Origin of the sequence: Pseudomonas sp. AM4(2022) (genome assembly GCF_036346515.1) — a bacterium.
Lineage (GTDB): Bacteria > Pseudomonadota > Gammaproteobacteria > Pseudomonadales > Pseudomonadaceae > Aquipseudomonas > Aquipseudomonas paracarnis.
Genome location: NZ_JAOTNW010000028.1, coordinates 1 through 57159, shown reverse-complemented (window position 1 = coordinate 57159; position 57159 = coordinate 1). Strand labels below are relative to the sequence as shown.

Annotated in this window: 52 protein-coding genes and 1 pseudogene; 24 read left to right on the top strand and 29 right to left on the bottom strand. The window is 59.9% G+C overall.

Annotation, left to right across the window (positions count from 1 at the left end):
• Positions 1–137 precede the first annotated feature (137 nt).
• The 3 genes from yjiA to ODQ19_RS25540 form a co-directional block, all read right to left on the bottom strand.
• Positions 138–1094 (bottom strand): GTPase, encoded by a 957-nt coding sequence (yjiA, locus tag ODQ19_RS25550; protein ID WP_330211555.1) that lies wholly within the window; start codon positions 1092–1094, stop codon positions 138–140.
• 156 nt (positions 1095–1250) lie between these two features.
• The gene (locus ODQ19_RS25545; protein WP_003194308.1) at positions 1251–1448 is read right to left on the bottom strand and encodes a YbdD/YjiX family protein; all 198 of its coding nucleotides are present in this window, start codon (positions 1446–1448) and stop codon (positions 1251–1253) included.
• Between the two features lie 15 nt (positions 1449–1463).
• Complete coding sequence (locus ODQ19_RS25540; RefSeq protein ID WP_003194310.1) at positions 1464–3530, bottom strand: carbon starvation CstA family protein; 2067 nt, start codon at positions 3528–3530, stop codon at positions 1464–1466.
• Positions 3531–3704: 174 nt separating this feature from the next.
• Between ODQ19_RS25540 and ODQ19_RS25535 the strand changes: the two genes are divergently transcribed.
• Positions 3705–4073, top strand: coding sequence for a PilZ domain-containing protein (locus tag ODQ19_RS25535; RefSeq protein ID WP_116664957.1), 369 nt, complete (start codon positions 3705–3707; stop codon positions 4071–4073).
• A 125-nt stretch (positions 4074–4198) separates the two neighbouring features.
• On the opposite strand, the gene radA is transcribed toward ODQ19_RS25535, so the two are convergent.
• The 3 genes from radA to katB are packed head-to-tail and all read right to left on the bottom strand — an operon-like array spanning position 4199 to position 7748.
• Complete coding sequence (radA, locus tag ODQ19_RS25530; RefSeq protein ID WP_330211554.1) at positions 4199–5575, bottom strand: DNA repair protein RadA; 1377 nt, start codon at positions 5573–5575, stop codon at positions 4199–4201.
• A gap of 35 nt (positions 5576–5610) precedes the next feature.
• Positions 5611–6150: an ankyrin repeat domain-containing protein gene (locus ODQ19_RS25525; protein ID WP_116664959.1), complete on the bottom strand. Its 540-nt coding sequence runs from the start codon at positions 6148–6150 to the stop codon at positions 5611–5613.
• A 56-nt stretch (positions 6151–6206) separates the two neighbouring features.
• Entirely contained in the window at positions 6207–7748 is a 1542-nt protein-coding gene (gene katB, locus ODQ19_RS25520) for a catalase KatB (protein WP_330211553.1), read from the bottom strand.
• A 287-nt stretch (positions 7749–8035) separates the two neighbouring features.
• On the opposite strand from katB, the gene mscL reads away from it, so the two are divergent.
• On the top strand, positions 8036–8452 hold the full coding sequence (mscL, locus tag ODQ19_RS25515; protein ID WP_019818024.1) for a large-conductance mechanosensitive channel protein MscL: 417 nt from the start codon (positions 8036–8038) through the stop codon (positions 8450–8452).
• A gap of 41 nt (positions 8453–8493) precedes the next feature.
• Here the strand turns inward: mscL and ODQ19_RS25510 are convergent, their stop codons facing one another.
• Positions 8494–9270 (bottom strand): ferredoxin--NADP reductase, encoded by a 777-nt coding sequence (locus ODQ19_RS25510; protein ID WP_330211552.1) that lies wholly within the window; start codon positions 9268–9270, stop codon positions 8494–8496.
• Between the two features lie 458 nt (positions 9271–9728).
• On the opposite strand from ODQ19_RS25510, the gene ODQ19_RS25505 reads away from it, so the two are divergent.
• Together ODQ19_RS25505 and ODQ19_RS25500 are read left to right on the top strand one after the other, a co-directional pair.
• Positions 9729–10439 carry a helix-turn-helix transcriptional regulator gene (locus tag ODQ19_RS25505; protein WP_330211551.1) on the top strand — a complete coding sequence of 237 codons (711 nt, stop codon included), beginning with the start codon at positions 9729–9731 and terminating at the stop codon, positions 10437–10439.
• A gap of 140 nt (positions 10440–10579) precedes the next feature.
• Positions 10580–11704, top strand: coding sequence for a class I SAM-dependent methyltransferase (locus ODQ19_RS25500; RefSeq protein WP_330211550.1), 1125 nt, complete (start codon positions 10580–10582; stop codon positions 11702–11704).
• A 127-nt stretch (positions 11705–11831) separates the two neighbouring features.
• On the opposite strand, the gene ODQ19_RS25495 is transcribed toward ODQ19_RS25500, so the two are convergent.
• Genes ODQ19_RS25495 through ODQ19_RS25485 form a run of 3 tightly spaced genes read right to left on the bottom strand, consistent with a single transcriptional unit; the run spans position 11832 to position 14457 of the window.
• Positions 11832–11996 (bottom strand): DUF2474 domain-containing protein, encoded by a 165-nt coding sequence (locus ODQ19_RS25495; RefSeq protein WP_003194328.1) that lies wholly within the window; start codon positions 11994–11996, stop codon positions 11832–11834.
• 12 nt (positions 11997–12008) lie between these two features.
• The gene (cydB, locus tag ODQ19_RS25490; RefSeq protein ID WP_014720024.1) at positions 12009–13016 is read right to left on the bottom strand and encodes a cytochrome d ubiquinol oxidase subunit II; all 1008 of its coding nucleotides are present in this window, start codon (positions 13014–13016) and stop codon (positions 12009–12011) included.
• A 1-nt stretch (position 13017) separates the two neighbouring features.
• Complete coding sequence (locus ODQ19_RS25485) at positions 13018–14457, bottom strand: cytochrome ubiquinol oxidase subunit I (RefSeq protein ID WP_034133746.1); 1440 nt, start codon at positions 14455–14457, stop codon at positions 13018–13020.
• A 316-nt stretch (positions 14458–14773) separates the two neighbouring features.
• On the opposite strand from ODQ19_RS25485, the gene ODQ19_RS25480 reads away from it, so the two are divergent.
• A complete protein-coding gene (locus ODQ19_RS25480) occupies positions 14774–16012 on the top strand; it encodes an MFS transporter (RefSeq protein ID WP_205548073.1) in 1239 nt (412 codons plus the stop codon).
• 136 nt (positions 16013–16148) lie between these two features.
• On the opposite strand, the gene ODQ19_RS25475 is transcribed toward ODQ19_RS25480, so the two are convergent.
• The 4 genes from ODQ19_RS25475 to ODQ19_RS25460 all read right to left on the bottom strand — a co-directional run bounded on the left by ODQ19_RS25475 (position 16149) and on the right by ODQ19_RS25460 (position 20382).
• Positions 16149–18332: a xanthine dehydrogenase family protein molybdopterin-binding subunit gene (locus ODQ19_RS25475; protein ID WP_330211549.1), complete on the bottom strand. Its 2184-nt coding sequence runs from the start codon at positions 18330–18332 to the stop codon at positions 16149–16151.
• The gene (locus ODQ19_RS25470; RefSeq protein ID WP_020301733.1) at positions 18329–19318 is read right to left on the bottom strand and encodes an FAD binding domain-containing protein; all 990 of its coding nucleotides are present in this window, start codon (positions 19316–19318) and stop codon (positions 18329–18331) included. Before ODQ19_RS25470 ends, ODQ19_RS25475 begins: the two co-directional genes overlap by 4 nt.
• Complete coding sequence (locus ODQ19_RS25465; protein ID WP_054896161.1) at positions 19315–19839, bottom strand: (2Fe-2S)-binding protein; 525 nt, start codon at positions 19837–19839, stop codon at positions 19315–19317. The genes ODQ19_RS25470 and ODQ19_RS25465 overlap by 4 nt, the downstream gene beginning before the upstream one ends.
• Before the next feature lie 96 nt (positions 19840–19935).
• Positions 19936–20382, bottom strand: a complete 447-nt coding sequence (locus ODQ19_RS25460; RefSeq protein ID WP_330211548.1) for a DUF4879 domain-containing protein — start codon at positions 20380–20382, stop codon at positions 19936–19938.
• Positions 20383–20570: 188 nt separating this feature from the next.
• Here ODQ19_RS25460 and ODQ19_RS25455 point away from each other — a divergent pair, with 188 nt between their 5' ends.
• A complete protein-coding gene (locus ODQ19_RS25455) occupies positions 20571–21866 on the top strand; it encodes an NCS2 family permease (RefSeq protein ID WP_330211547.1) in 1296 nt (431 codons plus the stop codon).
• Positions 21863–22942 (top strand): tRNA (uridine(54)-C5)-methyltransferase TrmA, encoded by a 1080-nt coding sequence (trmA, locus tag ODQ19_RS25450; RefSeq protein WP_330211546.1) that lies wholly within the window; start codon positions 21863–21865, stop codon positions 22940–22942. Before ODQ19_RS25455 ends, trmA begins: the two co-directional genes overlap by 4 nt.
• 114 nt (positions 22943–23056) lie before the next feature.
• Here trmA and ODQ19_RS25445 read toward each other — a convergent pair whose 3' ends face one another.
• The 3 genes from ODQ19_RS25445 to ODQ19_RS25435 all read right to left on the bottom strand — a co-directional run bounded on the left by ODQ19_RS25445 (position 23057) and on the right by ODQ19_RS25435 (position 24261).
• Entirely contained in the window at positions 23057–23524 is a 468-nt protein-coding gene (locus ODQ19_RS25445; protein WP_330211545.1) for a DUF2442 domain-containing protein, read from the bottom strand.
• Positions 23521–23949, bottom strand: coding sequence for a DUF4160 domain-containing protein (locus ODQ19_RS25440; RefSeq protein WP_330211544.1), 429 nt, complete (start codon positions 23947–23949; stop codon positions 23521–23523). The genes ODQ19_RS25445 and ODQ19_RS25440 overlap by 4 nt, the downstream gene beginning before the upstream one ends.
• A gap of 84 nt (positions 23950–24033) precedes the next feature.
• Positions 24034–24261 (bottom strand): hypothetical protein, encoded by a 228-nt coding sequence (locus tag ODQ19_RS25435; protein ID WP_330211543.1) that lies wholly within the window; start codon positions 24259–24261, stop codon positions 24034–24036.
• Between the two features lie 39 nt (positions 24262–24300).
• Between ODQ19_RS25435 and aroQ the strand changes: the two genes are divergently transcribed.
• Together aroQ and ODQ19_RS25425 are read left to right on the top strand one after the other, a co-directional pair.
• Positions 24301–24747, top strand: coding sequence for a type II 3-dehydroquinate dehydratase (aroQ, locus tag ODQ19_RS25430; RefSeq protein WP_330211542.1), 447 nt, complete (start codon positions 24301–24303; stop codon positions 24745–24747).
• Positions 24747–25595, top strand: a complete 849-nt coding sequence (locus ODQ19_RS25425) for a shikimate dehydrogenase (RefSeq protein WP_116664970.1) — start codon at positions 24747–24749, stop codon at positions 25593–25595. The genes aroQ and ODQ19_RS25425 overlap by 1 nt, the downstream gene beginning before the upstream one ends.
• Positions 25596–25799: 204 nt before the next feature.
• Here the strand turns inward: ODQ19_RS25425 and ODQ19_RS25420 are convergent, their stop codons facing one another.
• Positions 25800–26465: a TetR/AcrR family transcriptional regulator gene (locus tag ODQ19_RS25420; RefSeq protein WP_116664971.1), complete on the bottom strand. Its 666-nt coding sequence runs from the start codon at positions 26463–26465 to the stop codon at positions 25800–25802.
• A 77-nt stretch (positions 26466–26542) separates the two neighbouring features.
• Entirely contained in the window at positions 26543–28444 is a 1902-nt protein-coding gene (gene quiC, locus ODQ19_RS25415) for a 3-dehydroshikimate dehydratase QuiC (protein WP_330211541.1), read from the bottom strand.
• A 226-nt stretch (positions 28445–28670) separates the two neighbouring features.
• On the opposite strand from quiC, the gene ODQ19_RS25410 reads away from it, so the two are divergent.
• Complete coding sequence (locus ODQ19_RS25410; RefSeq protein ID WP_058410081.1) at positions 28671–30005, top strand: MFS transporter; 1335 nt, start codon at positions 28671–28673, stop codon at positions 30003–30005.
• Here the strand turns inward: ODQ19_RS25410 and ODQ19_RS25405 are convergent, their stop codons facing one another.
• Entirely contained in the window at positions 30006–30884 is an 879-nt protein-coding gene (locus tag ODQ19_RS25405) for a DMT family transporter (protein ID WP_003194370.1), read from the bottom strand.
• Between the two features lie 199 nt (positions 30885–31083).
• Between ODQ19_RS25405 and ODQ19_RS25400 the strand changes: the two genes are divergently transcribed.
• From ODQ19_RS25400 to ODQ19_RS25390, 3 genes are read left to right on the top strand one after another with little or no spacing between them, the layout of a single operon-like run.
• Complete coding sequence (locus ODQ19_RS25400) at positions 31084–31497, top strand: hypothetical protein (protein WP_330211540.1); 414 nt, start codon at positions 31084–31086, stop codon at positions 31495–31497.
• A gap of 45 nt (positions 31498–31542) precedes the next feature.
• Positions 31543–32427, top strand: a complete 885-nt coding sequence (ypfJ, locus tag ODQ19_RS25395) for a KPN_02809 family neutral zinc metallopeptidase (protein WP_330211539.1) — start codon at positions 31543–31545, stop codon at positions 32425–32427.
• A complete protein-coding gene (locus tag ODQ19_RS25390; protein ID WP_330211538.1) occupies positions 32428–33402 on the top strand; it encodes an alpha/beta hydrolase in 975 nt (324 codons plus the stop codon).
• Positions 33403–33534: 132 nt separating this feature from the next.
• Here ODQ19_RS25390 and ODQ19_RS25385 read toward each other — a convergent pair whose 3' ends face one another.
• From ODQ19_RS25385 to ODQ19_RS25375, 3 genes are all read right to left on the bottom strand, one after another.
• Positions 33535–34122 (bottom strand): HAD family hydrolase, encoded by a 588-nt coding sequence (locus ODQ19_RS25385; RefSeq protein ID WP_330211537.1) that lies wholly within the window; start codon positions 34120–34122, stop codon positions 33535–33537.
• A complete protein-coding gene (gene tesB, locus ODQ19_RS25380) occupies positions 34119–34988 on the bottom strand; it encodes an acyl-CoA thioesterase II (RefSeq protein ID WP_330211536.1) in 870 nt (289 codons plus the stop codon). The genes ODQ19_RS25385 and tesB overlap by 4 nt, the downstream gene beginning before the upstream one ends.
• 159 nt (positions 34989–35147) lie before the next feature.
• Positions 35148–35717, bottom strand: coding sequence for a GNAT family N-acetyltransferase (locus ODQ19_RS25375; protein WP_014720044.1), 570 nt, complete (start codon positions 35715–35717; stop codon positions 35148–35150).
• Positions 35718–35794: 77 nt separating this feature from the next.
• Here ODQ19_RS25375 and ODQ19_RS25370 point away from each other — a divergent pair, with 77 nt between their 5' ends.
• Together ODQ19_RS25370 and ODQ19_RS25365 are read left to right on the top strand one after the other, a co-directional pair.
• Positions 35795–36715 carry a histone deacetylase family protein gene (locus ODQ19_RS25370; protein ID WP_330211535.1) on the top strand — a complete coding sequence of 307 codons (921 nt, stop codon included), beginning with the start codon at positions 35795–35797 and terminating at the stop codon, positions 36713–36715.
• A 171-nt stretch (positions 36716–36886) separates the two neighbouring features.
• Entirely contained in the window at positions 36887–38113 is a 1227-nt protein-coding gene (locus tag ODQ19_RS25365) for a TIGR03862 family flavoprotein (protein ID WP_330211534.1), read from the top strand.
• A gap of 119 nt (positions 38114–38232) precedes the next feature.
• On the opposite strand, the gene ODQ19_RS25360 is transcribed toward ODQ19_RS25365, so the two are convergent.
• Positions 38233–39567 (bottom strand): DEAD/DEAH box helicase, encoded by a 1335-nt coding sequence (locus ODQ19_RS25360; RefSeq protein WP_116664979.1) that lies wholly within the window; start codon positions 39565–39567, stop codon positions 38233–38235.
• A gap of 48 nt (positions 39568–39615) precedes the next feature.
• Complete coding sequence (gene yedA / locus ODQ19_RS25355; RefSeq protein WP_330211533.1) at positions 39616–40512, bottom strand: drug/metabolite exporter YedA; 897 nt, start codon at positions 40510–40512, stop codon at positions 39616–39618.
• Between the two features lie 160 nt (positions 40513–40672).
• Between yedA and ODQ19_RS25350 the strand changes: the two genes are divergently transcribed.
• The gene (locus ODQ19_RS25350; RefSeq protein ID WP_116664981.1) at positions 40673–41134 is read left to right on the top strand and encodes an Lrp/AsnC family transcriptional regulator; all 462 of its coding nucleotides are present in this window, start codon (positions 40673–40675) and stop codon (positions 41132–41134) included.
• 555 nt (positions 41135–41689) lie between these two features.
• Here ODQ19_RS25350 and ODQ19_RS25345 read toward each other — a convergent pair.
• The 3 genes from ODQ19_RS25345 to ODQ19_RS25335 form a co-directional block, all read right to left on the bottom strand.
• On the bottom strand, positions 41690–42301 hold the full coding sequence (locus ODQ19_RS25345; protein ID WP_124401988.1) for a 3'-5' exonuclease: 612 nt from the start codon (positions 42299–42301) through the stop codon (positions 41690–41692).
• Between the two features lie 25 nt (positions 42302–42326).
• The gene (locus ODQ19_RS25340) at positions 42327–42803 is read right to left on the bottom strand and encodes a LabA-like NYN domain-containing protein (RefSeq protein WP_330211532.1); all 477 of its coding nucleotides are present in this window, start codon (positions 42801–42803) and stop codon (positions 42327–42329) included.
• A 119-nt stretch (positions 42804–42922) separates the two neighbouring features.
• Positions 42923–43636 (bottom strand): DUF2076 domain-containing protein, encoded by a 714-nt coding sequence (locus ODQ19_RS25335; protein WP_330211531.1) that lies wholly within the window; start codon positions 43634–43636, stop codon positions 42923–42925.
• Positions 43637–43818: 182 nt separating this feature from the next.
• On the opposite strand from ODQ19_RS25335, the gene ODQ19_RS25330 reads away from it, so the two are divergent.
• On the top strand, positions 43819–44478 hold the full coding sequence (locus ODQ19_RS25330; RefSeq protein ID WP_116665159.1) for a YciC family protein: 660 nt from the start codon (positions 43819–43821) through the stop codon (positions 44476–44478).
• A 41-nt stretch (positions 44479–44519) separates the two neighbouring features.
• Positions 44520–45608 (top strand): endonuclease/exonuclease/phosphatase family protein, encoded by a 1089-nt coding sequence (locus ODQ19_RS25325; RefSeq protein WP_330211530.1) that lies wholly within the window; start codon positions 44520–44522, stop codon positions 45606–45608.
• Positions 45609–45732: 124 nt separating this feature from the next.
• On the opposite strand, the pseudogene hrpB reads toward ODQ19_RS25325, so the two are convergent.
• A pseudogene (hrpB, locus tag ODQ19_RS25320) lies at positions 45733–47862 on the bottom strand (ATP-dependent helicase HrpB); the annotation flags it as partial.
• Positions 47863–47941: 79 nt separating this feature from the next.
• On the opposite strand from hrpB, the gene ODQ19_RS25315 reads away from it, so the two are divergent.
• The 6 genes from ODQ19_RS25315 to ODQ19_RS25290 form a co-directional block, all read left to right on the top strand.
• Positions 47942–50278 carry a hypothetical protein gene (locus ODQ19_RS25315; protein ID WP_130175021.1) on the top strand — a complete coding sequence of 779 codons (2337 nt, stop codon included), beginning with the start codon at positions 47942–47944 and terminating at the stop codon, positions 50276–50278.
• Positions 50262–52361, top strand: coding sequence for a site-specific integrase (locus ODQ19_RS25310; protein WP_130175022.1), 2100 nt, complete (start codon positions 50262–50264; stop codon positions 52359–52361). The genes ODQ19_RS25315 and ODQ19_RS25310 overlap by 17 nt, the downstream gene beginning before the upstream one ends.
• Positions 52358–52987 carry a hypothetical protein gene (locus ODQ19_RS25305; RefSeq protein WP_130175023.1) on the top strand — a complete coding sequence of 210 codons (630 nt, stop codon included), beginning with the start codon at positions 52358–52360 and terminating at the stop codon, positions 52985–52987. Before ODQ19_RS25310 ends, ODQ19_RS25305 begins: the two co-directional genes overlap by 4 nt.
• Before the next feature lie 2 nt (positions 52988–52989).
• Positions 52990–54426, top strand: a complete 1437-nt coding sequence (locus tag ODQ19_RS25300; RefSeq protein WP_130175024.1) for a tyrosine-type recombinase/integrase — start codon at positions 52990–52992, stop codon at positions 54424–54426.
• Between the two features lie 247 nt (positions 54427–54673).
• On the top strand, positions 54674–55732 hold the full coding sequence (locus tag ODQ19_RS25295; RefSeq protein WP_130175025.1) for a hypothetical protein: 1059 nt from the start codon (positions 54674–54676) through the stop codon (positions 55730–55732).
• 42 nt (positions 55733–55774) lie between these two features.
• Positions 55775–57159, top strand: a 1385-nt coding sequence (locus tag ODQ19_RS25290) for an ATP-dependent nuclease (RefSeq protein WP_330211529.1), incomplete at its 3' end; no start/stop codon positions are given.

Here is a 57159-nt window from a genome sequence, read left to right as displayed (position 1 = left end):
GATTTCAATTTGAAACAGGGTCAAGTGTGGGAGCTGGCTTGCCTGCGATGGCGGTTGTGCAGCCAGCCCATCAGTGATTGACCCACCGCTATCGCAGGCAAGCCAGCTCCCACATTGGGGTGCATTTCAAGCCGGGTTCATTGGTAGACCCGCGCAAAGCCTTGGCGAATCTTGTCTTCCGGCAACTCATCGGCAATAAACACAATCACACTCTCCCGCGCCTCGCCCTCGGCCCATTCGGTATCCCAGTCGAAGCCATACAGCTTCAACACGCCCTGGAACACCATGCGTCGATCCTCCCCGGCAATATTCAGTACGCCTTTGTAGCGCAGCAGCTGCTTGCCGTGGTCCTCCAGCAGTTCGTTCATGAATTCGCTGAGGCGGTCGATATCCAGCGGCTGGTCGGTGCGCAGCACCAGGCTGGAAATACGGTCGACCGAAGGCGCTGCACTCACCGGGCGCAGGCTCATGCCGGCATTGAGGTTGAAGCCGCGCACGTCCAGCAATTGGGCCAAATCAATCTTGCCGTGGTCCACCACACGAATCGGCGCACGGCGGTTGATGCGGGTGAGGCGCTGGCTGAGGGCGTCGAAGCTGGCGTCGTCTACCAGGTCGCGTTTGCTCACCAACAGGCGGTCGGCAAAGCCGATCTGGGCCTGGGCGATGGTCTGGGTCAGGTGGTGCTCGGCGTGGGCCGCATCCACCAGGGTGATGATGCCGTCGAGGATATAACGCTCGCGCAGTTCTTCGTCGATGAAGAACGTCTGGGCCACCGGCGCAGGGTCGGCCAGGCCGGTGCATTCGATCACTAGCCGGTCGAAGGCGATCTCGCCGCTGTCCAGGCGTTCCAGCAGCAGGTACAGGGCTTTGGTCAGGTCGGTGTGGATGGTGCAGCACACGCAGCCGTTGGAGAGGGTCATGACTTGCACCGGCTCGTCGCCCAGCAATTGGGTGTCGATACCGGCGTCACTGAATTCGTTTTCGATCACGGCGATTTTCAAGCCGTGCTCGGCCTTGAGCAGGTGGCGCAGCAAGGTGGTCTTGCCGGCGCCGAGGAAGCCGCTGAGGATGGTGACGGGGATGGGAGAGGACAAAGAGATTCTCCTGAAAAAAGGGAACGCAAAAACAACTGTAGGAGCGAGCTTGCTCGCGAAGAACGTCAACGATAACGCGTGCTGTCTGGATGCACGTGGTGTCCTTGGGTTTTTCGCGAGCAAGCTCGCTCCTACAGGTAAGGCAGTTTTACCAACTTAGCAGCACTTGGGCCCACCCTTGCCGCCATAACGGGCTTCCTGGCGTTCCCGGAAGAACGCCTTGTAGTCCATCACCGGCTTGTCCGGGTGTTTGGTTTGCATATGCTCGACGTAGGTGTCGTAGTCGGGCATGCCGACCATCAGGCGTGCGGCCTGACCGAGGTATTTACCGAGGCGACTGATGTCATTGAACATGCTTGCAATCCTCGTTTACGCGTCCGGTACAGCCTGGAACGGGGCTTCTTTATCCGTACGCTCTTTGTTGCCCCAGGCGGCTACACCCACCTTGAGCGCATAGAACAGGATGCTGAACACCACGAACAGGAACAGCGCCGTCAGCGTTGCGTTGGTGTAGGCGTTCCAGATCACGTGCTGCATCTGGTCGATGCTCTTGGCCGGAGCCAGGATCTGGCCGTTAGCCAGGGCATCGCTGTATTTCTTGGCCAGCGACAGGAAGCCGATCGCCGGGTTGGCGTCGAATAGCTTGATGAAGCCCGCGGTGGTGGTGCAGATCAGCAGCCAGACAGCCGGCAACATGGTCACCCAGATGTAGCGCTGACGCTTCATTTTGATCAGCACAACGGTCGCCAGCATCAGCGCGATACCCGCCAGCATCTGGTTGGAGATACCGAACAGCGGCCACAAGGTGTTGATACCACCCAGTGGGTCGATCACGCCTTGGTACAGCAGGTAACCCCACATCGCCACACAACCGGCCGTCGCGATCAGGTTGGCGGTCCAGGACTCGGTGCGTTTGAGCGCAGGCACGAAGGAACCGAGCAAGTCTTGCAGCATGAAACGACCGGCGCGGGTACCGGCATCCACTGCCGTAAGGATGAACAGCGCTTCGAACAGGATCGCAAAGTGGTACCAGAACGCCATGGTGTTTTCACCTGGCAGCACACTGTGCAGGATCTGTGCGATACCTACCGCCAGCGTCGGCGCACCGCCGGCACGGGCCAGGATGGTGGTTTCCCCGATATCGTGGGCCACGGCAGAGAGCGCCTCAGGGGTAATTGCAAAGCCCCAGCTGCTGACGGTTTGCGCCACGGTGACCACGTCGGTGCCGACAATGGCAGCCGGGCTGTTCATGGCGAAGTACACGCCAGGCTCGATCACCGAAGCGGCAACCATTGCCATGATGGCCACGAACGACTCCATCAACATGCCGCCGTAACCGATGTAACGGGCGTGACTTTCACTGGCCAGCAACTTGGGCGTGGTGCCCGAAGAGATCAGCGCGTGGAAGCCCGAGACCGCGCCACAAGCGATGGTGATGAACAGGAACGGGAACAGGCCGCCCTTCCACACCGGGCCAGTGCCGTCGATGAACTGGGTCAGCGCTGGCATTTTCAGGTCAGGCATGGTGACCAGGATGCCAATCGCCAGGGCGATGATGGTGCCAATTTTCAGGAACGTCGACAGATAGTCGCGGGGCGCCAGAATCAGCCACACCGGCAGCACAGCGGCCACGAAACCGTAGCCGATGAGCATCCAGGTGATCTGAATGCCGGTGAAGGTGAACGCCTTGGCCCACACCGGATCAGCGGCAATCTGCCCGCCCAGCCAGATCGAACCCAGCAGCAACAGCACGCCGATGATGGAGATTTCACCGATGCGGCCCGGGCGGATGTAGCGCATGTAGATGCCCATGAACATCGCGATCGGGATGGTCGCCATCACCGTGAAGATGCCCCATGGGCTCTCGGCCAGGGCCTTGACCACGATCAGCGCCAGCACCGCGAGGATGATGATCATGATCAGGAAGCAGCCGAACAGCGCGATGGTCCCGGGAATGCGGCCCATCTCTTCGCGAACCATATCTCCCAGGGAACGGCCGTTGCGACGGGTGGACAGGAACAGGACCATGAAGTCTTGCACCGCACCGGCCAGCACCACCCCGGCAATCAGCCAGAGGGTACCGGGCAGATAGCCCATTTGCGCCGCCAGCACCGGGCCGACCAACGGGCCTGCACCGGCAATCGCCGCAAAGTGGTGACCGAAAAGAATGTGTTTGTTGGTCGGTACATAGTCCAGACCATCGTTGTTGACCACCGCAGGGGTTGCCCGCCGAGGGTCGAGTTGCATCACGTTGTTGGCGATGAACAGACTGTAGTAACGGTATGCAACCAGGTAGATGGCTACTGCAGCGACCACAATCCACAAGGCGTTGATCGCCTCGCCGCGGCGCAAGGCCACTACGCCCAGGGCGCACGCTCCTACAATTGCCAGCACCAGCCAGGGTAAGTGGCGTAGCAGGCTATTATTATTTTTCATTTTTATATTCCAGCCAGGGTGGACAGAAAGGACAGCCAGCCCGAGTTTAGCGCTACTGGCCTTAAAGACCAGCCCCCTACGTTGGTCTAGAGCCTTCAACCGTTAAAAAAAGCCGAAATAAACGCCCCTTGATGGCCCCGGGCTACACTCCTCCCATTCACAGAGGGCTATACCATGACCGAGCATGCGTCTGAACGTCGCCGTTTTCGCCGGATCGCCTTTGATGCCACTGCCGAACTTCGGCAAAACGGCAGCGAATGGCCGGTGAAACTGGTGGATCTGTCACTCAAGGGATTGTTGGTGGAACGGCCTGAAGGCTGGAAAGGGAATAAAGCGCTGCCCTTTGACGTCGACATACGCCTGGACCAGAAGACGCATATAAAGATGCAAGCGCGGCTGACCCATGAAGATCAGGGTCAATTGGGCTTTGTGTGCAAACACATTGATCTGGATTCGATCAGCCATTTGCGTAGGTTCGTTGAGTTGAACCTGGGTGATGAGCAAGAGCTGGAGCGCGAGCTGGGCGCCCTGCTGGAGATCTAGCCGCCAACGTACATCCAATGTGGGAGCGGGCTTGCTCGCGAATGCGGTCCTTCAGCCAATTATTAAATGACTGATACACCGCATTCGCGAGCAAGCCCGCTCCCACAAGGGTGGTCCGGCACTGGTTATTCGAACAGGGCATCCAACGCCTGCTCCAGCCGTGTCACAGCAATGATCTGTAACCCCGGCGGCGCCTCCTTCGGCGCATTGCCCTTGGGCACAATCGCGCGTTTGAAGCCATGCTTGGCCGCTTCCTTCAAGCGCTCCTGCCCACTCGGCACCGGGCGCACTTCACCCGACAAACCCACCTCGCCAAACACCAGCAAGTCATGGGGCAGCGGCCGGTTACGCAGGCTGGACATCACCGCCGCCATCAACGCCAGGTCCGACGCGGTCTCCAACACCTTGACCCCGCCCACCACGTTGAGGAACACGTCCTGGTCGTGGGTTGGAATGCCGCCATGCCGGTGCAGCACCGCCAGCAACATCGCCAGGCGATTCTGGTCCAGGCCCAGCGTGACCCGCCGTGGGTTGGCCAAATGGCTGTCATCCACCAGCGCCTGGACTTCCACCAGCATCGGCCGGGTGCCTTCCCACGTCGCCATCACCACACTGCCTGGGACTTCTTCCTGAGCGCGGGTGAGAAAAATCGCCGAGGGGTTAGAGACTTCTTTCAGCCCCCGGTCGGTCATGGCGAACACACCCAGTTCGTTGACGGCGCCAAAGCGGTTCTTCACCGCCCGCAGCAGGCGCAGGCGACCGTCGGATTCCCCTTCGAAATACAACACGGTGTCGACCATGTGTTCCAACACCCGTGGCCCGGCCAGTGCGCCTTCCTTGGTGACATGGCCGACCAGGAAGATCGCCGTGCCGCTCTGCTTGGCGTAACGCACCAGCAGCGCCGCACTTTCGCGCACTTGGGACACGCCACCGGGTGCCGATTGCAGTTGTTCGGTGAAAATCGTCTGGATCGAGTCGATGACCATGACCTTGGGCTTTTCGATGCGCGCCGTGGCGATGATGCTTTCGATGCAGGTTTCGGTCATGACCCGCAGTTGGTCCTGAGGCAAGCCCAGGCGCCGGGCACGCATGGCCACTTGCTGCTGGGACTCTTCGCCGGTGACATACAGCGCAGGCATGCGGCTGGCGATGCTGCACAGGGTTTGCAGCAGGATCGTGGACTTGCCGATGCCAGGGTCACCGCCAATCAATACCACCGAGCCGTCCACCAGGCCACCGCCCAAAACCCGGTCCAGTTCGCCGGAGGCGGTGGAAAAGCGCGGGATCTCTTCGACGCTGACTTCGGCCAAGGTCTTGATCTGCGCCTGTTGCCCGGTCCAGCCGGCACGGCCGGCACGGCCGGTGGGGGCCGCGGCACCGCCACTCTCGATCATGGTTTCAGTCAGGGTGTTCCACGCGCCGCATTCGGAGCACTGGCCCGCCCATTTGGGAAAGGTCGCGCCGCACTCCGTGCAGCCGTACATGCGCTTGGCCTTTGCCATGTGAGAACCTCCAACCGAAAAACCGCGATGATAGCTCAGCGCGACGCTGGGGTCCGGATTTCGCCCTTGGCTAAACGTGAAGCGCTGTTCCCGACCGGGTCTTCGGCGTTCAGATCGGCGCCTTTGGCTTGCAGCGCCCCCAACAACTCGACGCGCTTGAACAGCCCGGCGTACATGGCGGCGGTTTGCCCCGCGCCGTTGCGCTGGTCGGGGTTGCAGTCGGTGGCCAACAGGCGCTGGGCGATTTTCAGCTCGCCTTTGAAAATGGCGCCCATCAACGCCGTGTTGCCGCGCTTATCCTGCACACAAGCGTCGGCGCCGGCATCGAGCAGACGTTCCACATACGGGCCCTGGCCGTGATAAGCAGCCAGGATCAACGCGGTGTAGCCCTTGTCGTCCTGGGTATTGAGGCCGTAGCCGGACTCTATGAAGGTGTTGAGCATGTCGAGGTCGCCACGACGGGCGGCGTCAAAATAGTAATCCTGCAACTGCGCCTTGAGCGCCACCGGGTCGGGGGACTCGGCATGGGCGATAAAGGCCAGCATGCTCATCAGCAAACCGATAGAAATACGCATGGTGTCTCTCCTGCCAAAGGTCGACGCCCGTGAAGGCGCCGACCGCAACCAACGAATCAGTCAGTCAGTTTTTCCGCCAGCGCCTTTACGCGAGCCAGGTCGCCCTTGGCGACCTTGGCCACGCCGGTGCCGTATTCCGGATCCGCCTTGTAGAGGAACGACAGGATGATGTGCTTGCTCTCGTCATCGGTGGTGGCCAATGAGCCGCCGAAGTTGTTGATCAAGTCCTCACGCTCTTTCTTGGTGTAGGAACGGTACAGGTCACCCGCCTGCTTGAAGTTCTGCTCACGCTGGATCTTGGCCTGCTGGGTGCTGCCCGACAGCGGCGACTGGCTGTAGCGCGCGGTTTGCGGCTCTTCGCGTGGCAACAGGCGGCTTGGCTGGTAGTTCACGCCAGTGGTGGTCTTGCCGAAGTTCATCGCGCCATCCTGGTTGCCGTTGTTGACGGTGACCCGTGGAGCGTTGATCGGCAGTTGCAGGGCGTTCGCGCCCAGGCGGTACATCTGCGTATCGGCGTAGGAGAACACGCGCCCCTGCAGCAAGCGGTCTTCCGACGGCTCGATACCCGGTACCAGGTTGGCCGGGGCCATCGCGACTTGCTCGGTTTCCTGGAACACATTGGCCGGGTTGCGGTTCAGCACCATTTGCCCGACTTTGCGCTCGGGCACATTCGGCCAGATCTTGGTGGCATCCAGTGGGTCGAAATCAAACTTGGCCAGGTCCTCAGGCTTGAGTACTTGCACGTACAAGTCCCACTTAGGGAAGTCGCCTTTGTTGATGTGCGTGACCAAATCATTGGTCATATGGCTATAGTCACGCCCTTGCACCTCGGTCACTTGCTTGGGATCAAGGTTCTTGATGCCCTGCAGGCTCTTCCAGTGGAACTTGACGTAGTGCACTTCGCCTTTGGCGTTAATCAACTTGTAGGCATGTACACCATTACCGTCCATTTCGCGGTAACTGGCTGGGGTACCGGAGTCCGAGTACAACTCGGTCAGTGTACGAGTGGACTCTGGAACATGGGAGAAGAAGTCGAAACGGCGCGAGTCATCGTCCAGGTTAGTGCGCGGGTCCGGTTTAAAGGCATGGACCATGTCCGGAAACTTGATGGCATCGCGAATAAAGAACGTGGGGAAATTATTGCCGACCAGGTCCCAGTTACCTTCGGCGGTATAGAACTTGGTGGCGAAGCCCCGTGGGTCCCGCAGGGTTTCCGGCGAGTGGTTGCCGTGCACTACGGCCGAGAAGCGTACAAACACCGGCGTGGTTTCACCGGCGGCGAACACTTTGGCCTTGGTCAGGTCGCTGAGGTTGTCGGTCACGGTGAAGGTGCCATGGGCGCCCGTGCCGCGTGCGTGCACCACGCGCTCCGGGATGCGTTCGCGGTCGAAGCGCTGCAGCTTCTGGATCAGTTGCACATCCTGCAGCAACACCGGGCCATTGGCGCCGGCGGTCTGGGAGTTCTGGTTATCACCGACGTTGGCCCCGTTATCGCGGGTCAGGTTGGCGGCTTGCACAGAGAGGGAAAGCAGGCTGGCGGTCACCAGTGCCAGCGCATGGCGCGCCGACACGGGCCTGCGGCTGATTGGAGTGTTCATCGAGGTTTCCTCTGGTTTTTTTAGCGCACATTCTGTTGTGCTTGTCAGAGGCTAGTGACCTGCGAGTCAGAAGATAAATAGAAAAACACCACAGGCCCGATTAAGAAAAAAATCTGGTAACTCGCTGAAATAGCCGCTAAATCGCGCGCGATTGATGGCACTTTGCAAACTATTTGCGATTTGATGTGTCGATAAAAACCGACAGTGTTAACAGTTGTGTCGAGCAAGCGCTGTTCGACTGAATTACACTGACCTCCACCCTCCTCAACTGTAACAAGGAATAACCTATGGGCGTGATCAGTGAGTTCAAGGCCTTCGCGGTCAAAGGTAATGTGGTCGACATGGCCGTCGGTATCATCATCGGTGCTGCCTTCGGCAAGATTGTTTCCTCATTTGTAGGCGACGTGATAATGCCTCCCATCGGCCTGCTAATCGGTGGCGTGGACTTTGCCGATTTGGCCGTCACGCTCAAGGCAGCACAGGGTGATGTCCCCGCTGTGGTCCTGGCCTACGGCAAGTTCATCCAGAGCATCATCGACTTTGTGATCGTCGCGTTTGCAATCTTCATGGGCGTGAAGGCGATCAACCGTCTGAAGCGCGAAGAAGCCGTGGCCCCAAGCCTGCCGCCGACGCCGAGCAAGGAAGAAGTGCTGCTGGGCGAGATCCGCGATCTGCTCAAGGCACAGAACAACAAGCCGCTTTAACCGGCGGATGCAAAAAAGGCGCCTCGTAAGGCGCCTTTTTTCTACCAATAATTTTCCACCGCTACCTGGCCAGGCCGTCGGCTCAGGCTCAGTTGCATGTCCCGTCGCTTGAGCAACTGGCGCGTGTCATCAACCATCTGCGGGTTGCCGCAAATCAGTACACGCGAATCCTGCGCCGTCAGCTCCACGCCGGCGGCCCGCTCCAATTCGCCATTTTCGATCAAGGCCGTAATACGCCCGTTCAACGTGCCCGGATACCGCTTGCGGGTGACGATGGGGATGTAGGTGAGCTTGTGAGCGTATTCGGCCAGGTATTCACGCTCGCCCAGTGTGTTGATCAGCGACTGGTAGGCCAGTTCCCTGGCTTCCCGGGCGCTGTACACCAGGATGATGCGTTCGAATTTTTCCCAGGCTTCGAAGTCCTGCAGGATCGACAGGAACGGCGCAACGCCCGTTCCGGTTCCCAGCAACCATAGGTCGCGCCCGTCGACAAAGCGGTTGAGGGTCAGAAAACCGGTGGCCTGGCGCTCTACCAGCAAGGTATCGCCCACCTTCAGGCGGCTCAGTTCACTGGTGAACTCACCACCGGGGACCACGATGGAAAAGAAATCCAGATGCTCGTCAAACGGCGAAGACACGATGGAATAGGCACGCCAGACGGTGCTGCCATCCGCCTTGGTAACGCCCAGGCGCACGAACTGGCCGGCGGTAAAACGAAAACCGGCATCGCGGGTGGTTCGCAGGGTGAACAGGCTGGGGGTCAGCGATTGCACATCGAGCAGGGTCTGGCGGGTAAATTTCTCAGCACTGGCCGTCATGGGGGGCTCCGTTTTGCACAGGCCTTTAGTGTCCCTCAAAACAGACCGCGCAAACACCGATGATTGGTACTGGCATTTAAAATCGTCCAAGGTACGGGCAGCCACCTTGCGGGCGAGCCTGGCCGTTTTTGGCACAGTCACACGTGAACCCTGCGCGCCACCCTGGCACTAACTATTTGGCTATTAGCACGCTTCGCACACCTCACTAGATGAAACGGCACCCACGACAATATCATTTCAATATTACCTCCAAGCCATTAAGAATATTGAAGAAAAAAAAGCCGACAGACTCCCTTATACAAAGCCTAGAGCCTTGTACAAAACTGGCATATGAAAGAAATCCTATAGGTAAATTTTTTTTCAGACTCACTTGTAGGACTTACCCTACACTTGTTTTCGAGCTGCATTGGGGGATCAGGACGTACCCAAGTCACACAGAAACCTATGGAGAGTAACCGATGGTCAATTGGCGCAATACCCGGCTACCCAAGCTGGAAGGCGAGAGTGAGATAACCAGTGTGTTTGAAATGGTGATTAACCACACCTATGAGCTGGGTTTCGAATATTGCTCTTTTACGATGAGTTCCCAAACACAAGACACTAAAACAAAACTCATTCTATTCAATAACTATCCAAACGAATGGAGCCATATCTATAAACAAGCACACTACTTCGATGTAGACCCCGTTGTATCCCACTGCAAAAGTTCGGTACTGCCCATTCTCTGGGAGCCAAAAACCTTTACCAACACCCCCCAGCTGTGGGAGTTGGCCCAGTCATGCGGGGTGCATTTAGGCTGGACCCAAGCCGTGCATGATTTCCAGGGTGTATTCAGCATGCTGACCCTGGTTCGCAGCAAGGGCGAGGTCAGCCCTGAAGAGCTTTACGAAAAAGCCGGCCAGGTGTTGTGGCTTTGCCATGCGATGCATGCGGTGGTCGCGCAGAAGTACGCCGACGCACCCGACATCAAAGCGCCCAGCAAATTGACTGCCCGGGAAACGGAAATCCTCAAGTGGTCCGCGATGGGCAAGACTGCCTCCGAGATTGCCGCGATTCTTTGCCTGTCCGAGCGCACGGTGGGTTTTCATATCAGCAGTACCTTCAAGAAGCTGGGCGTGCATAACAAAATCCAAGCGGTGCTGCGCGCCGCTAAAGCCGGGCTGTTTTAGCCCACGCAAAACACCGCATGTCATCGCGTTGAAAAAAACGTAACATTTACGGCCAATTCTGAGTGTTGAGGGTGCGCTTTCCACGGTTGCCCCGCCGTTCGCTCAGAAGGTCCGTCGATTACCCAGAGCCTTGCCCCACCATGCCCCTGCTTGACAGCCCTTTCGCCCAGCTCGACCTGATTCGTCAGCCAGAGCAACACAATGATCCGCTGCAAGCCTTCGATGCCGCCGACGAATACCTGCTCAGCCACCTCGCCGCGCAACAGCTTACTGCTGCCACCCGCGTGCTGGTCCTCAATGACAGCTTCGGCGCCCTGGCAGCCAGCCTTCAAGGCCAGGTGCAAGTGACCTCCAGCGGTGACTCGTTCCTCGCCGCCCAGGGCCTGGAAAAAAACCTGGTGCGCAACGGCAAGCCCTTTGACGCCGTGCCCTTCATACCGGCCAGCCAGCTCGCGACCGGGCCATTCGATCGCGTGCTGATCCGCGTGCCGAAAACCCTGGCGTTGCTGGAAGAACAACTGATCCGCCTGCAAGGGCAACTGGCGCCCGGCGCCGAGGTAATCGCAGGTGCGATGGTCAAGCATTTGCCACGGGCTGCGGGCGAATTGCTGGAGCGTTATATCGGGCCCATGCACGCCTCATTGGCGGTCAAAAAGGCGCGGCTGTTGATCGCCAGCGTTGAGCCGCGCCCTGCTGCGGTCTCACCCTACCCGACCCGCTATACCCTGGACGCGCCCGTCATCGAGTTGCGTAACCACGCCAACGTCTTTTGCCGCGAAGGCCTGGACATCGGCACCCGCGCCTTCCTGCCGCACCTGCCAAAAAACCTGGGCAGCGCCCGCGTGGCGGACCTGGGCTGCGGCAACGGCGTACTGGCGATTGCCAGCGCCCTGCAAAACCCCGACGCGCACTACACCTTGGTGGATGAGTCGTACATGGCCGTGCAATCGGCCGCCGAAAACTGGCAAGCCGCCTTGGGTGAACGGGACGTCAGCGTACGTGCCGACGACGGCCTGGCCGGCCAGGAGGCGCAGTCGCTGGACGTGGTGCTGTGCAACCCGCCGTTCCACCAACAGCAAGTGGTCGGCGACTTCCTAGCCTGGCGCATGTTCCAGCAGGCACGCGAAGCGCTGGTGGTCGGCGGCGCCCTGTATATCGTCGGGAATCGTCACCTGGGCTATCACAGCAAGCTGGCGCGGTTGTTCCGCGGTGTCGAGCAAGTAGCCGCCACACCCAAGTTCGTAATCCTCAAAGCGCGAAAATAAAAAAAACCCTGATTTTTTTGTAGGAGCGAGCTTGCTCGCGAAAAACCCACAGACGCCGCGTTTATTCAGGAAGCACGCGTTATCGTTGACGTTTTTCGCGAGCAAGCTCGCTCCTACATTATTGGTGTCAGTGGGTGCTCAGGCCTGCCGCATTCATGAACATGCGCATCAGGCTGGCCACCACGAACAGCGCCAGCACGCTGCCGGTCCAGATCATCGCCAGCCACCCCAGGCGCCGCCACAACGGCTGCTTCTCGGCCTGTTCAATCTCGTGCAACGAAGGTTTGGACATGTTTCACCCCTCCTAGTGGTAACCGTCTTCGTGGGTGACCTTGCCGCGGAACACGTAGTAGCTCCAGAAGGTGTAGCCCAGGATGAACGGGATGATGAACAGCGTGCCCACCAGCATGAAGCCCTGGCTTTGCGGCGGCGCGGCGGCATCCCAGATCGACACGGACGGCGGGATGATGTTCGGCCACAGGCTGATCCCCAGGCCGCTGTAGCCGAGGAAAATCAGCACCAGCGTCAACAGGAACGGCGTGTAGTGCGCGTTACGTGCCACAGCGCGGATCAGCCCGTACATGGTGACCAGCACCAGGATCGGCACCGGCAGGAACCAGAACAGGTTCGGCAAGGTGAACCAGCGCGACGCGATTTCCGGGTGGGTCAGCGGCGTCCAGATGCTGACGATGCCGATCACCGCCAACACTACAAACGCCAAAGGCCGCGCCAGGTTGTGCATCTGCTCCTGCAACTTGCCTTCGGTCTTCATGATCAGCCAGGTGCAGCCGAGCAAGGCATACGCCACGATCAGCGCCACGCCGCAGAACATCGTGAAGGGTGTGAGCCAGTCCAGTGAGCCGCCGGCAAACTGGCGGTCCACCACCGGAATACCGTCGATAAAGGCGCCCAACGCCACCCCCTGGAAGAAGGTCGCCGCCAGCGAGCCACCGATAAACGCCTTGTCCCACAGGTGACGCTTGTGGTCCTTGGCCTTGAAGCGGAACTCAAAGGCTACGCCGCGGAAGATCAGACCGATCAGCATCAGGATCAGCGGCAGGTACAGCGCCGACAACACCACCGAATAGGCCAGCGGGAACGCGCCGAACAGCGCCGCGCCGCCGAGTACCAGCCAGGTTTCGTTGCCGTCCCATACGGGCGCCACGGTGTTCATCATCACGTCACGGTCGACTTTGCCCGGGATAAACGGGAAGAGAATGCCGATCCCCAGGTCGAAGCCGTCCATGACCACGTACATCATGATGCCGAAGATGATGATCACGGCCCAGATCAGCGGAAGATCAATACCCATCTCAATTCCCCTTGTGCTGGATGTGGTCGTGGTCGTTATCACTGCCATCGTCGGCAGCAGACAACGGACGCGCCGGGGTGCGTTTCTGGCCAGGGCCACCGTGGGTTGGCTCGGTACTGTCGTGGGTCACGGGGCCTTTGCGCACCAGGCGCATCATGTAGCCCAGGCCCGCGCCGAACAGCGCGAAGTACACCACCACGAACAACACCAAAGTGATGGTCATCTGCGTCAGGCTATGCCCGGAGGAGGCATCCGCCGTGCGCATCAACCCGTAGACCACCCAGGGCTGGCGACCGATTTCGGTGGTGAACCAGCCGGCCAGAATCGCAATCAGGCCAGACGGGCCCATCCACAGCGCCAGGTACAGGAACGGTTTGGACGTGTACATCTTGTCGCCCCGGCGCAGCCACAGGCTGAACAGACCGGTGAAGATCATCAGGAACCCCAGGCCGACCATGACCCGGAACGACCAGAACACAATGGTCGAGTTGGGGCGGTCTTCAGGCGGAAACTCCTTGAGCGCCGGCACCTGCTTGTCCAGGGAGTGAGTCAGGATCAGGCTGCCCAGGTACGGAATCTCGACCGCGTATTTGGTTTTCTCGGCTTTCATGTCCGGCCAGCCGAACAGGATCAGCGGCGTCGGCTCGTTGCCGATATTTTCCCAGTGGCCTTCAATCGCGGCGATTTTGGCCGGCTGATGCTTGAGGGTATTGAGGCCGTGGAAGTCGCCGATCACCGCCTGGATGGGCGCAACAATCAGGGCCATCCACATCGCCATCGAGAGCATTTTGCGGATCGCCGGGTTGTCCTTGCCGCGCAGCAAATGCCAGGCCGCCGACGAGCCGACGAAGAAGGCCGTGGCCACGAACGCCGCTGTGGCCATGTGCATCAGGCGGTAGGGGAACGACGGGTTGAAGATCACCGCCAGCCAGTCGGTCGGGATCACGCGGCCATCGATGATTTCAAAGCCCTGGGGCGTCTGCATCCAGCTGTTGGAGGCAAGAATCCAGAACGTGGAGATCAACGTACCCACGGCCACCATCACCGTGGCGAAGAAGTGCAGTTTGCGCCCCACCTTGTTCCAGCCGAACAACATTACACCCAGGAAACCGGCCTCGAGGAAGAAGGCCGTGAGCACTTCGTACGTCAGCAACGGCCCGGTGACGGCACCGGCGAAGTCCGAGAAGCGGCTCCAGTTGGTGCCGAACTGGTAGGCCATGACCAGGCCCGATACCACGCCCATGCCGAAGTTGACGGCAAAGATCTTCGACCAGAAATGGTAGAGGTCACGGTAGGTGTCGTTGTGGGTCTTGAGCCACAAGCCCTCCAGCACCGCAAGGTAACTGGCCAGGCCGATGGTGATCGCCGGGAACAGGATGTGGAATGAGATGGTGAACGCGAATTGAATTCGGGCGAGATCTAGCGCCTCCAAACCGAACATAAGTCTTCCTCTGTCAGGTAATACCGGCTGCTGGCTGGGAGCCTGCACCCACTGCCCCCACGGATATGGAGTGTGGCGAATTTCAATTCGTTTCTTTTATTACCCATCGCGTGGGGAATCTGGCCTTTCGGCCGCCAGAACAATCCCGGGGCAGGTTTTGATCTGGATCAAGCATCGTTGAAAGAGTAGTCCCATTTTTGCAGTAGGACTGTGTGGTCTTTTGCCGCGTGACAGCTTGCCTCAGCTCAGTTCTTGCAACTATTTGTTACAGCTTGATGCTAATCTCGCCCTTCTCCCGTTGCCGACCTGATTGCCGATGCCCAGTGAACCTGCGTTGCTGTTACGTCACCACCGCCCTTTCATCGCGTTCTGGCTGGCGCGGATCTTTACCGCCAGCGGCTTCCAGATGCTCACCGTGGCGATCGGCTGGAACCTCTACCAACTGACCGGCAACGTCTTGGACCTAGGCCTGGTCGGCCTGGTGGAGTTCGTGCCGCGCGTGTTGTTCATGCTGCACACCGGGCACGTGGCTGATCGCTATGAACGCCGCAGGGTCGCTGCCATCTGCCAGACCTTGCAGGCGCTGATTGCCTTGTCCCTGGCCATCGGTGGCCTGACCGGCAACGTGACCCGCGAGATGATCTTTATCCTCGCCTTCCTGCTGGGCGCCGCGCGATCGTTTGAAATGCCCACCACCCAGGCGCTCTTGCCCAGCATCGTGCCCAGCGCGCTGTTCCCCCGCGCTGTGGCCGCCTCGCAATCGGCCCAGCAACTGGCGACCATCGTCGCACCGGCCGTGGGCGGTTTGCTTTACGCGTTTGGCAGCGTGTGGGTGTACGGCCCCACCGTGGCGCTGTACCTGATCGCCTGCGTGCTGACCCTTAACCTGCCCGCACGCCAGACCCCGCTGAACAAAGCCAAGGCCACCATGGACTCGCTGCTGGCCGGCATTCGCTTTATCCGCAGCCGCCCGGACATTCTCGGCGCCATTTCCCTGGACCTGTTTGCCGTGCTGCTGGGCGGCGCCACTGCGCTGTTGCCGGTGTTCGCCAAGGACATCCTGCTGACCGGCGCCTGGGGCCTGGGCCTGCTGCGGTCGGCCCCGGCCGTGGGGGCATTGCTGATGTCACTGTGGCTCGCGCGTTTCTCGGTAGACCGCCAGGTGGGCCGCGTGATGTTCACCGCCGTCGGCGTGTTCGGGGTGGCAACCATTGCCTTCGGTCTGTCGACTTCGTTCTGGTTTTCACTGGCGGTGCTGGTGGTACTGGGGGCGGCGGACATGATCAGCATGGTGATCCGTGCGTCGTTCGTGCAGTTGGAAACGCCAGATGAAATGCGCGGGCGGGTGAGTGCGGTCAATGGCCTGTTCATCGGTGCGTCCAATCAATTGGGCGAATTCGAATCCGGGATTACCGCCCACTGGTTTGGCACCGTGCCTGCGGTGGTGATGGGCGGGGTGGGCACGCTGGTGGTGACCGGGGTGTGGATCAAGCTGTTCCCGACCCTGGCCAACCGTGATCGTATGCATGTGCCGGTGGAAGAACCCAAGCCATAGGCGTCACCGCCATATCCTGTGGGAGCCGGGCTTGCCCGCGATAGCGGTGTATCAGGCAACTTTCTGGTGGCTGATACACCGCTATCGCAGGCAAGCCAGCTCCCACATTGGAACCTCATTGGCCTGACGGTTTGCGCTACAGCACCTTATCCAAGGTAATCGGAAACTCCCGAACCCGCTTGCCGGTGGCATGGTAAATCGCATTCGCCACCGCCGCCGCCACCCCGACAATGCCGATTTCCCCCACGCCCTTGGACCCGAGCGCATTGACGATCTCGTCGTGCTCTTCGACAAACAGCACGTCAATCTCGCCAATATCGGCGTTCACCGGGATGTGGTACTCGGCCAGGCTGTGGTTCATGTAGCGCCCCAGTTCATGGTCGACCTGGGTCTCTTCATGCAGGGCCATGCCAATGCCCCACACCACGCCACCAAGGATCTGGCTGCGGGCCATCTTGAGGTTGACCACGCGCCCAGCGGCAATGGCGCTGACCACACGGCTGACCTTGATGGTGCCCAGGTCTTCATCAACCCGCACTTCGACGAACACCGCCGAGTGAGTAGCGCTGGCATAACCCTCGCGCTTCTTGTCGGGCTGGCTGTCGACCTGTACCTCCAAGGCCTCTTCACCGCTGTCCTTGACCAATTGCGCCAACGACACGCTCACGTCACCGCTGTGTAGCTGGCCGTCTTCAAACCGAGCCGAATCGGCATCCTTGAATACCGGATAAGTCTGCCGGGCGATCTTCAGCAACTTGGCATTCAGCGCTTCGCACGCTTGCTGCACGGCAGTGCCGACGGACGAGACGGTAAACGAGCCGCCCTGCAACGGCGCGGTGGGCAACGACGAATCACCCAGCACAAAACGCACGTCGGCCATGGCCACGCCACTGGCCTGGGCGGCGATTTGAGTCATTACAGTGTAAGTGCCGGTACCAATGTCGGTGGTGGCGCTGCTAACGGTGAGCTTGCCCTCGGCGTCGAGGCGCGCCTTGGCGCTGGCTTTCATCTGCATGGCTTCCCACACCCCGCCGGCCATGCCCCAGCCGATCAACTGGCGGCCGTCACGCATGCTGCGCGGTTCCGGGTTGCGTTGGTGCCAGCCGAAGCGTTCGGCGCCTTCGCTGTAGCACTCGCGCAGGGCCTTGCTCGACCAGGGTTTGTCTTCGTTCTGGTTGCGTTCGGCGTAGTTGATCAGGCGCAATTGCACCGGGTCGATGGCCAGGGCACAAGCCAGTTCGTCCATGGCACACTCCAGGCCAAGCACGCCAAGTGCTGCACCGGGGGCACGCATATCCAGCGGGGTAAACACGTCCAACGGCGCCAGCTTGTAGGTCAACTGCACGTTGTCGCAGTTATAGAGCATGCCGCTCCACTCCACCACGTGCTCGCTGAAATCCTCAAACCGCGACGTCTGGCCAATCGCGGTGTGCCCCAGGGCCAGCAAGCGTCCATTAGCGGCGGCGCCAATCTGCAAACGCTGCAAGGTGCGCGGGCGATAGCCAAAGGTGAACATCTGCTGGCGCGTCAGGGTAACGCGCACCGAACGCTTGAGCGCCATGGCCGCCATCACCGCGAGCGGCAATTGGTATTGCGGGCGCAGGCCCGAACCGAAGGCACCGCCGACGAAAGCGGCAAAGATGCGCACCTGGCTCTTATCCAGGCCGAAGACTTTTTGCACATAGGCCTGGCAGTTCTGCGGGCCCTGGGTCTTGTCGTGAATATGCAGGCTGCCGTCGGGCTGATACAGCACGGTGCTGGCGTGGGGTTCCATCGGGTTGTGGTGCTCGATGGGCGTGCTGTAGTGCAAGTCCAGACTGATTGCGGCACCGGCCCATTCAGCCTCGAAGTTGCCTCGCGGCTTGGGCGGAGCCTGGGGCGACAGGTGCGCCGCCGCTTGCTGGGTGAGCAGGTCGGTTTCGAAGGCTTCGGGGGCGTAGTCGATCTGTACCAGCGAGCCGGCGTGCCGCGCCAGTTCGAGGTTATCGGCGATCACCAGGGCCAGGGGCTGGCCGCTGTAAAGCACCCGGTCGTTATACAGCGGGCGAAAAGGCGAGCCATCGGCCGCATCGGCATCGGCGAAGGCCTCGTCATAGCTGGCGATTTTCGGCCGATTGAGGTGATGGATGACGTCCACCACACCGGGCAAGGCCAACGCCTTGGACGCATCGATGCGCAGCACCCGGCCTTTGGCGATAGTGCTCGACACTACGCTGCCATGCAGCAGGCCGTCCTCGGGAAATTCACCGGCATAGCGCGCTTGGCCGGTGACCTTGAGCAGACCGTCGACGCGGTCCAGGGGTTTGCCGATGGCGCTCATGGCTGTTCTCCTGCGACGGCGGCGTCGCTCAGGGCACGAATGATTGCGCGCCGGGCCAGCTTGACCTTGAAGCCGTTGTGTTCCAACGGTTCGGCGTCTTGCAGCAGGGCATCGGCGGCGGCGCTGAAGGTTTCGCGGCTGACCGTGCGGCCAATCAGCAAGGCTTCCACTGCGCGGTCACGCCAGGGTTTATGCGCCACACCGCCCAAGGCCAGGCGGGCGTCGATGATTTCATCGCCGTCCAGTTCCAAGGCGGCGGCCACAGACACCAGGGCGAAGGCATAGGAGGCCCGGTCGCGGATTTTCAGGTAGTGGCTGTGGCGGGCCAAGTGATCGGCGGGCAGTTCAATCGCGGTGATCAGCTCATCGTCGGCCAATTGGTTGTCACGTTGCGGCGCATCGCCTGGCAAGCGATGAAAGTCGGCGAACTCGATCACCCGCGCGCCGCCGCGTCCTTCTACATGCACCCGCGCTGCAAGCGCCGCCAGGGCCACGCACATGTCCGATGGATGGGTGGCCACGCACTGTTCACTGGCGCCGAGGATCGCATGGATACGGTTCAAACCGTTGCGCGCCGGGCAGCCGCTGCCGGGCTGGCGCTTGTTGCACGGCACCGCGGCGTCGTAGAAGTAATAGCAACGGGTGCGCTGCAACAGGTTGCCGCCGGTACTGGCCATGTTGCGTAACTGCGGGGACGCCCCGGCGAGGATGGCCTGGGACAGCAACGGGTAACGCTGCTCAATGAGTGGGTGCCAGGCCAGGTCGGCGTTGCTCACCAGCGCACCGATACGCAGGCCACCCTCGGCGGTCTCTTGAATGTCATGCAGCGGCAAGCCGGTGATGTCGATCAGGTGCTCGGGATGGCTGATGTTTTCCTTCATCAGGTCCAGCAGGTTGGTGCCACCGGCGATAAAGCGCGAGGCGGCGCTGCTCATCTGAACGGCCTGCTGCACATCGGTCGGCCTGCTGTAGTGGAAGGGGTTCATGACTCACCTCCCTGGCGACGGCAGGCCGGCAGCGCGTCTTCGATGGCATCGCGGATGTTGTTGTAGGCGCCGCAGCGGCACAGGTTGCCGCTCATCAATTCCTGGATCTGCGCACGGTCGTGGGCGCGGCCTTCATTGGCCAGGCCCACGGCAGAACAGATCTGGCCGGGCGTGCAATAGCCGCACTGGAAAGCGTCGTGCTGGATAAAGGCCTGTTGCATGGGGTGCAGTTGGTCGCCGTCGGCCAAGCCTTCGACGGTGGTCAATTCGGCGCCGTCGCACATCACGGCCAGGGTCAGGCAGGCATTCACGCGTTTGCCGTCACGCAACACGGTGCAAGCGCCGCACTGGCCGTGGTCGCAGCCTTTTTTGCTGCCCACCAGGTCCAACTGCTCACGCAGCAAGTCCAGCAAGGTGGTCCAGGGCAACACGTTCAGTTGGCGATCCTGGCCGTTGAGTGTCAGGCGTATCGGGTGGGCGACGAACGGCTGGGCCGCCGCGCCATTGGGGGTCGCGCTCATAAACACCTCACGGGTTGGTGTACGTCCGCGGCGTTCAGGAAAATCGCCGTCTTAGGGGTACGACTTCCGGGTGTTTTGAGCGTTCAAGATGATTGATCAGCGGATATTGAGCTGGGCTTTCAGGGTGTTTTGCGGTGGGTTGATCGAGGTATTGGTGAATTCGAACCAGCCCTGGGCCTGGACGTTCAGGTCGAACACATAGATGTAGCCCATCAAGGTGCCCACGCCGTTGCACGCCTCACTGATGTTGCCGACCTGGCACACCGCTGTGCGTTGCCCATTCAACTCTGCGCCGTTGAAGCGGCCCATGGGGCTGTTGCCCAGGCCGACTTCCATCACCGAGACCTGGGTGGGCCCTCGGTGCTCGCACATCTGGGTGGTGTTGACCCGCTCCGGGATCGCTTCGCTGCAGTTGGCCGATTCCACCTTGAACACCCGCACCTCGCTCAAGGCCGGTGCAGCCGCGCCCCATGCCGGTGCCACGCCCAGCCACAGGCTGATACTGGCGATCAGAGCTAGACTCCACGGGTTGGCTTTTTTCATGCTGTTGATGACCGGCTGTTGAACGTCGGCGCAGTATGCCTCAAGCCCATGCGCCACACAGCCTCAGCTGCTGGTATGATGCGCCGCTTTTTCCGATCCTCTCTGAAACCACAAGCGTTTGGCGCAGTTTGTGCTTTGACTTAGAGGTCAACAAATCACGACGCACACTAGCGTCACAGGGAGCCGGCATGCTGGAAAAGCTGTTTCAACTCAAAGCCCACAACACCAATGTGCGCACCGAGATTCTCGCGGGGATCACCACCTTCCTGGCCATGGCCTACATCCTGTTCGTGAACCCGAGCATCCTCGGCGAGACCGGCATGGACAAGGGCGCGGTGTTTGTCGCCACCTGCCTGGCGGCGGCCATCGGTTCGACCGTAATGGGCCTGATCGCCAACTACCCAATTGCCCTGGCACCGGGCATGGGCCTCAACGCCTTCTTCACCTACACCGTGGTCCTGCACATGGGCCACACCTGGCAGGTGGCGCTGGGTGCGGTATTCATTTCGGCGGTGCTGTTTTTCCTGCTGTCGATCTTCCGCATTCGTGAGTGGATCATCAACGCCATCCCCCTGCCGCTGCGCTCGGCGATTGCCGCCGGCATCGGCCTGTTCCTGGCGCTGATCGCCCTGCATAACGCCGGTATCGTGGTGAGCAACCCGGCCACCATGGTCGGCCTGGGCGACCTGAAGCAACCGGCGCCGATCCTGGCCACCCTGGGTTTCGTGCTGATCGTCGCGCTGGAAGCCCTGGCCGTACGCGGCGCGGTACTGATCGGCATCCTGGCGGTGACCGTTGCCTCCATCGCCCTGGGCTTCACGCCGTTCATCGGTGTGACCTCGGTACCGCCGTCCCTGGCTCCGACCTTCCTGCAGCTGGATATCAAGGGCGCGCTGGACATCGGACTGGTCAGCGTGATCTTCGCCTTCCTGTTCGTTGACCTGTTCGACAACTCCGGCACCCTGATCGGCGTCGCCAAGCGCGCCGGCCTGATGGGCAAGGACGGCCATATGCCGAAAATGGGCCGCGCACTGATCGCCGACAGTACCGCTGCCATGGCCGGTTCCCTGCTGGGCACCTCGACCACCACCAGCTACATCGAATCGGCCGCAGGCGTGAGCGCCGGTGGCCGTACCGGCTTGACCGCTATCGTGGTCGCGATCCTGTTTTTGCTGGCGCTGTTCTTCTCGCCATTGGCCGCCAGCGTGCCGGCCTATGCCACCGCGCCAGCCTTGCTGTTTGTGGCGGTGCTGATGAGCCAAGGCCTGGCCGAAATCGACTGGGACGACATTACGGTGGCAGCGCCGGTGGTGATCACCGCCCTGGCGATGCCCTTCACTTACTCCATCGCCAACGGCATCGCCTTCGGTTTCATCGCCTGGACCGCCATCAAGCTGCTTTCGGGCCGCTACCGTGAGCTGAACCCGGCACTGGTGATCCTGTCGATTCTGTTTGTGATCAAGCTGGGCTGGTTCAACGCATGACTTTCGACGCCGCAAGCTACACCGCTCAACTGCAAGACAAGGTCACGCGCCTGCGTGACCTGCTGGCACCGTTCGACGCGCCCGAGCCGCAGGTCTTCGACTCGCCGCTGCAGCACTTTCGCCTGCGCGCGGAGTTCCGTCTGTGGCGCGAAGGCGGCGAGCGCCACTACGCGATGTTCTCCCAGGAGGACAAGCGCACGCCGATCCTCATCGAAGAATTCCCCATCGCCAGCCAGCGCATCAACCAGTTGATGCCGCAACTCAAGGCCGCCTGGCAAGCCAGCGCCGCCCTGAGCCACAAGCTGTTCCAGGTAGAGTTCCTCACCACCCTGGCCGGCGACGCGATGATCACCCTGTGTTATCACCGCCCGCTGGACGAACAGTGGCACACCGCCGCGAACACATTGGCCGCTGAGCTGAATGTGAGCATCATCGGCCGTTCCAAGGGCAAGCGCGATGTGATCGGCCATGACTACGTGGTGGAGAAACTCGACGTCGGTGGCCGCACCTTCAGCTACCGCCAACCCGAAGGCGCGTTCACCCAGCCTAACGGCACGGTGAACCAGAAGATGCTCAACTGGGCCTATGAAGCGCTGGGCGATCGCCCGGACGATTTGCTGGAGCTGTATTGCGGCAACGGCAACTTCACCCTGCCGCTGGCGACCCGCGTGCGCAAGGTGCTGGCCACCGAGATCAGCAAGACCTCGGTGAATGCGGCCCTGAGCAACCTGGATGAAAATGGCGTAGATAACGTCACCCTGGTGCGCCTCTCCGCCGAAGAACTCACCCAAGCCCTGAACGAAGTGCGCCCGTTCCGCCGCCTGCACGGCATCGACCTGAAAAGCTACGAATTCGGTAGCGTCTTCGTCGACCCGCCCCGCGCTGGCATGGACCCGGACACCTGCGAACTGACCCGGCGCTTCGACAACATCCTGTACATCTCCTGCAACCCGCAGACGCTGGCGGCGAACATCGCGCAACTGCACGACACGCACCGGATCACCCAGTGTGCAATGTTTGACCAGTTCCCGTGGACACACCATATGGAATCGGGTGTGTTGCTGACCCGCCGATAAAACGGCGGGGTAGGCGCGAGCTTGCTCGCGAAAAACGTCAACGATAACGCGTGCTTCCTGGATGAACGCGGTGCCTGTGGGGTTTTCGCGAGCAAGCTCGCTCCTACAGTTTATTCAAGTGTCTGTTGTCTCTGGGGGCTGCGGTACTTCCTTGCGCGGCCGGCCCCCCTTCTTGCCATTGGCCCGGGCCGCTGCGGTCTTGGCCGCGCTGCTTTTACGACCATTACGTGATGCCACCAGGCTGGTTGCCAGGTCCATCAGCGGCTGGCTTGTAGCGATCAACCCTGTGATCGAAACATCCAGGTCTTGCGCTTCACAGCTAATCGCCTTGCCTCCGAAAGTCACTTCCAACTGCTGGAAATCCTTCTCTGAAAACCCTTCGAACTCTGGCAGGCCAGCCACCGGCAACACGACGCGGCTGCCATCGGAGAAGCCAATGGAGAGGCAGTCTTGTTCATAACGTACATTGCTGGCGTTGGCGTACAGGCGTTTCAACCTGCGTCCTCGGGCGATTGCCTTGTCAACGTCGGCTTCAGTGAGAGGTACATAAGGTGTGACTTTGGCTTTTATGATCTTTTTCATAAATCGATCTCCACAAAACCTGGGGCTCTGACCAGATTCAAAATTGTTTTTTGCCCTACGACATCGTGTCGGGCACGTGCAATCACGTAAACACCACGCTGAATAACCAATCCAGGAATGAGTTCATCCGTTTCCCAATCCCAGGAATGATTCTCCAGGCATACCGTCTGCAGTTTTTCCCACCAAATCCTGCGTGCTCGCGCCAAGTAGTGCCGCTGCATGATCGTCGCGCGTATTTCCTTCAGTACCGCCATGGGTGGCCGTCTGCGTTCAGGCTCTACATCCCACAACTCAACGTCCCCATCCAGGAAACTGAAACGAAACCGCGCATCCCATCCCTTGCCCCTGACATGCACATGGGGCGGGCAATGCTCATCCCTGATAAACACCGAAATGACATAGCCTTTGTAAGCACCTACTCTCATCGTAACCCATCCGTTAGGTTATTTTCCGTCAGGTAACAATTTCCCTCTGCCACCCGACAACCGGCTCCTATTCCCGAAGCTGTTTCACAGATTAGTAAGCACAAAAAACCCGGCGAATGCCGGGTTGTAACCAGTGATGCCAACAACTGGAACTACCCGGCCAACGCTCGAAAGTCCTCCTCGTTCAGCAACCTCGCGCAATACTTCAATCGAATGCCCATCATCCGGTGATCCAGCAATTGCACTGATTAAACGTTCGATCACCGAACAGATCCGCTGCCATCCATTGACCAAATTAACCAACCAGTACATTTTGACTCCACAACCAATAAGAACTGTGGAGAAGCCTCTATGCCGCCCATCGTGCTGGTGCTCAACGGCCCCAACCTCAACCTGCTCGGCACCCGCGAGCCTGCCACTTATGGCCATGAAACCCTGGCCGACATTGCCGCCCTGTGTGGTCGCAGCGCCGACAAGCTCGGGCTGAAGATCGAGTTTCGCCAGACCAACCACGAGGGCGAATTGCTCGACTGGATCCACGCCGCTCGCAACCGCTGCACCGGCATCGTGATCAACCCGGCGGCCTGGACCCACACCTCAGTCGCGATCCGCGATGCCCTGGTAGCCAGTGAAGTGCCGGTGATCGAAGTGCATTTATCCAACGTGCATGCCCGTGAAGCCTTTCGTCATCACTCGTTTGTGTCACCGATCGTCAAGGCCGTGCTGGCCGGGTTTGGCAGCCATGGCTACCACCTGGCACTGGAACATTTCAGCCTGACGCTGAAGGGACGCACGTGATGAAACCGCGCATTCTCGCCGGCCTGATCGGCGCCGGCATCCAGGCCTCACGCACACCGGCACTGCATGAACAGGAAGGCGACGCCCAGGGCTTGCGCTACCTGTATCGCCTGATCGACCTGGAGCCGCTGCACCTGGACCTCAACGCCCTGCCGGAACTATTGCGGGCCGCCGAGTTGATGCACTTCACCGGGCTGAACATTACCTACCCGTGCAAGCAGGCGATCCTGCCTTTGCTCGACGAACTCTCCGATGAGGCCAGGGGCATTGGCGCAGTCAACACCGTGGTGTTCAAGGACGGCAAGCGCATTGGCCATAACACCGACTGCCTGGGGTTCGCCGAAGGTTTTCGACGCAACTTGCACAGCGTGCCGCGCCAACGCGTGGTGCAGATGGGCGCTGGTGGCGCGGGCGCGGCGGTGGCCCATGCACTGTTGGCCGAGGGTGTGGAGCAACTGAGCCTCTTCGACGTCGACAGCGCCCGTGCCCAGGACCTGGTGGATAACCTTACCCAGCATTTCGGCGTCGGTCGCGCTCAAGTCGGCAGCCACCTGGAAAACGCCATGGCCGAGGCCGATGGCCTGGTGAACACCACACCGATGGGCATGGCCAAGCTGCCCGGCACGCCTGTGCCAGCGGCGTTGTTGCGGGCCGAATTGTGGGTCGCGGAAATTGTGTACTTCCCGCTGGAAACCCAACTGCTGCGTGACGCTCGCGCCTTGGGTTGCCGTACGCTGGACGGCGGCAATATGGCGGTGTTTCAGGCGGTGAAGGCATTTGAGTTGTTCTGCGGTGAAATGGCGGATGCAGACCGGATGCTGGCGCACTTCCAGAGCATGAATATCTAGGGATGCCAACCCATCAAAATGTGGGCTTGCCCCAATGCCAGCTTTTTGTAGGAGCGAGCTTGCTCGCGAAAAACTCACGGGCGCCGCGTTCATTCAGCAAGCACGCGTTATCGTTGACGTTTTTCGCGAGCAAGCTCGCTCCTACAGCATTGGGGCAAGCCCAGCTCCCGCATTGATTCGATTCATTCTTGAAAGCGGGTGCTCTCAGGCTTGCAGGTAGCGCAACACCGACTCGCAAATCATTTCCCGATGGCGCTGCTTGATCGCCTCATCCGACAGTTCGATCTGGAAAATCTCGCTGAAGGTGTGCCGGTTGGACACCCGGTAGAAACTGAACGAGTTGATCAGCAAGTGCACATCCAGCGGCTCCAGCCCTTCGCGAAACAGCCCCAACTCAGCCCCGCGGCGCAAGGTCTCCCCCAGCCCTTCCAGGATTTTGCTGTTCATCGCCTTGATGGTGTCGGTGCGCTTGACGTATTCGGCGTTGTGGATATTTTCGATGCTGACGATGCGCACGAAATCCACGTTCTGGTCGTGGTGATCAAAGGTGAATTCCACCAGCCGGCGAATCGCCTCACGGGGTTCCAGGGCGGTGAGGTTCATACGCGTTTCAGTGTTGCGGATATCACCGTAGAGCTTCTCCAGCACCTCGACGTATAGCTGTTCCTTGCTGCCAAAGTAGTAATAGATCATGCGCTTGGAGGTGTGAATGCGCTCGGCGATGGCGTCCACGCGAGCGCCAGCCAGGCCCTGCTGAACAAACTCGACAATAGCTTCCTGCAGGATATTTTCGCGGGTCTTTTCCGGATTGTTCTTGCGACTCTTGCGCGGTGTGTCTGACACAGCGCAGAGGTCAGGGGTCAGGGTCATGGTGCGCTCACGGCGATTGCTTGGGCAGGCCCGATTATGGGCCGAGGCGCTCCCCGAAGGAAGCACCCGCCCTGCCCTTATAAACGGGCCTGGCGCGCCGCACCGCTGCGTGACTTGGCCATCGCCGCCAGACGCACCGCCACGTTGGCCGCGCCGTAGCCGGCATAGCCATGCTTGCGCTGGATGATCTCGAAGAAAAACCGTCCTTCGAACGGCTCGGTGTACACATGAAACAACTCACCGCCCTGGGCGTCGCGGTCATACAGCACGTTGTAGTACGCCAGCTCGCTGAGGAACTCGTCGTCAAAATCGAAGCGCGCAGCCAGGTCGTCGTAGTAGTTGAGCGGGATATCCAGCAGCGGCACACCGGCTTCCTTGGCCCGGCGTACTTCAGCAAAAATGTCCGCGCAATCAAACGCAATATGGTGCACACCCGAACCGCGATAGCTGGAGAGCGCGTGGGAAATCGCAGTGTTGCGGTTTTCGGAGATATTCAGCGGCAGGCGGATCGAGCTGCAACGGCTACGCAACGCACGGCTTTTCACCAGGCCGTAAGGGTCGGGCAGCACCACTTCGTCGTCGGCTTCGAAATCCAGCAGGCTTTTGTAGAACAACACCCAACTGTCGAGGCTGTCGGCCGGCAAGGCCATGGCCATGTGGTCGATGCGCAACAAGCCGCCGCTGGCGGGTGTGGCCGCTTGCAGGTTGAAATCGGTGTCGTACAGCCCGCCTTCACTGGGGTCGACCAGATAAATCAGGCTGCCATCCGGTGCACGCACGGCGGCCAATTCCAGCTCGTTGGGGCCGACCAGGCCGCGATAAGGCTGGCCCTTGTAGGCCACCGCCCGCTCCAGGGCCTTGGCGCTGTCCTTGACCCGCACCGCCGTGGCACACAACGACGGACCATGGGCCTCGAAAAAGTTGTGGGCGAAGGAATAGGGTTCGCAGTTGAGGATCAGGTTGATATCGCCCTGGCGCAACAGGCTCACATTCTTCGAGCGATGCTGGCCGGCCTTGGCGAAACCCAGGCGCTCCAGCCAATTGCTCAGCTTGGCGCCGAGGCTTTCATCCACGGCAAATTCCAGGAATTCGATACCGTCGTACTCGCTGGCCGCCGGGGTTTCAAACAGGATGTCCACCGGCGCAGCGGGGGCTTCTTGCGCCAGGCGCTCGCGGGTTTTCTCTTCCAGGTACAGCAACGAACGCAAGCCATCTGCCGCATTCGCACGAGTGGGCGCGGCGCGGAAGCCATCGTTGAAAATTTCCAGGGACAAGGGCCCGGTGTAACCACTTTTGATGATTGGCGCGAGAAAGCCCGCCAGGTCAAATTCGCCCTGGCCTGGGAAACAGCGGAAATGCCGGCTCCACTCCAGCACATCCATGGCCAGGATCGGCGCGTCGGCCATCTGCACGAAGAAAATCTTGTCGCCCGGGATCTGGGCGATGCCGCTCGGGTCGCCCTTGAGCGACAAGGTGTGGAAGCTGTCGAGCAACACGCCCAGGCTTGGGTGGTCGACCTGGCGCACCAGGTTCCACACCTGCTGCCAGGTGTTCACATGCTTGCCCCAGGCCAGGGCTTCATAGCCAATGCGCAGGCCGCGCTTGCCGGCGTGTTCGGCCAGCAGGCTCAGGTCATCGAGCAGAATACGTTCGTCGCCCACGCTGTCGGCCGAGGCGTTGCTGCACACCAGCACCAGGTCGGTGCCCAGCTCCTGCATCAAATCGAATTTGCGTTCGGCACGCTCCAGGTTGCGCGCCAGGCGATCTCGGCGGCAGCCTTCGAAGTCGCGAAACGGCTGGAACAGGGTGATGGCGATGCCGAGGTCGGCGCACATCTGCCTAACTTCCCGAGGGCTGCCGTCGTAATACAACAAGTCGTTCTCAAAGATCTCCACCCCATCAAACCCGGCGGCGGCGATGGCTTCGAGTTTTTCCGGCAGGGTGCCGCTCAAGGACACAGTGGCAATAGAACGTTGCATGGAAGACTCCCGGCAATTGTTGTTTGTGGCAAATTATTCGCCCCCAGCCTACAGGCAGCAATTAAAATGTACGAACCGGTTAGTTTTTGGTGCGATTATCGAACACTAAGCCCCTTTGGCGAATTGACGACTTTTTAACCACTGCGCACCATCGACCGGGCAATTCGTTCACGTAACAAAGACCCAGAACACACCATAAGAATTTCAAAAAACGGGTACAAACCTCATGCCTCTGCAAAATTCAGCCCTGGCCGCGCGCCCGGGCAACCCGCACGCCGGCATCGGCGACAAGATCCGCGGTGCCCTGGCCGTGGGTAAAACGCGCTGGGGCATGCTGGCCCTGGTGTTCTTCGCCACCACCTTGAACTACATCGACCGCGCCGCCCTGGGCGTGATGCAACCAATCCTCGCCAAGGAAATGAGCTGGACGGCGATGGACTACGCCAACATCAACTTCTGGTTCCAGGTCGGCTACGCCATCGGCTTTGTGCTGCAAGGCCGCCTGATCGACCGGGTCGGCGTCAAGCGCGTGTTCTTCTGCGCCGTGCTGCTGTGGAGCCTGGCCACCGGAGCCCATGGCCTGGCCACCTCGGCGGTCGGTTTTATGGTCTGCCGGTTTATCCTCGGGCTGACCGAAGCCGCCAACTACCCGGCCTGCGTCAAGACCACACGCTTGTGGTTCCCGGCGGGTGAACGTGCAGTGGCCACCGGCATCTTCAACGCCGGCACCAACGTCGGCGCGATGATGACGCCCATGCTGCTGCCGTTGATCCTGCACGTGTGGGGCTGGCAGGCGGCGTTCCTGTGCATGTCGGCACTCGGCGGTATCTGGCTGGTGCTCTGGGGCTTGAAGTACTACAACCCGGAAGACCACCCCACCGTTAAACAATCCGAATTGGACTACGTGCAACAGGAAGTCGAACCGGAACAACCCCGCGTGCCGTTCAGCCGCATCCTGCGCATGCGTGGCACCTGGGCCTTCGCCCTCGCCTACTCGCTGACCGCGCCGGTGTTCTGGTTCTACCTGTATTGGCTGCCGCCGTTCTTGAACCAGCAATACAACCTGGGCATCAACGTGACGCAGATGGGCATTCCGCTGATCATCATTTACCTCACCGCTGACTTTGGCAGCGTGGGCGGTGGGATCCTGTCGTCATTCCTGATTGGCCGTGGGATGAACTCGATCAAGGCGCGGCTGTTGTCGATGCTGCTGTTCGCCTGCTGCATCGTCGGCGTGATCATGGCGGCCGGCTCCAGCCAGCTGTGGGTCGCGGTGTTTGCCATCTCCCTGGCCATCGGCGCGCACCAAGCCTGGACCGCCAACATCTGGAGCCTGGTGATGGACTACACGCCCAAGCACATGATGAGCACGGTGTTCGGCTTCGGCGGCATGTGCGCGGCCATCGGCGGCATGTTCATGACCCAGATCGTCGGCCACATCCTCACGGTGACCAACAACAACTACACAGTGTTATTCACCCTGATCCCGGCGATGTACTTCATCGCACTGGTGTGGATGTATTTCATGGCGCCGCGCAAGATCCCCACGGTAGACGTTTAACTAACGCCGCCGCTGCTGCCAGGCAGCGGCTAACCCGCTCATGCAGATCACCCCAATACCCACCACCGTGGTCATATCGGGGGTATGGCTGAACACCAGCCAGCCCAACAACCCCGCAAATACGATCTGGCAATAGCCAAACGGCGCCAGCAAGGCCGGCGCCGCGAAGCGGAACGCCTGGGTGAGCATCAAGTGCGCCGTCATCCCGCAGGTGCCCAGCGCCAGCATCATCACCGCGTGCCACAGCGTCGGCACTTGCCAGAAAAACGGCACCATTGCACTCATCACCAAGGTGTTGCACAGGCCGGCGAAGAAGTTGCTGGTGGTCGGGCTGTCGTATTGGCTGAGGATGCGCGTGAGCAACTGGTAGAAGCAGAAGAACAGCGCCGAGCACAGCGGCAGCAACACCGCCGGGGTAAACAGCTCGCCGCCGGGGTGGATGATGATCACCACGCCGATAAACCCGCAGATCACCGCCAGCCACTGGCCACGGGTCACGTGCTCACCCAGCAACGGCACCGACAGCGCCGTCACCAGGATCGGCGCCAGGAAGTTCACCGCTGTAGCTTCGGCCAACGGGATGTAATGCAGCGCCGTGGTGAAGAACAGGCTGGTGCCCAACAGGCATAACGCCCGCACCACCTGCATGCCCGGCCGCTTGCTGCGCAACACGCGCAGGCCCGATTGCGGCAGGAAGATCCCGGCCATCAGCAAGGTGTGCACCATGTACCGCGCCCACACCACCATCACAATCGGGTAGAACCCGGCCAGGTATTTGGACAAGGCGTCGTGGCTGGAGAACAGGAACGTCGCCAGCACAATCAGCAGGATGCCTTTGAACGGATGGTTGACGCCGGAGAGCGGGGTACTGACAGTCATTGAATTCTCTTGTGTGGCGAGCGGGACGCTGAGCACTGAACCAAGTAGCGCTCAACCCGGTAATCTAGCAGCCGGGCCGGAGTCTGCCCCAAGAGCATAACCAAACACCGGGCGAACAGCGCACTAAATCGATGGATCCTAGTCCAACGCTGCACGCTCGCCCCGGCGTTGCACACTTTTTAACCAAGGCCTTGCTGCTATGAAAAAAATCCTCTTTGCCCTGCCTGCCCTCGCCCTGCTCGCTGCCTGCGACAAAGCACCGAAAGAAGCCCCCAAGCCCGCGCCGGCTTCCGTGCAAGCGACCCTGGTGCCCGAGACCCCGCCCACCGATAAATGGGTAGGCAAGTGGGTCGGTGTCGAAGGCTTGCACCTGACCATCGCCAAGGACGACAGCATTGGCCGTGGCCACTACCTTCTCACCATGCAATACGGTCTGGACGCCGACGACGCGGGCACCTTCAAAGGTGAGGCCGCCGAAGACGGCATCGCCTTCACCCGCCCCGACGGCCCGCAGCTGTTGCGCGCTGGCGACGGCGCCGCCACCGGCTTGAAGTGGCTGGCAGATAAAAAAGACTGCCTGATCGTTGCCACTGGCGAAGGCTATTGCCGTTAATACCGACCATAATCAATCACGGTTAGCACACAGAGGATTGCTCCCATGCTATGGAAAAAAGGCCGACGCAGCGACAACGTGGTGGATGCCCGTAACGACAGTGGCGGCGGTGGCGGTATGCGCTTCGGCGGCGGCAAGGGCCTGAGCCTCACGGCCATCGTGCTGATCGTCGGCATTGGCTGGCTGACCGGCCAGGACCCGATGCAGATTCTTGGCCAATTGACTGGCCAGATGGAACAGGCGCCGTCGGTCAGCACCCAGCCGCGTCAAGCGCCGCCAGCCAACGATGAGCAAGCCGACTTTGTGCGCGCTGTGCTGGGCGATACCGAAGACACCTGGGGCCAAGTGTTCCAGGAAAATGGGCTGGCGTATAAGAACCCGAAACTGATCCTGTTCCGTGGCCGGGTGAACTCAGCCTGTGGTGGCGCCACCTCAGCCAGCGGCCCGTTCTACTGCCCGGCGGATCAGCAGGTGTACCTGGACCTGGATTTTTTCCGGGAAATGTCGCAACGCTTCCAGGCCGCCGGTGATTTCGCCCAGGCCTACGTGATCGCCCACGAAGTCGGGCATCACGTGCAAACCCTGCTCGGCATCTCGTCCAAGATCCAGGCAGCGCGCCAACAGGGTCGGCAGATGGAAGGCGACGGCGGCCTGCTGGTTCGCCAGGAACTGCAAGCCGATTGCTTTGCCGGCGTGTGGGCCAACCATGCGCAAAAACGCCTGAACTGGCTGGAACCCGGTGATATCGAAGAGGCCCTGAACGCAGCCAATGCCATCGGCGATGACCGCTTGCAGCAACAAGGCCAGGGGCGCGTGGTACCAGACTCGTTCACCCACGGCACCTCGGCCCAGCGCGTGCGCTGGTTCAAGACCGGCTTCGCCCAGGGCCAGATCACTCAATGCGATACCTTCGCGGCCAAGAGTCTCTAAATGATCAAACGATTGGGGTTACTGCTGGGGGTGCTCGTGTCCTGTTGCACCTTCGCAGCCGAACACGGCGTCAAGGTGGTCAGCCCCGATCGCTTTCACCTGGAGACCGGCGACCTCAGCCTGGGCCTGAGCCAGGATTGGCGCCAACCACTGCCCAAGGTCACACGCGCATTGATCATCGTGCATGGCCGCCTGCGCAATGCGCAAACCTACCTGCAAAGCGGCATCGACGCCGCCGAGCATGCCGGGGTGGGCGGCAGTACGCTGGTGATCGCGCCGCAGTTCCTTAATCAAGCGGACGTGAAGCGTAACCATCTGGACAAAGAGGTATTGCGTTGGAAGGGTAACGACTGGATGGCCGGCGAAGCGTCCACCGGCCCAGGGCAGATCAGCTCTTATGGCGCTCTGGACCAGATCATCAAGCACTTGGGCAACCGCAAACTGTTCCCGGCACTGAAAGAAATCGTGGTCGCCGGGCATTCCGGTGGCGGCCAGGTGGTGCAGCGCTTCGCCCTCACCGGCCACGACCATCCGCTGCTGAACGCCGAAGGCATCCGCCTGCGGTATGTGGTGGCTAACCCGTCGTCCTATGCGTACTTCAGCCCGCAACGCCCGGTGACGTTCGACGCCGCCAACTGCCCAGGCTTCAACGACTGGAAGTACGGCATGCAAAACCTGCCGGATTACGTGGGCGACCGAGGTGCCCAGCAACTGGAACAAGACTACGTCTCGCGCGACATTACTTACCTGTTGGGCCAGCAGGACACCGACCCCAACCACCCAGCATTGGATAAAAGTTGCGAAGCCGAAACCCAGGGTGCGTATCGGCTGATGCGTGGCCACAACTACTTTGACTACATCAAGCAGCGGCATCCGCAGTTGGGTCACCGGCTGGTGGAAGTGCCGGGGGTGGGGCATGACGGGGATAAGATGTTTACCTCGCCAGAGGGAGAAAAGGTGCTGTTCACGCAGTAGTCACTGACGAAACCCAATAAAAATGTGGGAGCTGGCTTGCCTGCGATGACGGACTGTCAGTTGACAGAGTGTCAGCTGACCCACCGTTATCGCAGGCAAGCCAGCTCCCACCTTTGATCTCTGTCGCCTGGGTTAGATCATTCGGCGCAGCGCCGCACAATCCTCGGCATGCCAATCCGCCAATTCCGGCCAAGGGTTCTCCGGCCAGTTCACCAACACCGTCTTGCTGCCCGCCGCCCGGCCACAATCCAGGTCAAAGCGATAATCCCCCACCATCACCATGTCGCTGGGTGCTACGTCCCAAGCCGCCGCCAGTTTCAGCAACCCGCCCGGATCCGGCTTGTGCGGCGCATCATCGCGCCCCAGCACATCCTCAATGGCAAAGCAGTCCGCCAGGCCTATCGCCTCCAGGGTGATATGGGCCAGCTCCCGCGCATTGCGGGTCAGGATCCCCAAGCGATAACCGCGCCCGGCCAATTCGCGTACCAGCTCCACCGCGCCTTGTGCCGCCACCGAACCCAGGGCCAACTCACGCTCGTGCTCCAGCAACCAGGCGTGCTTGGCCGCTGCAACCGGTGCCGGCAAGGCCGCCAGGTGCGTGAGGATGTCGTCTTCGGGTGGAATGTCCAGCGCCACGCGGATAGCGGCAAAATCATGCACCGCCACCGTGAGGGTGCCGTCCATGTCGAACACCCAGTGCCTAACGTCGCTGAGGCTCATGCCCAATCCTTGCGATGGCGGATCAAACCTTCCTGGGTCACCGACGCCACCAGTTGCCCGGCGCGGTTGTACACACTGCCCCGGGAGAAACCCCGGGAGTTGCCGGCCCAGGGGCTGTCCATGGCGTACAGCAACCAGTCATCGGCACGCAGGTCGGCGTGGAACCACAGCGCGTGATCGAGGCTGGCGACCTGCATGTCTTTCTGCCACACGGTCTTGCCATGGGGCAGCAGCGAGGTGGTCAACAGGCCGAAGTCCGAGGCATAGGCCAGCAGGTATTTATGCAGCGCCGGCGTGTCCGCCAGCGCACCGTCGGCACGAAACCACACGTACTTGACCGGGTCGGATGGCTGGGGGTTGAACGGGTCTTTTTCGGTGACCGGGCGCACTTCGATGGGCTTGGGGCACAGCAGCTTGTCGCGCATGTGCTCGGGGATCAGGTGCGCACGTTGCTGGGTCAGCTCCAGCTCCGACGGCAGGTTTTCCGGGCCCACCACCACCGGCATGGTGGTCTGGTGCTCGAAACCTTCTTCGTCGTACTGGAACGAGGTCGTACAGGTAAAGATCGGATTGCCCTTTTGAATCGCGGTGACACGACGCGTGCTGAAACTGCCACCATCGCGCACGCGGTCTACCGAATACACCACCGGCAACGCGGCATCGCCAGGGCGCAGGAAATAGCCGTGCAGGGAATGCACATGCCGCGCTTCTTCTACGGTCTGGCTGGCCGCCGACAGCGACTGGCCGAGCACTTGGCCGCCGAACAGTTGGCGAAAGCCCAGGTCCTGGCTGCGGCCGCGAAAGAGGTTCTCCTCGATCGGCTCCAGGGTCAGCAATTCCACCAGATCTTCCAATACTTGGCTCATTGAAACTCTCCTCAAAGCAAAACGGTATCTACCTGTAGGAGCGAGCTTGCTCGCGAAGGTCGCTAACGATTACGTAGCGCTTCTGGTTTACCGCAGCGCTCTTGCGCTCTTCGCGAGCAAGCTCGCTCCTACAGGGTTCTGTTGAGCATGACCGCCTGCTTATCCGTGCAGCGTGTCCAACCATTGGGCGCGGGTGATGCGGTACAACACGTGAGGGCGCAGCGGGTCACCGGCTGCGACTTTCGGGTGTTCAAAATCTGCCTGCGGATCGTAATGCATACCGATGGCCTGCATGACTTTTTGTGAGGGCAGATTGCTCTCGGTGGTGAAGGCCAGGATTTCGTCCAGTTGCAAGCGGTCAAAACCACAGCGCAACGCTGTCCAGGCGGCCTCACTGGCATAACCCAGGCCCCAATGTTCGCGGGCCAGGCGCCAGCCGATTTCCACCGCCGGGGTAAAGCCGGCTTCAAAGCTGACATTCGCAAGCCCGGTCAGGCCGATAAATTCGCCCGTGTCCTTGCGCTGCAAGGCCCAAAAACCAAAGCCATATTCAGCAAAATGCCCGCGAATCCGGCCGATCAGCGCGGCGCTTTCCAAGTGGCTCAATTGAGCCGGGAAGTAACGCATCACCTGCGGGTCGGCGCACATGCGCGCAAAGTCCGGCAGGTCGCTGTCGCGCCATTGGCGCAGCACCAAGCGTGCACTTTCCAGTTCCAGTATCGGCTCCATGGGTCCCCCCTGCCTTGCCATGTGCGTGAGTGTACAGCGCTGTTAAGATCCGTCGCAGGTTCCCGTCAGAAAATCCCATGCCCTTGCCATTGATCTACCACGAAGACTACAGCCCTGAGTTCCCGGCGGACCACCGGTTCCCCATGGACAAGTTTCGCCTGTTGCGTGACCACCTGGTGGACAGCGGCCTGACCGAAGACAGCCAATTGCTGCGCCCGCCGCTGTGCCCGGCAGAGATCCTGGCCCTGGCCCATGAACCTGGGTATATCGAACGCTACATGAGCGGCGAACTGTCCCGCGAAGACCAACGCCGCCTTGGCCTGCCCTGGAGCGAAGCCCTGGCCCGGCGCACGGTGCGTGCGGTGGGCGGCTCGATCCTGGCCGCCGAACAGGCCCTGGCACATGGCCTGGCCTGCCATTTGGCGGGCGGCACCCACCATGCCCATTACGATTATCCGGCGGGTTTCTGCATTTTTAATGACCTGGCGGTAATCAGCCATTACCTGTTGGCCAGCGGCCGTGTCAATCGCGTGCTGATCTTCGATTGCGACGTGCACCAAGGCGACGGCACCGCACGCATCCTGCACGACACACCGGATGCCATCACCGTGTCGCTGCACTGCGAAAAGAACTTCCCGGCACGCAAGGCCCAGAGCGACTGGGACATCCCGCTGCCCATGGGCATGGGCGATGCCGACTACCTCAAGGTGGTGGATGACGCGCTCAACTACCTGCTGCCGCTCTACCAGCCGGACCTGGTGCTGTACGACGCCGGCGTGGATGTGCACAAGGACGACGCCCTTGGTTACCTCAAGCTGACAGACACAGGCGTCGCCGCCCGTGATGAAAGCGTGATGCGCCACTGCCTGGGCCGCGACATTCCGATGATGGGCGTAATCGGTGGCGGCTATAGCAAAGACCGCCCCGCCCTCGCCCGCCGCCACGGCATCCTGCACCACAGCGCGCAGCGGGTATGGACGTCATCAGGCTGTCATTGAACTGTGAGCGTTACCCACAATGCCTGTGGAACGGCCTGTGGATAACTTGAGCGTAAGCGGCTACAAGCGTTTGACCGCATGGCCTGTAGGAAAGTGTACGTTTTTTGATCAGGCAGCGGCGTCGTGGTCGGGTAGAATGCTCGGCCTATTCAAACCACCGTAGCCCTGCCCATGCCTCAGACTTCTGCCCACCACGTCTCCATTATCGGCGGCGGCCCCGCCGGGCTGATGGCCGCCGAAGTCTTGAGCCAGGCGGGCGTGCAGGTGGACCTGTACGACGGCATGCCGTCGGTGGGGCGCAAGTTCCTGCTAGCCGGCGTGGGCGGCATGAACATCACCCACTCCGAGGCGTATGCGGCGTTCCTGTCGCGCTACGCCGAACGCGCCCCGCACATGGCGCCGTTGCTGCGCAGCTTTGGTGCCGAGGCGTTGTGCGAATGGATCCATGGCCTGGGTATTCAAACCTTTGTCGGCACCTCCGGCCGCGTATTTCCTACCGATATGAAAGCTGCACCCCTTTTGCGCGCCTGGCTCAAGCGCCTGCGGGAGCAAGGTGTGGTTATCCACACCCGGCATCGTTGGACCGGCTGGAATGCCGAAGGCGATTTACTTATCCACAGCCCGGACGGCGATAAAGTTGTCCACAGCGATGCTGTGCTGCTGGCGTTGGGCGGCGGCAGTTGGTCGCGCCTGGGCTCCGACGGTGCGTGGCTTAACCTGTTTGAAGGCAAAGGCCTGCCCTATGTGCGGCTGCAACCGAGCAACTGCGGGTTTGAAGTGTCGGCTTGGAGCGAGTTGATGGTCAGCAAATTCGCTGGCGCACCGTTGAAAAACGTCGCCATTGGCCTTGGGGATGACAAGCCTCGGTTGGGTGAAGGCGTGATCACCGCCACCGGCATTGAAGGCAGTTTGATTTACGCCCTGTCGGCGCCGATTCGTGAAGCGATCAACCGGGACGGTGCGGCCACAGTGCATATCGATTTGCTGCCGAGCAAGCCGTTGGACAAGGTGCAGGCCGCATTGGCCAAGCCCCGTGGCTCGCGGTCGATGAGCAAGCATTTGCACAGTCAGTTGGGGTTGGATGGCGTGAAAGCGGCCCTGCTGCGCGAGCTGGCGCCCGCTGAACACTTCACCGATCCCGCGCAGTTGGCGGTGGATATCAAAGCGTTGCCGCTGACATTGGTGAGGACGCGGCCGATGGATGAGGCGATCAGCACGGCCGGTGGTGTGCCATTTGAAGCGCTGGATGAGCGCTTGATGCTCAAGCCGTTGCCTGGGGTGTTTTGTGCGGGGGAAATGCTCGATTGGGAAGCGCCGACCGGTGGGTATTTGCTGACCGGGTGTTTTGCCAGTGGCCGGGCGGCTGGGCTGGGGATGTTGGAGTGGCTTAACCGCTGAGAGCTGCGGTGGATTCAAGGCCGCCATCGCAGGCAAGCCAGCTCCACCTTTGACTGTATTCACACTTCAAAGGTGGGAGCTGGCTTGCCTGCGATGAGGCCATCAGCCACAGCGCAAAATCATTTCTTCTTACGCGGCCCAGTGTTAAAAACCGGCACCTTGCGCACCGGCTTGATCGAAGGCTCAGCCGGGGCCACTTCCCCACTGTCCACCCACTTGCCCAGATTGCGCTTGCCGCCACCGCCGGACGCCTTAGGCTTCTTCGGCTTTTTCGGCTTCTTCACCACCTGCCCGCTGGCATCGGTGTCCGGCACGCGGTGCTCCGGCTCAAAATCCGCTTCCATTTTGCGGGTGAGGGTCTGGCGGGTCAGCATCTCGATGGCCGAGAGCATGTTCACCTCATCGGCACACACCAGGGAAATCGCCTCACCAGTATTGCCCGCACGCCCGGTACGGCCGATGCGGTGGATGTAGTCTTCCGCCACGATTGGCAGGTCAAAGTTGACCACCAGCGGCAGGTCTTCGATATCCAGGCCTCGGGCCGCTACGTCGGTGGCCACCAGGATCTGCACGTCGCTGGTCTTGAAGCGGTCCAGTGCGCGTTGGCGGGTGGCTTGGGGTTTGTCGCCATGGATGCCATCGGCGTTGATCCCCAGGCCCTGCAACTTGTCCACCAAGGCGTCTACGCCGTTGCGGGTCTTGGCAAATACCAGTACCTGCTTCCAACGGCCCTTGCGCATCAGGTGCACAAACAGCTCCGGTTTGCGCTTCTTGTCCACCGGCACCACCCACTGCTTGACGGTGTTGGCAGCGACGTTGCGCGGGCTGACTTCGATGCTCAGCGGGTCGTTGAGCATCTGCCCGGCCAGCAGGCGGATGTCATCGGAGAAGGTCGCGGAGAACAGCAGGGTCTGGCGCTTTTTCGGCAGCATGCGATAAATGTTGGCAAGCTCTTCGGAGAAGCCCAGGTCGAGCATGCGGTCGGCTTCATCCAGCACCAGGGTTTGCAGCTGGTTGAGCTTCAGCGCGTTCTGGCGAAACAGGTCGATCAGGCGGCCAGGGGTGGCGACCAGAATGTCGACGCCTTTGCGCAGCTTCATCATCTGCGGGTTGATGCTCACGCCGCCGTACACCGCGTAAGTGGTCAGCGGCAGGTGTTGGGCGTACTCGGCAACGCTGGCGTGAACCTGCTCGGCCAATTCGCGAGTCGGGCACAGGATCAGCGCACGCGCCGAGTTGGCAGCGACTTTCGGCCCTTCCAGGGTCAGCAGTTGCAGCAGCGGCAAAGCGAAACCTGCGGTCTTGCCGGTGCCGGTCTGGGCCGCGGCCATCAGGTCGCGACCGGCCAGCACTGCCGGAATGGCTTGCGCCTGCACCGGCGTCGGGGTCTGGTAGCCAAGCGTCTCAAGGGCGCGCAGCAAGGGTTCGATCAGGCCAAGGGTGGCGAAAGTCATGTAGTTACCGTAGGAAAAATTCAGCGCAAGGGCGTAATGCGCGGCAGTTTACCTTATTTCGGGTTTGGGCTTGCGCCATTGGGGCAGGCTGATCAGCAACACCGCGCTGATGATCACCAGCATTGCCAGGGCTTCTTCCAGGCCGATGGTCTCACCTACGAATACAATCCCCAGCAACACGGCGACGGCCGGGTTCACATAGGCGTAGCTGGTCGCCGCCGCCGGGCGTACGTGTTTGAGCAGGTACATATAAGCGTTGAAGGCGATGATCGAGCCGAACACCGTGAGGTACGCCAGGGCCAGCCAGCCTTCCAGCGGAGGCATGGCCTGCAGGCGCTCGCCAGACAACGCGCTGACGATCAGCAGCGCCACGCCGGCCACGAGCATTTCCGCGGCGCTGGCCATGGCGCCTTGGGGCAGCGGCAAATGCCGGCTCCACACCGAGCCGAAGGCCCAGGACGCCGCCGCCATCAACAGCAACACCGCGCCCAGTGGGCTCGACTGCAAGGTACTGCCCATGTTGAGCATGGCGATGCCGATGATCCCCAGCAGCACCCCGGCCCATTCCAGCCGCGTATTACGCGCGCCCCAGAAAAACCCACACAGCAAAGTGAACAACGGCACCGTCGCCACCGCCAACGCGGCCACGCCGGACGACACCCCCATGTGTTCGGCCACACTCACGCCACCATTGCCTACCGTGAGCAACAAAATGCCGATCATCCCGGCTGCCTTCCACTGCGGCCAGGTCGGCGCAGGCACCCCGCGCCACCTGAGGAAGCCGTACATCAACGCGCCCGCCGTGCAAAACCGAATCCCCGCCAGCAACAGCGGCGGCCAGTACTCCACGCCGATACGGATCACCAGGTAGGTGGAACCCCAGATCACATACAACGCAAAAAAGGCGGCGATCAACGGTAAGGGAAAGCGACGTGGGCCAGGCATTGGGCGGCTCTATGGCAGGAAATGGGAGACTTATTCTAGAAACGAAGGTGGATAAACTTAAGTTACAAAACCTGTTTAAAACGCCAATACACTTCTCAAACCATGGTTATCAAGGCTATAAACCGTGCTTTCGAAAGCCACGCGTAACCGGAGCCTTATCATGGACAAATACGACCGCATGCTCCTCAGCGCCCTGCTTGAAGATGGCCGTGCTTCCTACGCGCAGCTGGCACGCACCGTGAACCTCTCCGCCCCCGCCGTAGCCGAACGCGTGGCCAAGCTTGAGGCCAGCGGCGTGATCACCGGCTACCAGGCCAAGGTGGATTTATCCAAAGTGGGCTTGCCGATTCAATGCGTGATCGAGTTGCGGCTGACCAATCATGGCAGCCAAAAGGTGTACGACGCCCTGGCGGAAATACCCGAACTGACCGAATGCCACCGGGTCACGGGCGACCCCTGCGTGATCATGCAAGCGGCGGTGGGCTCGATGCCCGAGTTGGAGAACCTGATTAATCGGGTAGCGAAGTTTGGCTTCAGCAAGACTTCGATTATTTTGTCCAGCGCCATAGAGCGGCGGGTGCCGTTGGGGCAGTTGGATGCCAACGGGAAAAATGCTGGCTGAGCGATCGCTCCCACAGAGATCGCGTACTGCCCAAGCAACGCGGTCAACTGTGGGAGCTGGCTTGCCTGCGATGGCGTCAGTGGCCTCACCGGTTACCCGCCGCCCCCTGTAGGAGCGAGCTTGCTCGCGAAGGACCTGAGGGCGCCGCGTGCATTCAGGACGCCAGCGTCACCGTTGACGTTCTTCGCGAGCAAGCTCGCTCCTACAAAGGGCTTGATCTGCATGACAAAGCAGGTCAGGTCGTCATCAATGATGTCGAAGTCATCGATAGGCGACGCATAACCCCTGTGGGAGCCGGGCTTGCCCGCGATAGCGGAGGGCCAGGCAATAAATGGCTGGCTGATACACCGCTATCGCAGGCAAGCCAGCTCCCACATTGGAACTCCAGTGTTCTTGAGGTAGTAGCCGGATCAGAACCCGCGCTGTTTGCTGATCGTTCCCACGCTCTGCGTGGGAATGCCGCCCTGGACGCTCTGCGTCCGCTCTTAAAGTCGTGACGCGGAGCGTCACCAGATGCATGCCCACGCAGAGCGTGGGGACGATCAGCGCCTGGCCTTAAAACCCGCGATGCTTTTTCAGGTGCTCATTGATCTTCGCGGCAGGCACTTTCTGCAAGGTGCACAACAGGTCATGGGACAGTTCGCGCAGGCCGTGGGTCTGGCGCAGTTGCTGGGCCAGGTGCGCCGTGAGGTTGGCGGCCATTTCCGCATCCGCCAGCGCCCGGTGAGCCTGGCCGGTGTGGGGCAGTTTGGCGTAGGTGTTGAGGGTGCCGAGCTTGTGGTTGGGCGCAGCCGGCATCAGGCGGCGGGCCAGCAGCAGGGAGCAGGCGAATTTCTGCAGGCGGGTGCGGCGGATCAGGCCCAGTTCGAAATCCCAGAACTTCTGGTCGAACGCGGCGTTGTGCGCCATCAAGGGCGTGGTGCCGACGAACTCATTGACTTCGTTCATCACCCGTTCAGCCGGTGGCGCGCTGCGCAGCATGGCGTTGCTGATGCCGGTGAGTTGTTCGATAAACGCCGGTACACGCACGCCGGCGTTCATCAGGCTCTGGTAGCGGTCCACGATTTGCCCGCGCTCAAGGATGACCACGCCAATCTCCGTGGCCCGGCAGTGGCTACTGGGGGTGATGCCGGTGGTTTCAAAGTCGATGACCGCTATACGTTCCAAACCTGTTCCAACTCCGTTCTACGATCTATTTGAGCAACAACGCGCCTTCGATCGGCACGTAATGGCTGGCGGCGCGTATCAATGAGTTGGCCGTCAGCCCCGGCACGCCGTAGGCCACGGCCCGCACGCCATGCTTGTGGATGATGCGTTCGAGCAGCATGTCGAAGTCGCCGTCACCGGAAGCAAGTACGATTTCGTCGACATGGTCGGCGGCGTCCATGATGTCGAGGGTGATGCCCACGTCCCAGTCGCCCTTGGCCGAGCCATCGCTGCGCTGGATATACGGCTTGAGTTTTACCGTGAACCCCAGGTTGCGCAGGATCTGCTGGAACTGCTGCTGCTTGCTGTCGCCGCGGTCGATGGCATAGGCGTACGCCTCGACAATCTGCCCGCGCGCGCTGATGTCAGCCCACAGGGCGGCGTAGTTGAAGTGGCAGCCATAGGCCTGGCGCACGGTGTAGTAGAGGTTTTGCACATCGGCGAACACTGCAATTTTTTTCACCGCACTTCCTCATGGACAGCCAGGCGCCAGCGCCCGGAAAGGGCGCCAGTATGCCAGCCAAGGGAGCGTTTCCGGGAAAAAATCAGACCGGAGCGCCGTGGCGTTCCGGTCTGCGTGGGTCAGACGAAAGAATCGTCGTCGCCAAAGGATGAGGAATCGTCCGAAAAATCGCTGTCGGCATTGTTGCCGTTCCAGCTGTCATTACCGGCGAACTGCTGGTCATCGCTGCCCCAGTTGCCTTGCTCACTGGTCGGTGCCGGTTGTTCGATGATCTCCTCCACCACCTGCGGCTGCGCATTGTGATGGAACAGGCTGCTGATCCCTTCAGCCAGCAACACACCACCGGCCACACCGGCGGCGGTCTTCATGGCGCCACCGAGAAAGCCGCTGCCGGCTGGCGCGGCGACCGGTGCCTGCGGCTGTTGGTAGTTCTGCTGCGGCGCTGGCTGGCCAAAAGCCGGCCGCGCCGGTTCACGCCAGCCGCCACCCGAATTGCTCGGCGCAGGCTGTGGATCACGGGGGCCGCCGCCAAAGATGCTCGACAGGAACCCACCACCACTGGCCGGCGCCGGTTGCGCAGACTTGGCCCGCTGCAGTTCGTCCTGCAATTGCTGGATCTGTTGCGCCTGTTGCTTGTTCTGCGCATCCAGAGCCTGGAGCGCATGTTCCTGCACCAGCAATGACTGGGTCATGTAGTACCCGGCGGCGGGTTGGCGAGTCATGTGCTCCTTGATCCGCGCTTCGGCCTGGGCGTCGCGGGGGGCTGAGTCCGTTTCGGCTTGTTGCAACCGTGAAAACAGTCCATCGATCAGGGTTTGCTCTTCGCTGTTCATGGCGACCTCGTTAGATTGCCGATAAAAAATTCCGGTCCCGCCTGTGATCAGGCCGGGTGCCTTCCAGTTATGGGGATGTTACGAGTTGTTTCAATGGTCTTTACTCAAGGTTTACGTTTGCGCCCCTTTGAGCCTGATCGGTTAAAGTGTCGCCCTCTGCTCCCAGGCCTGTGATGACCCTGATGAATCCGTTAGACGTTTTGCGCGACTCCCTCCGCTTTACCCAGCGCAACCTGGGTGCCATCGTCCAGCTGTGCCTGCCATTGGTGATCCTCGAAGCCTTGCTGCAACAGGTGCTGGACCACACGCTGGGCCCGGATGCGTTTCCCGGCTACAGCGTGGTCGTGGGTTTGTTGGTGTACCCGCTGTACACCGGCGCCCTGATCCTGTTTCTCGACGCCCGCACCCGAGGCGAGTCGCCGCGCACCAAGGACGTATGGGCCATGGCCTTGAGCCTGTGGCCGCGTTTCGCCCTGCTGACGGCCATGAGTACCTTGCTGATTCTGCTGGGGCTGTCGCTGTATTTCCTGCCGGGCTTATGGCTCATGGTGGTGCTGGCGTTTGCCGAATACCTGCTGGTGCTGCGCGGTATGCCGGCGTTGGCGGCGATGAAGGAAAGCTTTCGCCTGACCCGCGGGCATTTCTGGCGCATCCTGGTGTGCCTGCTGTGCGTAATGACGCCGCTGTGGCTGCTCAAGGGCGCCAGCGTGGCGGCGTACCCTGAGCCGGCGCCGTTGCTGGGGCTGCTGATGGACAGCGCCCACAGCTTCCTGCAACTGTTCACCAGCGTGGTGCTGTTCCGTTTATTCATGCTGATCGGTGGCGACGCCGACGTGCGGTGATATGCTCCGTGGCTCTTCTGACACGCATATAAGCCGAGCCGATGACCCGTTTATTGCGCATCACCCTGTTGAGCCTGTTGATCATCGCCGGCCTGCTGGCCGCGCTGATCTACAGCCTGACCTGGCGCCCTGCCGACAAAGAAACCCTGCCCGTCAACTGCGTGGCACCCCGCGCCCCGACGCTGTTGCCGGGGCAGGCGCTCAAGGTCATGACCTGGAATGTGCAATACCTGGCCGGCAAGAACTACGTGTTCTGGTACGACACCCCGGACGGCAGCGGCCCGGATGAACGCCCCACCATTGAAGACATGGCATTCAGCCTCGACGAAGTGGCACGGGTGATCCGCGACGAACAGCCCGATATCCTGTTGCTGCAAGAGATTGACGAGGGCGCCAAACCCTCTCACTACCAGGACCAGCTGGCGCTGTTGCAGGAGCGCCTGGTCGACCTCTACCCCTGCAGCGCCCAGGCGTTCGACTGGAAAGCCGACTTTGTACCCAACCTGCACATTTTCGGCAGCGTCGGTCGCAAGCTGGCGACACTGAGCCGCTACCAGATCGAACACGCCGAACGCCTGCAACTGCCGGCCGCCGAAACCAACTTTATCAGCCGGCAGTTCCAACCTAAACCTGCGTTGCTACTGACTTACCTGCCCTTGAGCGATGGCGGCCAACTGGCGGTGCTCAATACACGCCTGGACGGCGGCGCACCTGGCCGTTCGGCAGCGCAACAACAAGTGCAAGCCACGGCCAAGCTGCTGGACAAGTTCGAAGGCCGGGGCACGCCCTGGTTGATCGGCGGGGATTTCAACCTGCTGCCACTGGGCCAATACCTGCGTCTGGACGCGGCTAAGCGTGGGCAGTATGCGCCGGACAGCGAGTTGCATCTGCTGTGGGACAAGTACCCGATGATCCCGCGTAACAGCGAGTCCAGCGGGATTGATCGAGAAAAATGGCTGACGCACTTCCCCAATGACCCGAGCCTGGACGGGCCGGATCGCACCTTGGATTACCTGTTCTACAGCCCGCGCATCAAGCGGGTGGAGGCGAAGGTGAGGCAGGAGGACACGTTGCGCATTTCCAACCATCTACCGGTTATCGCCCGCTTCCTGCTGCCTGCCGCGCAATGAGCGTTGACACGCCCCCCCTGTGGGAGCGGGCTTGCTCGCTAAGGCGTCGGGTCAGCTAATACATGCGCTGGCTGACACACCGCCTTCGCGAGCAAGCCCGCTCCCACATATTGGATCTTTGTCGTCAGGGTTTGCGAGGTTTGATCCGGGCCGTCGCTTCGGCCACCAACGGGTCATCCGGCCAGTAATGCTTGGGGTAGCGCCCTTTCAAATCCTTCTTCACCTCGGCGTAAGTACTGCGCCAGAAGTTCGCCAGATCCTGCGTGACCTGCACCGGCCGCCGTGCCGGGGACAACAGGTGCAGCTTCACGGCCAGGCGCCCGCCGGCGATACGCGGGGTGTCTGCCAGCCCGAACAATTCCTGCAAGCGCACCGCGAGGATCGGCGGCTGTTCGCTGTAGTCCAGGCGTACCGATGACCCCGACGGCACTTTCACATGCTGCGGCGCCAGCTCTTCCAGGCGTTGGGGCAAGGGCCAGGGCAGCAGGTTGTGCAAGTAGCTGGAAATATCCAGGTTGGCAAAATGGCTGAGGCGCGAGACCTTGCCCAGGTAAGGCATCAGCCAGTGTTCCAGGCTGGCGAGCAGGGCCTTGTCGCTGATATCGGGCCATTCGCTGGTTTTGCCGGCGTCGAGTTGGCGCAGCAGCATCACACGGGCCTGCCATTGGCGCAGTTCCGGGGTCCAGGGCAGCAGTTCCAGGCCTTTGCGGCGCACCAGGTTGACCAGCGCCTGGCTGCGGGCGGATTCGTCGAGGCCGGTCAAGGGTTCACGGCTGAGTACCAGCTCGCCGACTTTGCGTTGGCGCTCGGCGCGCAAGACGCCTTCACGCTCGTCCCAGTCGAGTTGGTCGACGTTGCGCACTTGCTCGGCGAGCACCGTGTCGAACAACGCCGGATCAAAATCCGCCGCCAGGTAGATGCGCTCTTCGCGTTGGCCCTGGCGGCTGCCCAGGTCAGCGATCACCAGCCAGGGTTGTTTCATCAGGCTGTCGGCTTCGGCAAATAGCGCTGCTCGGCCATTGGCCAGGCGATATTCAGCGCCACCGGCGCGGCGTTGCTGGGCGACGCGGTCCGGGTAGGCCAGCGCCAGCAAGGCGCCGAGCCAGCGCGGATGGTCGGGGTTGTCCACCGGCTGGGTCGCCTTTCCGCGCAGGTAGCCACGGTATTGCCGGGCCAGTTGCTTGGCGCGCTGCACGCCCCCCTGGGTACCGCGCGCACGCTCCTCGCCGGACATCAACGCCAGGCGGCTGTGCAAATCGGCACCGCCGCCGCGCAGGATATCGCGCTCGCCCAACAGGGCTGCCACGTCACAGGCGGTGGCGGCCAACCCCAGGTCTTGGCCACGCAATAAAAGGTGGGCGATACGCGGGTGGGCTGGCAACTCGGCCATTTTCTGACCATGGGTGGTGAGGGTTTCGTCGTTCAATGCACCGAGGCGTTGCAACAGATCCTGGGCCTGGGCATACCCGGCCGTGGGTGGCGCATCCAGCCACACCAACTGGCTGGGCGTCACACCCCAACGGGTCAGTTGCAAGGCCAGCCCCGCCAGGTCGGCGGCGAGAATTTCCGCACTGCCATAAGCGGCCAAACCGTCATGCTGGTCTTCGGACCACAACCGATAACACACGCCTGGCTCCAACCGCCCTGCCCGACCGGCGCGCTGGGTGGCGCTGGCGCGGGAGATGCGCTGGGTGTCGAGACGGGTCATGCCGCTGCCGGGGTCGAAACGCGGCACCCGCGCCAGCCCGGCGTCGATCACCACGCGCACGCCGTTGATGGTCAGGCTGGTCTCGGCGATGTTGGTGGCCAGCACCACTTTGCGCTTGCCGGCCGGCGCCGGGTCGATGGCGGCGCGCTGGGCGTTGAGGTCCAGCTCGCCATGCAGGGGGCACAACAGCACATCAGGACTATCTCCCAGGGCGTCGGCCAATTGCTGGTTGACCCGGCGAATCTCCGCCTGTCCCGGCAAAAATACGAGCACGCTGCCGGTCTCGTCATGCAGGGCTTCGAGGATGGTTTGCACCACGCGCGGCTCGATAAACTCCCCGGCCTGGTACGGCCGGCCCCAGCGCATGTGCACCGGGAACATGCGCCCCTCACTGCGCAGGATCGGCGCGTCATCCAGCAAGCCCGCCAAGCGCTCGCCCTCAAGGGTGGCGGACATCAGCAGGATCTTCAGCGGCTGCTCGTCGCGGAACAACTCGCGACCGTTAAGGCTCAGGGCCAGCGCCAGGTCGGCATCGAGGCTGCGCTCGACGAGATTGCCACTTGCACTATCTTATCAAAGCTGTCAAAAATGTAGTTAATACAGTGGCTTGAATGGATTTATGTGAATGGAAAACACTTTGACAATCATCAAGGAAATGCAGTGTTTGCCTTTCTATCCGATCACAGCGATCCCTCGTGATGTCCTGGAGCTCATGCAGCGTTCTTTCGATGCTTTAGCCACACGTTCCAATACAAAGGCTGGCAACCTCATTCCCGTTTTCGATGCCTACTGTCATGTGACCGCTACGCCCATCACCTACCTGTCACTTTCGAACGCGGGATTCGAAAAAGTCATCCAAGGCTTTTTGGGGGCCCTCGATGGCGACTCGCTAGTTCCCGTGGGATATCAAGCCAGGAGGGAGTACCAGCGGAGCTTCGTCAAGCTAATGATCAAGATGCGCGAAGAGATTCCGATGCTGCCGGAACTCACCACCGCAGACTGGCAACCTAAGCTCTACCAGCACGTGTGGCAGGAGATGCAACATCACCTGGATCCTATTGCTGTGCGGTACTGGAATGGCTGGACGGTTCAAGGCCGTAATGGAAAAAACGGGTACGTGCCCATTGCTTATTTGTGGAACTCTCATGGCCATGAGTTCGCTGAAAGTGTGTACGAACACTACAGCAACAACATGTCGAAAAAGTTGAGCCCATCCCATTCTGACTTCAATACATTTGTCTATTATCTCGCGAACAACGAAGAACGCTGGCCAATCTCGACATTCCAAAATCCAGTGGAAATCAGGCGACTATTCGTTGACTTCATGTTCCACAGCTTCACACAGGCATTAGAAAACGGTACAGACTTAGATAACCGAAGCCGTTCCTACTCAAAATTTGTATTCTCAATGGATGAGGTTTTTCTGCAATCCGGAATTTGGGCTAAGCCATTCTCGGGCGCTCTACCCAGGCCAATTTCAAAGTCGACGTCAGGTACAAAGACAAATACCAAACAGAAAGCTGACGGAACAGTTGTAAAGGACAAATTGATTACAGAAGTTCCTATCCACCTTACCGATAGCGAAGCTATCGAAATTCTGTTCAAAAACATCCATGAAGACAACGCGCTCGTTTTGAAATGGGCGAGACATCGACTGCAAAAAGCCAAAGAAGCATACGAGGCCTGCGTAGAGCGTGGGCAACGAGGAACTGTTATCACCGGTGGTAACAGCAACGCAAAAACTATCGACGAAATTGGCGCAGAAAATATATGTGCGACCTTCCTAAAAAAAGGGATCACATATTTCAAGAACAACTTAAAGAGCATCCTGGGCAAAGCTCCCAAAGGCGAAGCCTATAAGCTTCTTGGCATTCCCAGCGTAGAGACCGTCTTCGCTCTACAGATGCTATTGATCCACGGACATCCAGATGTCACCGACGCGTTTTTCTTGGGCCTAGAACTTTATGATAAGCGAGGCGACCTAACAGCGCTCACAAAAACAGAGTCGGGCGCCTATCAATTGACCGGATATAAAGACAGGGCTGGCGGCCATAATAGTGAGAGAAAGATCCTGCTATCGGATGAAGAGACCGAGTGGGTACAGCTTACGCTTTCCATGAACCAAGTATTGCGAGACGAGCTTCGAGCAGCAGGTAACGACGAGTGGCGATATATGTTTCTTCACACCGCAGGACGATTTGCTACACCGTCTAAGCCAGAGTCCATTAAGCTGAATGATAAAACCATTAAGTTCAGACGCGAAATGGTTGAAGAGTTCATGGTTCTTGGAAATCGTAGCGAATTCGCGACCGTGCGCTTCATTTCTAGGCTGTCAGTCACAGCATTTCGCGCTTCCGCAGCCGTCGAGATCTTCCTGCGTGATCACGACGTTGAGGAGATGGCCAGGGCGTTGGGCCACAAGGGATACACCTCCACACTGCTTAGCAGCTACTTGCCAGAGCCCATCCTGGCCTTCTTCCAGACACGCTGGATCCGTCTGTTTCAGCGCGGGATTATCTGCCGCGCTATGAAAGACAGCCCGCGCCTGCTAGAAGTCGCCCACTTCGCAAGCATGGAGGAGCTCCATAAATTCCTGGAAAACCACGCATTGCGGGAAATCCCGGAGCACTTGCAGAACCCTGACTATCTCAAGACGCCCGCAGCCGCAGCCGCAGCCAACGATTCTGATGCTGACAAGCCTGGCCAGGTGATCGTTTCGATCGATACCGGCGTGCTCACGGCCCTGCTGTCGCTAAAAGCCGCCGTTGTCGAAGCAACCAAGACAAACCCAACAGGCAGGCAGCTCTGCTCGAAGGCCATCTACTGGGCGCGCTTCACGGATCTGGTGGTCAAAGATATTGAGGAAGGCCTGGACAGTGACTTGATTGATCACCTCGAAGCTGCTCAACACCACGTCAATGCCTCTCACATGGAAGACCTGATCTATGCAACTGCCTCCTGAGCTCGATTTCCTTGCCCCTTTCTTGGTTGAGCCCTCAGAGGCGTATCGATACGCGTCTTGGCTGCTGAATGACTTCGACGCTGATATCTGGGAATACAGCTTTGACTACAAAAAGCCCAAAAACCTGGATTGGAGGGTGCAGCTGGATGATGGAAGCCTGCTGACGGATGCCAAAAACCAAAATCTTCTGTTGGGCTTCAAGTACTACCTAACGTCCTGCACTCGTGACGATTCGGGCTATATTCAGGAGACCAATGAAGTCCAGGGCCAGCAGCTTCAGCGCTTCTGTCATGCATGCCACATCTTGGATTTCTTGTTAATTAATGGCAAACGCTACCGATTGGCGAAGTATGGCCTGGAAGGTCTTACTGCCGGTAACTTGACAGAGATTCTCGAAACGCTTGCTGACACTCCACTCATTGCAGAGTCGGTGTACAACTGGCGTGAACGGCTGAGAAATTACTGCTTAAAGCTTGTCGAAGCAACCAGTTCCATCGCCTTGGCCGAACTCATTCAAGCCATGCCCCAAATTGCCGAAGTTTCCGATGAGCAGCGTGTCGATAACAACCTCGGCATTGCTTGCGAGCTAATTCCTAAAGTTCGCGCCGCGCTCTATCTTAAAGGTTTCTACCACAAGCAGGTGGGTGGTAACAGACCAAACACCACTCAGCTATCGCAGGAGATCTATCTAGAGACCCTTTGGGGGAAAAACCAACCCAAAGTGATGTATGACATCCTCATTTATAATGATGACTCCTCACAGTTCGATCGTGAGTTCCCAGGTGCGCCTGTAACAAGCGGCGCCCGAGAAAAAATGCGTGATTCTACATACGTTACTTACCGGCGCGCAGTGTATCAGCTAGGCGTTCTCCATGAGTTGAAGTTGCCAGCCCCAAGGGAAGAAGCCCTCATAAAGGCGGAAAAATTCCAGCCTGATCTGTCGACCATCGGGCGCTTCCGCACCCTTCCGTCCGAAATCGTCTTCACGGGTCTGCGCCAGGCAATCGAGTTTCACCTCGACCATGGCCAGGAGCTTAGCAGGGCGTTTTGCCGTATCGCACTAGAGTGTCGTAAACGCAGCGTTTCCCCGAGCGCCCTGACCGCATCAGAGGTTCAACAACTGGTAGGGCCCAAGCTGGCAGCGTTTGGTGTAAGCAAGCTTTGCTTGGCTATGAACTCAGCGAACAACGGGGCATACCACAGCAATATCAAGGGCACCAAAGAATCCTATTTTGAGAGCCTGCGTGCCAATCATGGCCTCTATGAGCTTCTGGGCGTCTACATAGGCTGCGTACAGCTGACTGTGGGAATCCTGATGGCACGCAGGGTCAGCGAGCTGTACGACTTGAACGCCAAAGACTGCCTAGATGAGACCGAGGGTTGGCTGCTGTTCCGGAACGCAAAAAGCACTCGGCACTTGTTTGGCATGCGCCGCCGAGAAGCCAGGCCGATCGAGCCGATCGCGGCAGATATGATCAAGACACTCATTCGAATGCAGAAGGTGCTTCGTCGTATCGGCTACATCCCGAAGCTTCAGAAGCTCCTTTCTGTTCCGAACTTCAAGGGTGCAGCGAAACTGACAGAGTCCAGTGCCTACGTCTACAACCGCAACCTGGATCTCTACTGCGACTATTTTGAGACCCCGCTGACGGCTAAGGGGGAACGACACTACTTCCGCCAGCATCAGATGCGCCGGTTCTTCGCGATGCTGTTCTTCTACTGCGGCAGCTTCGCCAAGCTCGATACGCTGCAATGGATGCTCGGGCACACTGATCCGAAGCACGTATACCGCTACATCACGGAGTCGACTGATGGTGCAGTGCTGGCCAGCGCGAAAGCGCAGGCCGTGGCCGAGCAACTGCACCAAGGCAACTATGAGAACTTCATGGAGCTCACGCATCTGCTGAAGGAACGCTACGGTACTGAAAAATTCACGTTGATCAGCACCCACGACCTGGAAGATCAAATTGTGGAGTTGATGCAGGAGGGCTGGGTCGAGATCGAGCCCGAGTTTTTCAGCGATCACGAAGGCAAAAAATTCAAGATTGTGGCGCGCCTTAAGCGTGCTCCGGAGGCAGCATGAGCAAGGGCAAGGGTGTTTCACTGGCCGCACAGGCCGTGCCGTCGGTGCGTGGGCTGCACGCATTACTGGTTGAAGCTATCAAACGGCCTAAGCAGTACTATGCCGACCAGGAGCTTCTTAAAGCGCTGAAGAGCCAAGGTGGTATTGCGGCTCTAGAACGCATGGTAACCAGCGATCGTGGCGAATCCCTACAGATCATGGCCATGAGCCTGAACTCTCTGAAAACCTACGCCGAAGGTCACTTACCTGGCGGGTTCAAGGCCCTCAATGACCTAAGGCTCAAAGCGCTAGAAGCCCTTAAGATTGCGGAGAATCGTGGAGAGCGAGCCAACAAGCGCAGCCGCTCTGGCCTCACGCTGAAGGTTGCTGAACTGGAGCATGAGCTTCTGCTGCATCGCCAGACCAACATGCTCCTGCTTAAAGCGCTGGCAGAGTCCCACGATTGGTTTTTCAACATCCACAACGCCTCCTCCCACTTGCTGCGGGAAAAGGCGGCGCAGGATGCAACTGAGAACCTAAGAGCGATCCTCAGCATGGCGATGCCACCCTTCAATACCCTGCACACTGTCGAAGCGCCGGCACCCTCCGCCGACGTGTCCAACATTGCCGATTACAGGAAGGGGTAGTCATGCAAGCCGTGACCAAGAAAAAGCTTCATTCTCTACTCGGTGAGTTTACATTTTTCAGCCATTACTCTGTCGATCGATTCAGCACCAAAGAGGCGACGAACATGTCCTTCTTGTGTTGGCCGAACGGTTCGCCCTGCCTCATCGGCAACTTGTATCTTCAGACTTTGCTCAACAACCGAGGTCGCACACGCAATGGCCTTTCCCGGAGGGGGACGAAGGGGGGCTCGATGGCAGGCCATGCAGGGATGGTGGGACAGTTGCTGAAGCGGTGCTATCGGGATGGTATCGATCCGATCAACCTCACGGATCAAACCTTCACGGCTTACATTGTCGAAATCCGACTGGAGCCCGCTAAGTACAATCCAGCTCAGCCCAAGAAGACAGAAAATAGTGTGATTGCCACGGGCAAGGTGTGGCTCGATTTTTTGGTTTTTGTGGGCACCTTCTATCGTCACCCGAATTTCGTTTCAGAGAACGGAACCATCCGTGCGCGCGAGGAGACCTACTACATCAAAGTCCGGGGAGGCAGAAAAGTTCTAAAGTCCCATCTTTGGCACCACTCATTCGGCAAGCCTCACCGAGTACGGCGTCGTGACCCTGTTACCAGCGAGCAAGTACAGATGCTTAGGGCTGCCAATCGAAAGGACAAGGCCACCGACTTCGTGAAAATGCGGCGCCTCATAATGATCGAATTGTTCAATGACCTCGGCCCTCGGCGTGGCGAGCTGGCAAACCTGAAGGTGCAGGATGTGCGCGATGCGATTGCTCTTGGCCTCGACTCTCCGGTATTGCGCTTGGACACCCTGAAGCGTGAGGAAGATGCTAAGCGGTATGTACCGATTCTGATGCCAACGCTGCGAATGTTAGACCGGTTCATCGATGGCCCTCGGCGCAAGCTCATGCGCAATTTTTACAAAGGAAGCAAGGATCACGGCTACCTGTTTGTATGCTCCAGAACCGGAAAGCCCCTCAGCGACAAAAATTTTTCTAACGAAATCCTAAAGCTTCGAAAGCTCGCAGGTATCGAGTCTCAGATCTGCCCGCACATGTTCCGGCATGCCATGATCACTCGCCTCTTCACCCAGTTCATCGCACGGCATCAGCTGAACAACGCGGATGATTTTCGGCGTGCGCTTTTGGACACCGAAACCTTCAAAGCCGAGGTCGCCGAATGGACTGGTCACCTCGACCCAGACTCGGTGGAGAACTACATCCATCTCGCTTTCAGGGATCTGTCGGGCTACACCGAGACCCTTAGCTCAACGCACCTTACACTGGCTATGGACAAGTACTTCACACTCTCAAAAGACCTTGAGCAGCAGTTGGAAGAAGGTTTACCGGTAGCCGAATACCTCCGACTAAGGCAGGAGCTTAAGGAACTGTACAAGCAAGACGCTGAGATCGCAGAGAAGCGCATTACGTCGCTGAAAAAGTGATAAGGCTGAGGCAGATGAAGCGATCTGCCAATAAGCCGCTCAGCGGCCTCCTGCTTGACCTAAAGCGCCAGATCCGTAGCAATACCAATACCAGGAGGCGGCTCTCACAACCTCATAACGCCTCACCAGCGGTCTAGTATTGATTCATCCTGGCAATATGCTATCCATGAGATCGGGGGAATCTATCTCCCCTAGGATTAGCTCCAGCGCTCCACGGGCGTTAGAACGCAAAAAGCAGGGAGAATCGATGCGCCTAGATCAGATGCCATACAACTCAATGCCCACCCTGGCCGTCCTTCCGTTCCGGCAATTCAGCATCGGATGGACATGGCAGTTGCGGGCACTCAAGCTCTTCCCCGACTCCCAATTGTCCTGGAAGCGTTACTTCTACGATAACGGCAGTGGCCATGCGAGGGCGGCTGTTTTCACCTCCTACGAGGAGGCCATAGGAGCTGCGGACGAATTCAACAGCCGAACCAGTGAACTGGTAGCTCAGGCGGTGCCGGATCCTGTGCTTCAGAACTCGACCGCCCTGAAGGTCGAGAAAGCACTGACGGCGGCGCGCCGTATCCGGGGAGAAGAAGAGCTCATGGAGCGCGAAGCAATCAAGCGAAACGCCCATTTGCCCCGTCCCAACATGCAGGAGCTGGAACTGCACAATACGATGGAAAGCTTGCGACAACCCCTCTACCAGGAGCTTGAGCGCGCTCCTTACCTGGAGATAGTTGCCATCCCGAGATTCAACATGTGCCTTCGTCGTACCGAAGACCAGACGTGGGAACAGATCGGAGCCTTGTCTCCCAAACGCTCGCAGATTTGCCTGCGAGAGGTGACAGCCAAAGGATTCGGTCTTTCGGGAGCAGATCACTGGGGGAGAACGAAAGCACAGATTCGGGCACTGCTTCTTCCCAGAGCCAATCAGCTGCTGCAGTTAGCGAGCGTCAAGCAGATGCTTGCCGAGGCGAGGATGCGCGGCCAGAGAGTAGTGGTCTGCGGTGGCTTCGTGTTCTGGTATGAGGACGACGGGGTGCCACGGTGGGTGCTGAAAAACACGGGTGGCGAGTCCAGCAGCGATGAAGGAAACACCTTGTGGTACGAGGGAACGATCTTATCCAAGAACCATGGCCGGATCGTCGTGCTTCCCTATATCAAGGAGAACGGGGAAAAGGTTCAAGGGCACACGAAGAACGCACCGCACGATGGAAAGGCGCTACCTCGCCATCGAGATCAGTACGTCACCCTACCTTTTGAGATCCTGGACGGCGACCTCATGATCGGACTATTTGGTGAGCTCCACTATGAGTAATGCACCGACTAATCGGACATCCCTTCCATGTAAGGACAGCAGATGATCACGAAGATCAAAATCCAGGGCTATCGGATCTACGGCGACTTCACGCTGCTGCCCAACAGGGATCTCAATATCCTTGTGGGCGGTAATGACGCGGGGAAGTCGACCCTGATGGAGGCAATTGGTCTCGCGCTCAACGGGCGTACCGGTGGTCGCTCCGCTCAGGAGGAGCTGAACCCGTACTGGTTCAACAAAGACCTGGTTAATCAATTTCTGGAAGACTGCGCCTGGGATGAAAAATCGGCGCTACCAGAGATCCTGATTGAGCTATTTCTAGAAAATCGGCCAGAGTTGCAGTTTCTCTGCGGGGCGATCAACAGCGATAGGAAGACGAATGCCTGCCCTGGTATCTCGTTCAAGGTCATTCCTAACCCCGAGTATGACGAGGAACTTGCCCAGTGGCGTATCAACCCCAGCGCGCTGATACCCGTTGAGTACTACAAGATTGAATGGCGTACCTTTGGGGATGAGGTACTGACTCGGCGCCCCCGGCAGCTCGCCGTTGCGACTATCGATTCCCGTACCGTCCGCTCAACCTCAGGCGTCGACTATCACCTACGCCAGATCCTCAGTGACCATTTGGAGCCGAGCGAGAAAGCCAAGATCTCCCAGCATTACCGCGAGATCAAAGAGTCCATGACCTCTAACTCCCTGGGAGGAGTGAATGATCGCCTCAAGGATATTCGAGCGCCACTGGATAACCAGGTGATGGCCTTAGCCATGGATCAAAGCGCTCAATCCTCCTGGGAGGGGTCGGTCACACCACACGTAGATCATGTGCCGTTCGCCTTGGCAGGCCAAGGGCAGCAGGCTTCGATCAAGATTTCGCTGGCCATGCAGCGCCTGTCCGAGCACACCAGCATCGTGATGATTGAAGAGCCAGAGAATCACCTGTCACATACCAGCTTGACCACGCTGCTGTCGCGCATCGAGGAGGCTGCAGGTGAGCGTCAACTGTTCATCTCGACCCACAGTGCCTATGTGCTGAATCGCCTCGGCCTGAGCTCCTTGCTCCTCCTGCATCGCGGCAAGGCATCTCACATCGAGACGCTTGATCCGGACACGGTCGGCTATTTCCAAAAGCTCCCAGGCTTCGACACGTTGCGGATGGTGCTGGCTCACAAGCTCGTCCTAGTGGAGGGCCCTTCGGACGAGATTCTGTTCGAGCGATTCTTCAAAGACCTCTACGGTAAGCACCCGATGGAGCTGGGGATTGATGTGATGAGCATGCACGGGCTGACGTTGAGGCGCTGCCTTGAACTGTGTACTGCCATCGATCGACCAGTTGCAGTTCTTCGAGACAACGACGGAGAAGACCCAGAAACCCTTAAGGAAACTGTCAGCGAACTGCTCGAAACAGGAAAGCGCGAACTCTTTATTGG

Bases quoted from the DNA above. Each gene is read 5' to 3' on its own strand.
- ODQ19_RS25420 (WP_116664971.1), bottom strand. From the start codon at position 26,465: ATGACCCTGACCCCTGACCTCTGCGCTGTGTCAGACACACCGCGCAAG.
- ODQ19_RS25350 (WP_116664981.1), top strand. From the start codon at position 40,673: ATGGACAAATACGACCGCATGCTCCTCAGCGCCCTGCTTGAAGATGGC.
- ODQ19_RS25305 (WP_130175023.1), top strand. From the start codon at position 52,358: ATGAGCAAGGGCAAGGGTGTTTCACTGGCCGCACAGGCCGTGCCGTCG.
- ODQ19_RS25295 (WP_130175025.1), top strand. From the start codon at position 54,674: ATGCGCCTAGATCAGATGCCATACAACTCAATGCCCACCCTGGCCGTC.
- ODQ19_RS25330 (WP_116665159.1), top strand. From the start codon at position 43,819: ATGAATCCGTTAGACGTTTTGCGCGACTCCCTCCGCTTTACCCAGCGC.
- ODQ19_RS25535 (WP_116664957.1), top strand. From the start codon at position 3,705: ATGACCGAGCATGCGTCTGAACGTCGCCGTTTTCGCCGGATCGCCTTT.
- ODQ19_RS25300 (WP_130175024.1), top strand. From the start codon at position 52,990: ATGCAAGCCGTGACCAAGAAAAAGCTTCATTCTCTACTCGGTGAGTTT.
- ODQ19_RS25505 (WP_330211551.1), top strand. From the start codon at position 9,729: ATGGTCAATTGGCGCAATACCCGGCTACCCAAGCTGGAAGGCGAGAGT.
- ODQ19_RS25460 (WP_330211548.1), bottom strand. From the start codon at position 20,382: ATGAAAAAAGCCAACCCGTGGAGTCTAGCTCTGATCGCCAGTATCAGC.
- ODQ19_RS25470 (WP_020301733.1), bottom strand. From the start codon at position 19,318: ATGAACCCCTTCCACTACAGCAGGCCGACCGATGTGCAGCAGGCCGTT.
- trmA (WP_330211546.1), top strand. From the start codon at position 21,863: ATGACTTTCGACGCCGCAAGCTACACCGCTCAACTGCAAGACAAGGTC.
- mscL (WP_019818024.1), top strand. From the start codon at position 8,036: ATGGGCGTGATCAGTGAGTTCAAGGCCTTCGCGGTCAAAGGTAATGTG.
- ODQ19_RS25325 (WP_330211530.1), top strand. From the start codon at position 44,520: ATGACCCGTTTATTGCGCATCACCCTGTTGAGCCTGTTGATCATCGCC.
- ODQ19_RS25525 (WP_116664959.1), bottom strand. From the start codon at position 6,150: ATGCGTATTTCTATCGGTTTGCTGATGAGCATGCTGGCCTTTATCGCC.
- ODQ19_RS25480 (WP_205548073.1), top strand. From the start codon at position 14,774: ATGCCCAGTGAACCTGCGTTGCTGTTACGTCACCACCGCCCTTTCATC.
- radA (WP_330211554.1), bottom strand. From the start codon at position 5,575: ATGGCAAAGGCCAAGCGCATGTACGGCTGCACGGAGTGCGGCGCGACC.
- ODQ19_RS25435 (WP_330211543.1), bottom strand. From the start codon at position 24,261: ATGTACTGGTTGGTTAATTTGGTCAATGGATGGCAGCGGATCTGTTCG.
- cydB (WP_014720024.1), bottom strand. From the start codon at position 13,016: ATGGGTATTGATCTTCCGCTGATCTGGGCCGTGATCATCATCTTCGGC.
- ODQ19_RS25485 (WP_034133746.1), bottom strand. From the start codon at position 14,457: ATGTTCGGTTTGGAGGCGCTAGATCTCGCCCGAATTCAATTCGCGTTC.
- ODQ19_RS25510 (WP_330211552.1), bottom strand. From the start codon at position 9,270: ATGACGGCCAGTGCTGAGAAATTTACCCGCCAGACCCTGCTCGATGTG.
- ODQ19_RS25500 (WP_330211550.1), top strand. From the start codon at position 10,580: ATGCCCCTGCTTGACAGCCCTTTCGCCCAGCTCGACCTGATTCGTCAG.
- ypfJ (WP_330211539.1), top strand. From the start codon at position 31,543: ATGCTATGGAAAAAAGGCCGACGCAGCGACAACGTGGTGGATGCCCGT.
- ODQ19_RS25495 (WP_003194328.1), bottom strand. From the start codon at position 11,996: ATGTCCAAACCTTCGTTGCACGAGATTGAACAGGCCGAGAAGCAGCCG.
- ODQ19_RS25445 (WP_330211545.1), bottom strand. From the start codon at position 23,524: ATGAAAAAGATCATAAAAGCCAAAGTCACACCTTATGTACCTCTCACT.
- ODQ19_RS25335 (WP_330211531.1), bottom strand. From the start codon at position 43,636: ATGAACAGCGAAGAGCAAACCCTGATCGATGGACTGTTTTCACGGTTG.
- ODQ19_RS25375 (WP_014720044.1), bottom strand. From the start codon at position 35,717: ATGGAGCCGATACTGGAACTGGAAAGTGCACGCTTGGTGCTGCGCCAA.
- quiC (WP_330211541.1), bottom strand. From the start codon at position 28,444: ATGCAACGTTCTATTGCCACTGTGTCCTTGAGCGGCACCCTGCCGGAA.
- ODQ19_RS25400 (WP_330211540.1), top strand. From the start codon at position 31,084: ATGAAAAAAATCCTCTTTGCCCTGCCTGCCCTCGCCCTGCTCGCTGCC.
- ODQ19_RS25465 (WP_054896161.1), bottom strand. From the start codon at position 19,839: ATGAGCGCGACCCCCAATGGCGCGGCGGCCCAGCCGTTCGTCGCCCAC.
- ODQ19_RS25425 (WP_116664970.1), top strand. From the start codon at position 24,747: ATGAAACCGCGCATTCTCGCCGGCCTGATCGGCGCCGGCATCCAGGCC.
- ODQ19_RS25405 (WP_003194370.1), bottom strand. From the start codon at position 30,884: ATGACTGTCAGTACCCCGCTCTCCGGCGTCAACCATCCGTTCAAAGGC.
- tesB (WP_330211536.1), bottom strand. From the start codon at position 34,988: ATGAGCCAAGTATTGGAAGATCTGGTGGAATTGCTGACCCTGGAGCCG.
- aroQ (WP_330211542.1), top strand. From the start codon at position 24,301: ATGCCGCCCATCGTGCTGGTGCTCAACGGCCCCAACCTCAACCTGCTC.
- ODQ19_RS25475 (WP_330211549.1), bottom strand. From the start codon at position 18,332: ATGAGCGCCATCGGCAAACCCCTGGACCGCGTCGACGGTCTGCTCAAG.
- ODQ19_RS25440 (WP_330211544.1), bottom strand. From the start codon at position 23,949: ATGAGAGTAGGTGCTTACAAAGGCTATGTCATTTCGGTGTTTATCAGG.
- ODQ19_RS25540 (WP_003194310.1), bottom strand. From the start codon at position 3,530: ATGAAAAATAATAATAGCCTGCTACGCCACTTACCCTGGCTGGTGCTG.
- katB (WP_330211553.1), bottom strand. From the start codon at position 7,748: ATGAACACTCCAATCAGCCGCAGGCCCGTGTCGGCGCGCCATGCGCTG.
- ODQ19_RS25310 (WP_130175022.1), top strand. From the start codon at position 50,262: ATGCAACTGCCTCCTGAGCTCGATTTCCTTGCCCCTTTCTTGGTTGAG.
- ODQ19_RS25455 (WP_330211547.1), top strand. From the start codon at position 20,571: ATGCTGGAAAAGCTGTTTCAACTCAAAGCCCACAACACCAATGTGCGC.
- ODQ19_RS25385 (WP_330211537.1), bottom strand. From the start codon at position 34,122: ATGAGCCTCAGCGACGTTAGGCACTGGGTGTTCGACATGGACGGCACC.
- ODQ19_RS25365 (WP_330211534.1), top strand. From the start codon at position 36,887: ATGCCTCAGACTTCTGCCCACCACGTCTCCATTATCGGCGGCGGCCCC.
- yedA (WP_330211533.1), bottom strand. From the start codon at position 40,512: ATGCCTGGCCCACGTCGCTTTCCCTTACCGTTGATCGCCGCCTTTTTT.
- ODQ19_RS25360 (WP_116664979.1), bottom strand. From the start codon at position 39,567: ATGACTTTCGCCACCCTTGGCCTGATCGAACCCTTGCTGCGCGCCCTT.
- ODQ19_RS25315 (WP_130175021.1), top strand. From the start codon at position 47,942: ATGGAAAACACTTTGACAATCATCAAGGAAATGCAGTGTTTGCCTTTC.
- ODQ19_RS25410 (WP_058410081.1), top strand. From the start codon at position 28,671: ATGCCTCTGCAAAATTCAGCCCTGGCCGCGCGCCCGGGCAACCCGCAC.
- ODQ19_RS25370 (WP_330211535.1), top strand. From the start codon at position 35,795: ATGCCCTTGCCATTGATCTACCACGAAGACTACAGCCCTGAGTTCCCG.
- ODQ19_RS25545 (WP_003194308.1), bottom strand. From the start codon at position 1,448: ATGTTCAATGACATCAGTCGCCTCGGTAAATACCTCGGTCAGGCCGCA.
- ODQ19_RS25390 (WP_330211538.1), top strand. From the start codon at position 32,428: ATGATCAAACGATTGGGGTTACTGCTGGGGGTGCTCGTGTCCTGTTGC.